The 57671-nt window shown below is 35.2% G+C and carries 56 protein-coding genes and 1 tRNA gene (2 of these 57 cut by a window edge); 31 read left to right on the top strand and 26 right to left on the bottom strand.

The features are described 5' to 3' along the window. The 7 genes from NAT51_RS01285 to NAT51_RS01255 all read right to left on the bottom strand — a co-directional run. Positions 1-1712: the 5' portion of a helix-turn-helix domain-containing protein gene (locus NAT51_RS01285; RefSeq protein ID WP_250594284.1), read on the bottom strand. The gene continues 553 nt to the left of window position 1, outside the view; the window shows 1712 of its 2265 coding nt (coding positions 1-1712); the start codon lies at positions 1710-1712; its stop codon lies off the left edge, out of view. A 135-nt stretch (positions 1713-1847) separates the two neighbouring features. Beyond that, positions 1848-2426, bottom strand: coding sequence for an OmpH family outer membrane protein (locus NAT51_RS01280; protein ID WP_250594282.1), 579 nt, complete (start codon positions 2424-2426; stop codon positions 1848-1850). Between the two features lie 252 nt (positions 2427-2678). Beyond that, a complete protein-coding gene (locus NAT51_RS01275; RefSeq protein WP_250594280.1) occupies positions 2679-3527 on the bottom strand; it encodes a class I SAM-dependent methyltransferase in 849 nt (282 codons plus the stop codon). Between the two features lie 25 nt (positions 3528-3552). Beyond that, positions 3553-3903 carry an SH3 domain-containing protein gene (locus tag NAT51_RS01270; protein WP_250594277.1) on the bottom strand — a complete coding sequence of 117 codons (351 nt, stop codon included), beginning with the start codon at positions 3901-3903 and terminating at the stop codon, positions 3553-3555. Between the two features lie 72 nt (positions 3904-3975). After that, on the bottom strand, positions 3976-5847 hold the full coding sequence (mnmG, locus tag NAT51_RS01265; RefSeq protein ID WP_250594493.1) for a tRNA uridine-5-carboxymethylaminomethyl(34) synthesis enzyme MnmG: 1872 nt from the start codon (positions 5845-5847) through the stop codon (positions 3976-3978). A 133-nt stretch (positions 5848-5980) separates the two neighbouring features. Continuing rightward, positions 5981-6400, bottom strand: a complete 420-nt coding sequence (gene ybeY, locus NAT51_RS01260) for an rRNA maturation RNase YbeY (protein WP_250594275.1) — start codon at positions 6398-6400, stop codon at positions 5981-5983. Further along, the gene (locus NAT51_RS01255; RefSeq protein WP_250594273.1) at positions 6387-9734 is read right to left on the bottom strand and encodes a hypothetical protein; all 3348 of its coding nucleotides are present in this window, start codon (positions 9732-9734) and stop codon (positions 6387-6389) included. Before NAT51_RS01255 ends, ybeY begins: the two co-directional genes overlap by 14 nt. Before the next feature lie 150 nt (positions 9735-9884). Here NAT51_RS01255 and gltX point away from each other — a divergent pair, with 150 nt between their 5' ends. Continuing rightward, positions 9885-11390, top strand: a complete 1506-nt coding sequence (gene gltX, locus NAT51_RS01250) for a glutamate--tRNA ligase (protein WP_250594271.1) — start codon at positions 9885-9887, stop codon at positions 11388-11390. Between the two features lie 27 nt (positions 11391-11417). On the opposite strand, the gene NAT51_RS01245 is transcribed toward gltX, so the two are convergent. Both NAT51_RS01245 and NAT51_RS01240 read right to left on the bottom strand, forming a co-directional pair. Further along, positions 11418-11996: a hypothetical protein gene (locus NAT51_RS01245; RefSeq protein WP_250594269.1), complete on the bottom strand. Its 579-nt coding sequence runs from the start codon at positions 11994-11996 to the stop codon at positions 11418-11420. A 150-nt stretch (positions 11997-12146) separates the two neighbouring features. Continuing rightward, positions 12147-12803 carry a PorT family protein gene (locus tag NAT51_RS01240; protein WP_250594267.1) on the bottom strand — a complete coding sequence of 219 codons (657 nt, stop codon included), beginning with the start codon at positions 12801-12803 and terminating at the stop codon, positions 12147-12149. 106 nt (positions 12804-12909) lie between these two features. On the opposite strand from NAT51_RS01240, the gene NAT51_RS01235 reads away from it, so the two are divergent. Beyond that, entirely contained in the window at positions 12910-13896 is a 987-nt protein-coding gene (locus NAT51_RS01235) for an SPFH domain-containing protein (protein ID WP_250594265.1), read from the top strand. Positions 13897-14192: 296 nt separating this feature from the next. Here NAT51_RS01235 and NAT51_RS01230 read toward each other — a convergent pair whose 3' ends face one another. From NAT51_RS01230 to NAT51_RS01220, 3 genes are all read right to left on the bottom strand, one after another. Then, a complete protein-coding gene (locus NAT51_RS01230) occupies positions 14193-14828 on the bottom strand; it encodes a hypothetical protein (RefSeq protein ID WP_250594263.1) in 636 nt (211 codons plus the stop codon). A gap of 16 nt (positions 14829-14844) precedes the next feature. Then, positions 14845-15438 (bottom strand): hypothetical protein, encoded by a 594-nt coding sequence (locus NAT51_RS01225; protein WP_250594261.1) that lies wholly within the window; start codon positions 15436-15438, stop codon positions 14845-14847. Between the two features lie 215 nt (positions 15439-15653). Continuing rightward, positions 15654-17339 (bottom strand): glutamine--tRNA ligase/YqeY domain fusion protein, encoded by a 1686-nt coding sequence (locus NAT51_RS01220; RefSeq protein ID WP_250594259.1) that lies wholly within the window; start codon positions 17337-17339, stop codon positions 15654-15656. 127 nt (positions 17340-17466) lie between these two features. Between NAT51_RS01220 and folB the strand changes: the two genes are divergently transcribed. Beyond that, entirely contained in the window at positions 17467-17823 is a 357-nt protein-coding gene (gene folB / locus NAT51_RS01215) for a dihydroneopterin aldolase (protein ID WP_250594257.1), read from the top strand. Positions 17824-17890: 67 nt separating this feature from the next. After that, positions 17891-17961: transfer RNA gene (locus NAT51_RS01210), tRNA-Cys, on the top strand. A 117-nt stretch (positions 17962-18078) separates the two neighbouring features. Here NAT51_RS01210 and NAT51_RS01205 read toward each other — a convergent pair. The 5 genes from NAT51_RS01205 to rnr all read right to left on the bottom strand — a co-directional run bounded on the left by NAT51_RS01205 (position 18079) and on the right by rnr (position 23341). Beyond that, the gene (locus tag NAT51_RS01205) at positions 18079-18744 is read right to left on the bottom strand and encodes a GldM family protein (RefSeq protein ID WP_250594255.1); all 666 of its coding nucleotides are present in this window, start codon (positions 18742-18744) and stop codon (positions 18079-18081) included. Positions 18745-18786: 42 nt separating this feature from the next. Next, positions 18787-19476, bottom strand: coding sequence for a LysE family translocator (locus NAT51_RS01200; protein WP_250594253.1), 690 nt, complete (start codon positions 19474-19476; stop codon positions 18787-18789). 77 nt (positions 19477-19553) lie between these two features. After that, positions 19554-20225 (bottom strand): head GIN domain-containing protein, encoded by a 672-nt coding sequence (locus NAT51_RS01195; RefSeq protein ID WP_250594250.1) that lies wholly within the window; start codon positions 20223-20225, stop codon positions 19554-19556. Positions 20226-20453: 228 nt separating this feature from the next. After that, positions 20454-21131, bottom strand: coding sequence for a head GIN domain-containing protein (locus NAT51_RS01190; protein ID WP_250594248.1), 678 nt, complete (start codon positions 21129-21131; stop codon positions 20454-20456). A 29-nt stretch (positions 21132-21160) separates the two neighbouring features. Next, the gene (gene rnr / locus NAT51_RS01185; protein ID WP_250594246.1) at positions 21161-23341 is read right to left on the bottom strand and encodes a ribonuclease R; all 2181 of its coding nucleotides are present in this window, start codon (positions 23339-23341) and stop codon (positions 21161-21163) included. A 796-nt stretch (positions 23342-24137) separates the two neighbouring features. Between rnr and rpiB the strand changes: the two genes are divergently transcribed. Both rpiB and NAT51_RS01175 read left to right on the top strand, forming a co-directional pair. Then, positions 24138-24569, top strand: a complete 432-nt coding sequence (gene rpiB, locus NAT51_RS01180) for a ribose 5-phosphate isomerase B (protein ID WP_250594244.1) — start codon at positions 24138-24140, stop codon at positions 24567-24569. A gap of 72 nt (positions 24570-24641) precedes the next feature. Next, entirely contained in the window at positions 24642-25550 is a 909-nt protein-coding gene (locus NAT51_RS01175) for a cation diffusion facilitator family transporter (RefSeq protein WP_250594242.1), read from the top strand. On the opposite strand, the gene NAT51_RS01170 is transcribed toward NAT51_RS01175, so the two are convergent. Beyond that, positions 25547-26248, bottom strand: a complete 702-nt coding sequence (locus NAT51_RS01170; RefSeq protein WP_250594240.1) for a trimeric intracellular cation channel family protein — start codon at positions 26246-26248, stop codon at positions 25547-25549. The two genes, NAT51_RS01175 and NAT51_RS01170, sit on opposite strands and share 4 nt — an antisense overlap. A gap of 6 nt (positions 26249-26254) precedes the next feature. Between NAT51_RS01170 and NAT51_RS01165 the strand changes: the two genes are divergently transcribed. Continuing rightward, a complete protein-coding gene (locus tag NAT51_RS01165; RefSeq protein WP_250594238.1) occupies positions 26255-27298 on the top strand; it encodes a hypothetical protein in 1044 nt (347 codons plus the stop codon). Here the strand turns inward: NAT51_RS01165 and NAT51_RS01160 are convergent. Further along, positions 27295-27555, bottom strand: a complete 261-nt coding sequence (locus NAT51_RS01160) for a DUF1294 domain-containing protein (protein WP_250594236.1) — start codon at positions 27553-27555, stop codon at positions 27295-27297. The two genes, NAT51_RS01165 and NAT51_RS01160, sit on opposite strands and share 4 nt — an antisense overlap. A gap of 54 nt (positions 27556-27609) precedes the next feature. Between NAT51_RS01160 and NAT51_RS01155 the strand changes: the two genes are divergently transcribed. The 10 genes from NAT51_RS01155 (at position 27610) to argH (ending at position 39176) form a co-directional block, all read left to right on the top strand. Next, positions 27610-29733, top strand: a complete 2124-nt coding sequence (locus tag NAT51_RS01155) for a Tex family protein (protein ID WP_250594234.1) — start codon at positions 27610-27612, stop codon at positions 29731-29733. A gap of 71 nt (positions 29734-29804) precedes the next feature. Further along, a complete protein-coding gene (locus NAT51_RS01150) occupies positions 29805-30953 on the top strand; it encodes a Fic family protein (RefSeq protein ID WP_250594232.1) in 1149 nt (382 codons plus the stop codon). A 223-nt stretch (positions 30954-31176) separates the two neighbouring features. Beyond that, positions 31177-31749 (top strand): N-acetyltransferase, encoded by a 573-nt coding sequence (locus NAT51_RS01145; protein ID WP_250594230.1) that lies wholly within the window; start codon positions 31177-31179, stop codon positions 31747-31749. Beyond that, on the top strand, positions 31718-32929 hold the full coding sequence (locus tag NAT51_RS01140) for an argininosuccinate synthase (protein WP_250594228.1): 1212 nt from the start codon (positions 31718-31720) through the stop codon (positions 32927-32929). The genes NAT51_RS01145 and NAT51_RS01140 overlap by 32 nt, the downstream gene beginning before the upstream one ends. Further along, positions 32916-33878 (top strand): N-acetyl-gamma-glutamyl-phosphate reductase, encoded by a 963-nt coding sequence (gene argC, locus NAT51_RS01135; RefSeq protein ID WP_250594226.1) that lies wholly within the window; start codon positions 32916-32918, stop codon positions 33876-33878. The genes NAT51_RS01140 and argC overlap by 14 nt, the downstream gene beginning before the upstream one ends. Positions 33879-33913: 35 nt before the next feature. After that, on the top strand, positions 33914-35038 hold the full coding sequence (locus NAT51_RS01130) for an aspartate aminotransferase family protein (RefSeq protein WP_250594491.1): 1125 nt from the start codon (positions 33914-33916) through the stop codon (positions 35036-35038). 32 nt (positions 35039-35070) lie between these two features. Next, positions 35071-36018, top strand: coding sequence for an N-acetylornithine carbamoyltransferase (locus NAT51_RS01125; protein WP_250594224.1), 948 nt, complete (start codon positions 35071-35073; stop codon positions 36016-36018). A gap of 4 nt (positions 36019-36022) precedes the next feature. Further along, complete coding sequence (gene argB, locus NAT51_RS01120; RefSeq protein ID WP_250594222.1) at positions 36023-36796, top strand: acetylglutamate kinase; 774 nt, start codon at positions 36023-36025, stop codon at positions 36794-36796. 3 nt (positions 36797-36799) lie between these two features. Beyond that, on the top strand, positions 36800-37891 hold the full coding sequence (locus tag NAT51_RS01115) for a M20 family metallo-hydrolase (RefSeq protein ID WP_250594220.1): 1092 nt from the start codon (positions 36800-36802) through the stop codon (positions 37889-37891). Further along, a complete protein-coding gene (argH, locus tag NAT51_RS01110; protein WP_250594218.1) occupies positions 37866-39176 on the top strand; it encodes an argininosuccinate lyase in 1311 nt (436 codons plus the stop codon). Before NAT51_RS01115 ends, argH begins: the two co-directional genes overlap by 26 nt. Here argH and NAT51_RS01105 read toward each other — a convergent pair. Continuing rightward, positions 39173-39634: an Lrp/AsnC family transcriptional regulator gene (locus tag NAT51_RS01105; protein ID WP_250594216.1), complete on the bottom strand. Its 462-nt coding sequence runs from the start codon at positions 39632-39634 to the stop codon at positions 39173-39175. The genes argH and NAT51_RS01105 overlap by 4 nt on opposite strands. 24 nt (positions 39635-39658) lie before the next feature. Continuing rightward, entirely contained in the window at positions 39659-39835 is a 177-nt protein-coding gene (gene tatA, locus NAT51_RS01100) for a twin-arginine translocase TatA/TatE family subunit (RefSeq protein WP_250594214.1), read from the bottom strand. Positions 39836-39979: 144 nt separating this feature from the next. Here tatA and NAT51_RS01095 point away from each other — a divergent pair, with 144 nt between their 5' ends. The 9 genes from NAT51_RS01095 to NAT51_RS01055 are packed head-to-tail and all read left to right on the top strand — an operon-like array spanning position 39980 to position 49101. Next, positions 39980-40453 carry a peptidase gene (locus NAT51_RS01095; RefSeq protein ID WP_250594212.1) on the top strand — a complete coding sequence of 158 codons (474 nt, stop codon included), beginning with the start codon at positions 39980-39982 and terminating at the stop codon, positions 40451-40453. Positions 40454-40506: 53 nt separating this feature from the next. Then, positions 40507-41988, top strand: coding sequence for a GH3 auxin-responsive promoter family protein (locus tag NAT51_RS01090; RefSeq protein WP_250594210.1), 1482 nt, complete (start codon positions 40507-40509; stop codon positions 41986-41988). A 12-nt stretch (positions 41989-42000) separates the two neighbouring features. Next, positions 42001-42876, top strand: a complete 876-nt coding sequence (locus NAT51_RS01085) for a carboxypeptidase-like regulatory domain-containing protein (RefSeq protein WP_250594208.1) — start codon at positions 42001-42003, stop codon at positions 42874-42876. Between the two features lie 42 nt (positions 42877-42918). After that, positions 42919-44604, top strand: coding sequence for a DUF6909 family protein (locus NAT51_RS01080; RefSeq protein ID WP_250594206.1), 1686 nt, complete (start codon positions 42919-42921; stop codon positions 44602-44604). Next, entirely contained in the window at positions 44604-45155 is a 552-nt protein-coding gene (gene rfbC / locus NAT51_RS01075) for a dTDP-4-dehydrorhamnose 3,5-epimerase (protein ID WP_250594204.1), read from the top strand. Before NAT51_RS01080 ends, rfbC begins: the two co-directional genes overlap by 1 nt. After that, positions 45149-46000, top strand: coding sequence for a dTDP-4-dehydrorhamnose reductase (gene rfbD / locus NAT51_RS01070; protein WP_250594202.1), 852 nt, complete (start codon positions 45149-45151; stop codon positions 45998-46000). Before rfbC ends, rfbD begins: the two co-directional genes overlap by 7 nt. Position 46001: 1 nt before the next feature. Next, on the top strand, positions 46002-46985 hold the full coding sequence (locus NAT51_RS01065) for a UDP-glucuronic acid decarboxylase family protein (RefSeq protein WP_250594200.1): 984 nt from the start codon (positions 46002-46004) through the stop codon (positions 46983-46985). 4 nt (positions 46986-46989) lie between these two features. Then, on the top strand, positions 46990-48348 hold the full coding sequence (locus tag NAT51_RS01060) for an undecaprenyl-phosphate glucose phosphotransferase (protein ID WP_250594198.1): 1359 nt from the start codon (positions 46990-46992) through the stop codon (positions 48346-48348). Next, positions 48349-49101 (top strand): glycosyltransferase family 2 protein, encoded by a 753-nt coding sequence (locus tag NAT51_RS01055; RefSeq protein WP_250594196.1) that lies wholly within the window; start codon positions 48349-48351, stop codon positions 49099-49101. On the opposite strand, the gene NAT51_RS01050 is transcribed toward NAT51_RS01055, so the two are convergent. Further along, the gene (locus NAT51_RS01050; protein WP_250594195.1) at positions 49098-50408 is read right to left on the bottom strand and encodes a phenylacetate--CoA ligase family protein; all 1311 of its coding nucleotides are present in this window, start codon (positions 50406-50408) and stop codon (positions 49098-49100) included. The two genes, NAT51_RS01055 and NAT51_RS01050, sit on opposite strands and share 4 nt — an antisense overlap. A 111-nt stretch (positions 50409-50519) precedes the next feature. On the opposite strand from NAT51_RS01050, the gene purD reads away from it, so the two are divergent. Next, a complete protein-coding gene (purD, locus tag NAT51_RS01045) occupies positions 50520-51794 on the top strand; it encodes a phosphoribosylamine--glycine ligase (RefSeq protein ID WP_250594193.1) in 1275 nt (424 codons plus the stop codon). On the opposite strand, the gene NAT51_RS01040 is transcribed toward purD, so the two are convergent. Next, positions 51786-52016 (bottom strand): DUF6341 family protein, encoded by a 231-nt coding sequence (locus NAT51_RS01040; RefSeq protein WP_250594191.1) that lies wholly within the window; start codon positions 52014-52016, stop codon positions 51786-51788. The genes purD and NAT51_RS01040 overlap by 9 nt on opposite strands. Before the next feature lie 46 nt (positions 52017-52062). Here NAT51_RS01040 and NAT51_RS01035 point away from each other — a divergent pair, with 46 nt between their 5' ends. Next, positions 52063-52995 (top strand): DUF6427 family protein, encoded by a 933-nt coding sequence (locus NAT51_RS01035; RefSeq protein WP_250594190.1) that lies wholly within the window; start codon positions 52063-52065, stop codon positions 52993-52995. Here the strand turns inward: NAT51_RS01035 and upp are convergent. Further along, entirely contained in the window at positions 52990-53643 is a 654-nt protein-coding gene (upp, locus tag NAT51_RS01030) for a uracil phosphoribosyltransferase (protein ID WP_250594188.1), read from the bottom strand. The genes NAT51_RS01035 and upp overlap by 6 nt on opposite strands. Before the next feature lie 74 nt (positions 53644-53717). Between upp and NAT51_RS01025 the strand changes: the two genes are divergently transcribed. Next, complete coding sequence (locus NAT51_RS01025) at positions 53718-54323, top strand: DUF4254 domain-containing protein (RefSeq protein ID WP_250594186.1); 606 nt, start codon at positions 53718-53720, stop codon at positions 54321-54323. Positions 54324-54333: 10 nt separating this feature from the next. Beyond that, complete coding sequence (locus tag NAT51_RS01020; RefSeq protein WP_250594184.1) at positions 54334-55365, top strand: glycosyltransferase family 9 protein; 1032 nt, start codon at positions 54334-54336, stop codon at positions 55363-55365. Positions 55366-55377: 12 nt separating this feature from the next. On the opposite strand, the gene NAT51_RS01015 is transcribed toward NAT51_RS01020, so the two are convergent. Continuing rightward, the gene (locus NAT51_RS01015; RefSeq protein WP_250594182.1) at positions 55378-56163 is read right to left on the bottom strand and encodes a hypothetical protein; all 786 of its coding nucleotides are present in this window, start codon (positions 56161-56163) and stop codon (positions 55378-55380) included. A 155-nt stretch (positions 56164-56318) separates the two neighbouring features. Next, positions 56319-57371 (bottom strand): ferredoxin--NADP reductase, encoded by a 1053-nt coding sequence (locus NAT51_RS01010; protein ID WP_250594180.1) that lies wholly within the window; start codon positions 57369-57371, stop codon positions 56319-56321. 161 nt (positions 57372-57532) lie between these two features. On the opposite strand from NAT51_RS01010, the gene porW reads away from it, so the two are divergent. Beyond that, on the top strand, positions 57533-57671 hold the start of the coding sequence (gene porW / locus NAT51_RS01005) for a type IX secretion system periplasmic lipoprotein PorW/SprE (RefSeq protein WP_250594178.1). 2462 nt of this gene lie beyond the right edge of the window; only the first 139 of its 2601 coding nucleotides appear in the window; the start codon lies at positions 57533-57535; its stop codon lies beyond the right edge, outside the window.

The following is a 57671-nucleotide window of genomic DNA, read 5'->3' as shown; positions in this document are numbered from 1 at the left end:
TAAATGGCTTTGTGCTTTTTTAACCGCTTAACTTCTTCCAATTTCCATAGAACTTCAAAAACAAATGCATCCAGTTTTGGGAAAAAATAATCATAAGCTGCAATGATTCTGACTTCAATAAATTCGTAATCAATCGTTTCACGTGAAAACAACTGATCCAACTGTGATCTGAATTTACGGGATGCTTCAGCTAAATCAACTAATAGTTCAGTATGCTTTTTGGCCCAGATAAAATGCTGGTTTTTCCCGGATTTATCGTCATGACTGAATTGATAATTCCGCCATTCCTGTGTCAAATTTTGCCAATCGAATGCCGATTTGAGATAACCTGCCAAAAAAGTTTGTGTCTCAGTTTGCAATGAAGTCGCTAATAAAGATTCGTCTGCTTTATGAACCGAATAATCCATTACATCCGAATCGGAGGAAATGCCATTCATTTGTAATGGAGAAAGCAAAATAAGCCCGTTTAAGGAACGCAAACGCGATAAAGCTACATATGCCTGCCCGGGTAGAAAAACTTGTGATACATCAAGCGCAGCTTTGTCAAAAGTCATCCCTTGACTCTTATGCACTGTTATCGCCCAAGCCAATTTAATAGGGTAGTGGACAAAAGTCCCAAGAACTTCTTCTTCAATTTCCTTAGTATCAATATTTAACGAGTACTTTATATTCTGCCATTCATATTTTTCAACCAGAATAGTGGAATTATCATCAAAGCGAACCATAATTTCTTCATCGGAAAGCGATTCAATCACACCCATCTTCCCGTTGAAGAACCTTTTTTCAACAGACAAATCATTCTTAATGAACATAATTTGTGCACCCACTTTAAGATTCAATTCGGAATCAACCGGAAAAATTTTTTCAGGAAAATCACCGATAACTTCAGGATAATATGACTTTTGCTGGCCTTGTAAATCACTTAAAGATTTGGTATTCAATGAATCTGCCTTATAATTATGCGTGGTAATGGTTATAAATCCAAGGTTTATTTTCGAATCAAATTTTGCATTTACATACTGGTTCAATGTGGAAATATCAGTTAGGGTTACCTGATTATTACGCAGATTATTCAAAATCGATATAAAGGTATCGTCGGTTTGACGGAAAATTTTAGACAATTCGATGTATAGTGGTGGTTTTTGTTGGATCACATGCGAATGGAAAAAATATTTTCCTTTGTAAAATTGACGGAGAACTTGCCATTCATCTTCCTTTATAACAGGCGGAAGCTGAAGCAAATCTCCAATAAAAAGCACCTGAACACCTCCGAAAGCTTCTTTATTTTTCCGTACATGCTGCAGCATAAAATCCATGGCATCAAGCAAATCTGCACGAAGCATACTAACTTCATCGATAATCAGTAATTCTAAATTTCTGAGGACAGATTTCTTTAAGCTATTCATTTTGAAATGCCTGGCTAAAGTGCTGCGGGATTCAAATTTGGAAAATTCAGTAAATTTTGGTTCGCTGTAATCGGGAAGAAAGGCGGCAAAAGGTAACTGGAACAAAGAATGAATAGTCACACCGCCCGCATTCAGTGCTGCAATACCCGTAGGAGCAACAACCACAACATTTTTATGTGTCGTTTTAAGAATATCACGTAACAAAGTAGTTTTTCCGGTACCTGCTTTTCCTGTAAGGAAAATATTACGTTTAGTTTGATTGATAAATTGTAAAGTGTACTTGGCTTCTGATGAAATAGTTTGCATTTGGCTTATAATTAAAAGGTTAAAATATTGAAAATAAAGTGATAAATAGATTATACAGGAGTATATTGTTCCACGTGAAAACAAAAAAAAGCCTTCAAACAAAATTTGAAGGCAATATCTTAAAAGAGAAGTAAATTACTTCTTAACTTCTTCTTTCTTTTCATCCTTTTTAACTTCAGATTTATCTTTAGAAGCGTAACGGTCGTTTAACAATTTAATCACTTCTTTAGTGATATCGTATGAATCCTTAGCGTATAATACTGTTGCGGCGTCTCCAGTTCCGAAAACATAATCATAACCTTTTTGCTTACCGTAATTTTTGATAAATTCTCTCACATCTTTTACAACAGAATCTCTTTGTGTTCCACCTTCCATTTGTAATTCCTGTGCTATAGATTGTTCAGCATAAGCCAATTGCTGTGCACGTTGTTGCAAACTAGCATATTCTCTTTGCGCCCATTCTTGACCTTTAGCCATGGCATTTCGTTGAAGATTTTCTTTTGCAGCTTCAAGTTTTTTAGCTTCAATTTGCAGTTCGCGCCCTTTTACCTGTCCTTTAGTTTTGAATTTTTCTTCTAATTCTTTGATTTCAGTATATTCTTCCATCAATTTCACAGTGTCAATGTATGCTGTTTTAAACTCTTTCGCTTCCGGTGCTTTGTCACATGCTACGACAGAAAACAAAATAGCTGCTAATACTACAATTTTTTTCATTTTATAAATTTCAGTTAATTTTTAAATTTTGGTAAAAATACTATTTTTTTATAATCTATATTTCTTTCTCTGATTTTTTGAAAAAAAGAGAGAAATATCAACTATAAATTTTATTTATACAATTCTCATTCCTATTGAAAATCTCAATAAAAACAAGCTTTCACAGACTTAATTACAGCTAAAAACAAAAACACGGAATGTGTTTCTGTGTTTAACATCTAAAAATCGCTTAAAATCGCTTTAAAATGCGTTTTAAGAGTTTTTAATGATGTAAATGTGGGATGAATACTCTTTTGTATTACGCGCTTTTAAATTCGAACGTAATCCAATCCAAAAAGCTTTAAAAAAATTCATTTTCCCGGTTTTGTATTTCTCGGACAAAAGTGAAACATAAAAACTGTCAAAAATCATTGGAAGCGTTTTTACCAATTTCATATTTTCATTTTCAGCCAACTTCGAAATGCCCAATTTGGAAAAATGCCATAAATGTCTCGGTACATCATAAGCTGCCCAAAATTCTTTATAATAAGTTGCATCGTATGACTTATAATTCGGTACAGCGATAATTATCGTACCATCTGGCTTTAATAATCGTTTTAATTCTTTGATTTGGTGTACAACATCCGGCACATGCTCCATAACGTGCCACATCGTAATCACGTCAAATTGCTGTTTTTCAATACTTTCAATTGACTTTTCGAAGCCTATACCCTTAGAAATAGCAAGATTTTTTGCATTTTTGTTGGGTTCTATACCAGTTGTTTTCCAACCTTGAACTTTAGCAGTAACCAAAAAATCACCTGTACCGGCTCCAATATCCAATAAACTACCTTTTGCAGGATAAAATGAAGTAATCAATCCAACTTTTCTCTTTAACGAATAGGATTTAACAATATGATATAGCTTTTCAAAAAAGGAACGTTTAGAATCTGTGTGCGAAATATAATCATCGCTTTCGTAATACTTTCCTAAATTTTGCAATTTGGGTTGTGGGTGTGTTTTTAATAATTGTAAATCTTCATCCAGTAATAATTCGAAATGTTCACCCGAAACCGAATGATCCTTAACTTTGATGTAAACGTTTTGATTTGAAAAATTCATTATATGTATTAATACTTTTATAAAATTAATTTGATAGGTCAACACATTCTGAAGGAAACCATCCTTCCTTATTAGTCTGACAGCTTTTGACCCAAAGCCAACCATTGAGAGATTCGATAAGAATAACTATGTCATTTACAATAACAGTTAATTCTTGTGCAGAATAATCTTTTTTTATAATACCTGATTTTCGGTCAAAAGAAAACTCAACAATCTGCATTGGAATCCATCCTGAATTATTCTTGATTTCTGCCCAAACCCAACCTTTCCAATTTTCTTCTGTTTCTTCGTTTCCCAAAACAACTTTATCACCAACATTCAAAATTATTGGGTTCAAATATTGCTCCTGATACGATTGAATAACTTTTAATTTCATTTTTAGAGTTCCACGTGAAACATTTAAAAGCAAATACGGATCACAAAATTTACACTTGTGTCCGCATTACATTTATCTACCCATAAAAACTAACAATACTGAAATATCGTTAGGTGAAACTCCGCTTATGCGTGATGCCTGTGAAATTGTCACAGGACGGATTTTCTTTAATTTTTCTCTGGCTTCATAAGAAAGAGATTTTAAAACATCATAATCAAAATTATCCGGAATACGGATATTTTCAAGACGATGTAACTTTTCTGCATTGGTACGTTCCTTTTCAATATATCCCGAATACTTCACCTGAATTTCAGCTTGTTCTAAAATTTCAGAATCTAAATCATTTTCTGTAGCATACTCATTAACCTTTTCAAATTTCAACATATCATCCATATCAATTTGAGGTCTTGAGAAAATTTTAAACATTTTATCACCTTGCGAAATAAGCGAACTTTCTTTTGCTTCTAAAACCGGATTTGCTTCACCAATCGAAATAGAAGTTTCCTTGAAGAAAGAAACCATTTTATCGGCTTCATTGAATTTATATTCCATACGGCGCATACGGTCCTCAGAAGCTAAACCAATTTTATGTGACATTGGTGTTAATCTAAAATCGGCATTATCCTGACGTAACAAAGTTCTATACTCTGCACGTGAGGTAAACATACGGTAAGGTTCTTCTGTACCTTTTGTAATAAGATCATCAATTAAAACACCAATATAAGCTTCGTCACGTTTTAGAGTAAATTCTTCACGTTCCTGAGATTTTAGAGCGGCATTAATTCCAGCAATCAAACCTTGAGAAGCTGCTTCTTCATAACCGGTAGTTCCATTAATTTGACCGGCAAAATATAAACCTTCAACCAATTTAGTTTCTAGTGTATGTTTTAATTGAGTAGGAGGGAAGTAGTCATATTCGATAGCATAACCTGCGCGGAAGAATTTTACATTTTCAAAACCTTCCACTGAACGCAACGCCTTAAACTGAACATCTTCCGGTAGCGAAGTAGAAAATCCGTTTACATAAACTTCAACCGTATTCCAACCTTCCGGTTCGACAAAAAGTTGGTGACGGTCTTTATCAGCAAATCGATTGATTTTATCTTCAATCGATGGGCAGTATCTTGGCCCTAGTGATTTTATTCTTCCATTAAACATAGGAGAACGCTCAAAACCTTCGCGCAATAAATCATGCACTAAAGGGGAAGTATACGTCATATGACAATCCCTTTGAACAGTCAAAGGGCGGCTAAGATTTGAATATGAAAATTTAGAAGGGTTTTCATCACCTGGTTCAACACGCATTTTTGAATAATCCAAAGAGCGACCATCGACACGGGGAGGAGTTCCGGTTTTCATTCTTCCTGCTTGAAAACCCAGATTAACCAAATCTTCAGTAATTCCATAAGAAGCACTCTCTCCAGCTCGACCTCCACCAAATTGTTTATCACCAATATGAATTAAACCGTTCAAAAAAGTACCATTGGTAAGCACTATTGTCTTCGCATAAATACTCAATCCAAGTGCTGTTTTAATACCAATAACCTTTCCAGCTTCTGCAATAATTCCCGATGCCATTTCTTGATAAAAATCTAGGTTAGGGGTTTGCTCAAGCATTAAGCGCCATTCTTCAGAGAAACGCATACGGTCACTTTGTACACGCGGAGACCACATAGCGGGACCTTTTGACTTGTTCAGCATTTTGAACTGAATCGCAGTTCTGTCAGACACAATGCCAGAATAACCACCAAGAGCATCAATCTCACGAACAATTTGTCCTTTTGCGATTCCACCCATAGCAGGGTTACAAGACATTTGCGCAATGTTCTGCAAACTCATTGTAACCAATAATGTTTTACTTCCTAAATTTGCAGCAGCAGCAGCAGCTTCACAACCGGCGTGACCTGCACCAACCACAATTACATCATACTTATCTAAAAACATTTTTATTGTTTTAATTGTTTCACGTGAAACAAAATCATTATAAATTAAAACTAAAATTTGTTTCACGTGAAACAAATTTTAAAAAACGCAATTGGATTGTTTCACATGAAACAATCCAATTGCTTGCGCGATGTTAATGTTTCACGTGAAACATTTGTATTTTTTCATCTTCCTTAGAACGCATTAATGTAGCATCCGCCTCTGATTTATCCTTGTATCCACAGTAATGTAAAACACCGTGAATAACAACTCTCTTCAATTCCTCTTCAAAATCAATATTCAGATCTGTAGCGTTGTCAGCAACTCTTTCAATGGAAATAAATATATCTCCACTAATTACATTTCCTTCAGTATAATCGAAACTAATAATATCAGTTAAATCATCATGTTTTAAATACTGTTGATTAATATCTAAAAGGTATTCATCGTTACAAAAGATATATGTTAGCTCTCCTAATTCTTTCCCTTCGGAACTAATAACCTCTTCAATCCATTGGGTAAAACTAGATTCGCTTGACAACAAAAAATCCGTTTCGTAATTATAATCTATCATTTTCTTTAAAGTATTCCTGAACGCGTTTATTGAATTGCGAGCGCAAAGGTAATGTTTGTCTGTTTAAAATTTCAATACTCTTTAAATAATCTTGCAGCTTAGCCGGTAGGGCAGGAGCAGAATTATGAAAATCGTTTTTATTAGTTGTAGCTTCCCGCTTATTATCCTGATCCTGTTCTTGTATAGCTTGTTCTAATTTAAGTAAATCATACTTTAAGTTTAAAGCCTTTTGAATAACATCTTGGGTAAAACCTTTATTAACCAATTGCTTTTCAATTTGCTTCATTTTATCTAAAGTAGATTGGCCAGTGCCATTTAAACCATGCTTTTTTAATTCCTTTTCCAAAGCATCTCTTAATTGACGCTGTTCTTTTAACACATCCAATATCATTTGTGCATCTCCTTCACCGTCTTGCCCATCTTGACCATTATTACCGGGTTGAGCACCTTGATTTCCTTTTTGACCTCCTTCTTTACCACCAGGTTTGTCGCCAGGTTTGGATCCCGGTTTCATTCCTGGTTTATCTCCACCATCTTTTTGTCCTTCCTGCATCTTCTTCCCGAGACCTTCCTGCTTCTTCATAATATCTGGAAGTTGCAAACCACCGCCTTGCCCTTGACCCGGTTTAGGCGTTCCTTGTCCTGAACCAGACATAGACATTTGCATATTATTCAATGCATCTGCCAAAAGGTTTGCTAAAGTATTAGCACTAGTCAATGAATATTGTTGACTGGCAGTACCACGTCCCAACTGGTTTTCTGAAAAATAATCAATACTTTTATCTATATTATAATACACATTCCCGATTTCATTTGTAATCTTTTCACCAATTTTTGGATTACGCAAAGACATAGCAAATAAGCTGTCATCAACATGTTTAAACTGTAATTTCAAATCTTGCTGTTCTTTTAAATATTTCGAAAATGAAGAAGAATTACCTCTTGAGGATTTAAAATTATTCATCAGTTTCTCCTGTGAAAAAGAAAACTCTAAGAGGTTATCCAGAATTTGACGTAACATTTTTACATCTTCCTGCATCTGTTCCTGTTCGCCACCTTGCATTTGCATTTCCATTCCTTGGCCCATTTGTTGCATTTTTTTGGCTGCACTCTTTTGTTTTGGGGAAGCTTTAGAAGGTGCTTTTTTACTTAACTCTTCAGAAGCCTTTTGCAAATCACTATCAATACTCTGCTCCTTTTCTTTGTCTTGAGGAATATCAAGAGGTTTCTTTAATTCTTTGTTTTCTTTTTGTAACTCGTCTAATTCCTTTTGAATTTTGTTGAAATCTTCATTAATTTCATTTTGTTTTTCTTCAGTATTCTTATCATTGGCATCAGATAGTTTTTCTTGCTTTTCGGCTAATGCATCCAACTTTTCAGCAATTTGTTCAGCCTTTTTCTCAACGTAATACCGCTTAGTCAATTCAACCAATTGCTCAAGACTCTTGGTTTGATTCTTACTTTTTTGCTGGAATTTTTCAATCTTATCAAACAAATCTTCCTGTTCAAGTTTATTGTTTAATTCCTTCAATTCATCTAAAAGTTTTTGATTCTTTTCAGCATCTTTGTCCACTTTCTCCAACCTTTCTTTCAATAATTCTTTATTCGGATCTTTCTCATCAGGATTAAATTTTTCAAGATTCTCTTTCATTTTTTCGGAAAAATTCTGCATCAATTCCTCTTGCTTTTTCTGACGTTTAATAAAATCATTAATCTTTTGCTGTTCCTTGTAATCAAATTCTTTGTTCTCTTTTCCTGAATTTTGAAGCTTTTCAAGTTCATCCATTTGCTTGTCCTGAGCCTTTAAAGATTTTTCTAACCCTTTAATACTATGGTTTTGGTTTTCCAAATACTGTTGTTGTTTTTCAGATTCTGTAGATTCACGATGGGAGAAAACTGAAGACTTACTACTTTTAAAATTATGTATTACATCGTTATCAAAAACCTCAAAATAATATTCGTAATCTACACCTTCTTCTATAGGTAAATTACTTGGGAATGCAAAAACAAATTGATCATAGGCATCATGCTTCACATTAATGTTTCCTCTCTTGAAAGCTTTCAGATTATCCTTTGGATAATAAACAACTGATAAACGGGATAAACCGTAATCATCTGAAACCTGACCTAAAAGATAGTTCTTCGCAACTTTTAAACTATCCGGAGCAGCCTCAATTCTAATACTTGGGTACTGATCCTTGATAACATTGATCGAATAACCCAGCTTTTCGTAGTTTTTAACAGCAGAATTAGAAGTAACTATTTGGTATTCTGTATTTTGAAACATATTTTTTGATAATCGGAAAGCATTTATCTCTTTAACAAAGGAAAACAGCTTATTACCTTCAATTAAACTCACATAATCTGTTGCAATCGTATTCATTTTCCAGGTGATATGGGTTCCTTCCGGAACGATAGCATTACCGGTTCCTTTAATTACTTCTGATTTTTTATTTAAATAATTCGGATAGTTGACGAGCATTTCAAAATGTGCAATTGAAGGAACGGTTGTCACTTTAAGATTGTATACTTCTGAAACAACTTCATTTGCTTCTATATGAAAAGTAATATCGTTAACAGGCTTTTCGAAAACATATTGAAATTCTCCCGGTCGAAGACTTTCCATAAAATAACTTTCATCATTAATAAAAATTAAAGCTTTATCCGGTACAAGATTTCCATTAGTTTTAACAATCAATGTATAATCTTTATTCTGCTCTGTAACTAAATTCCTGTTGATTACAAAATGAAAAGGAGCTGGAGGCAGGTATTGCTTTTGATAATTAACCACGCGGGAAATTCCATCTGTGAGATATTCCTTCCGACCTGATAATAAAAGAAAAGCAATAATTAAAATTGGAAGTATGGCTAATGGCACATACTTTTTGTTAGTTTTGAAATCAATTGCATTAGAAAACGGAATCGGTTGCAACGAATTTGCTTTTTGATCAATAGAAGCAAGTAGCAATTCAGATTGGTTTGGATCGTTAACCAATTGAAGAAAATTAATTAATTTATCATTAACCGAATTGAAATGTTTACCAATAATTTTCGAAGCTTCAGTATAATCAATTCCTTTTTGAAGTTTAAAAAGTTTTAAAACCGGGAAAATAATAAATCTTCCCAAAAGAAATCCTTCAACAAGAATGAACATCCAAAACAAGATTATACGCCAGTTCGAATTCAGCCATAAAAAATACTCTATAAAACTGGTAGCAATAAAGTACAATAGTCCCAATCCCATAAAGAAAATTGTTCCACGAAGTAGCTCATTCGTGTAAAATTTCTTAATGAATTCTTCTAATTTTAAGAATATGATTTCCTGCTTGTTCACAACTTCATTCGTTTATTAATAACCTATAAAATTATGAAATTTCCCGGTACAAAAATGGAATTTATGCTCACGTTAAGAAATCCATTCTAATTATCAAACAAAGAGGAGAATTTTAAGAATAATGTATCTTTGTAAACAAATTATAAACAAATGTCAAAGCCAGTTAGAGTGCGTTTTGCACCAAGTCCAACAGGACCATTACATATAGGTGGTGTAAGAACCGCTTTATTTAATTATTTATTTGCCAAAAAACATAATGGCGTTTTCTATTTACGTGTTGAAGATACAGATCAAACCCGTTTTGTTCCTGGAGCTGAAGCCTATATTATGGAAGCTTTAGAATGGTTAGGTATTGCACCGGATGAAACTGTTGGAAAAAATGAAAAGTTTGGACCATACCGCCAAAGCGATCGTAAAGAATTATACAAACAATATGCAGACCAATTAATAGAATCGGGTTGGGCCTACTATGCCTTTGATACTGCTGAAAAGCTAGATAGTCTGCGTAAAACTGCTGAACTGGAAGGAAAAACATTTATATACAATCATTCAGTTCGTGAAACTTTAGACAATTCATTGACTGTTTCACGTGAAGAAGTTGAAAAAAGAATTGCTAATGGAGAAACATTTGTAGTTCGTTTTAAAACACCAATCAATGAAATTTTAAACTTAAACGATATCATCAGAGGTGAAGTAAAATTTGATACAAACCTGTTAGATGATAAAGTATTATTCAAAAGTGACGGAATGCCAACCTACCATTTAGCGAACATTGTGGATGATCATTTAATGGAAACATCTCATGTAATACGTGGAGAAGAATGGTTACCATCAATGCCATTACACGTCTTATTATATAAGGCATTTGGATGGGATGCACCTGAATTTGCACACTTACCTTTGATTTTAAAACCGGTAGGTAATGGTAAATTATCCAAACGTGACGGGGATAAAATGGGCTTCCCAGTATTTCCGTTAGAGTGGAAAACTAATGAAACAACTTCTATGGGTTATAGAGAAAACGGCTTTTTCCCGGAAGCTGTCGTTAATTTCTTGGCATTACTTGGTTGGAATGACGGTACCGAACAGGAAATATTTACATTAGAAGAATTAGTACAGAAATTCGATTTAAACCGTGTGAACAAATCGGGAGCCAAATTTGATCCGGAGAAAAACAAATGGTTTAACCGTCAGTATCTGATGAAAAAAAATGATGAGGAATTAGCAAATAACTTCATCAAAATTTTGAAAGATAATCGAATTGATTATTCAAATCTAAATGTAGCAAAGATTGTTGGTGCCGTAAAAAAAGATGCTTATTTCGTTTCTGATTTAACAGAATTATCAAATTACTTTTTCCAGGAACCTACAACATATGATGAAAAAGCAGCAAAAAACTGGAAAGAAGATACTCCTGACTTGATGAAACAACTGATAACTGTTTTAGAAGGTATCACAGATTTCACTTCTGTAACCATTGAAAACACTGTAAAAGAGTGGCTGACAGCAAATGAAATTGGAATGGGGAAGGTGATGCAACCGTTCCGTTTGAGCTTAGTAGGAGCTTTAAAAGGACCGCATTTATTTGATATTGTTGAAATACTTGGAAAAGTAGAAAGTATCAAAAGAATTGAAAAAGCAATAGCTACTTTATAAAAATAAAACCCGGTTGAAACCGGGTTTTTATTTACAATTATAGTAAATAGGTGTTTTAAAAAACAATAAAACCCTATTGTGATTTAAATCTGATGAGTATTGATCATATACTTCCAGACGCTGAAGCATTTCGGTACATTCGGAAAAGTAATACCGTATTTTTAAGAAAATCTCAGAACGCTGTGTAATGCTTTTTTTACTGGTACCATTATCGAAAGCATGGAAGTCTAAAACTTTATTGTTGTTATCAACAATATAAAAGGTATATTTAATCAGACTAGATTCCTCTTCCTGATACGATCTGAAAACTAACTTTTTAGAGGTGGTTTCTGAAAGTACAAAATAACCTTCAACAGTTGAAGATCCTTCAAATTTAAAGGTTTGGAATTTATTGATTCCTACGGTAACCCAATCAAAATCTTTGAATAAAATAGTAACTTCTTTGCTGTTACCTTCGGTTTGATAGGTAATTTTATGTTCATTATAATCAACACGGAAGGTATTGGGCTTTATCATAGCCTTAGTACCATTTTTTAAGAGAATCTCATCTTCGGCGAATGCCAGAAAAGTAGTAAAAGAAAATAAAATAAGTAATAAATGTTTCATGGTAAGTTAATTTGATTGCGATTCAAAGCTACTTCCACATTGTTAATTCTACCTTATTTTAAAACTATTAATGAATTATGAAACCATTAACAATTCGGGGGTTTGTAAATTAAATTAAAAGAAAAACTCCCGATAACGGGAGTTGATTTACTATAAGTTAAATAATATCTGTCCAGATATCATCCCGATGTGACCTCGAAAGTCATGATTATTGTTTTTAATTTTTAAATCATCAAACCTGTTGAGATTGTTCATGATATTATTCAAACCATACTGATAAAAGACAACAGCTCTCACACGTTTACCTCCAGCGCTTGCCCCAATATATAAATTACCGTTAATTTTAGTTATATCAATAATGTCATTCGCTAATAAAGCGGTTCCTTTGATAATATTATTCTTATTACTACTGTCAATTTTCAGCTTGCCATTCACTTGTAAAACTGGCCCAAAATCAATGGAAAGATGATTCTTTACTAAGTTAGCACTCAACAATAACCTAATCTGAGCACCCGATAATTTATATTTTACATCTTCATTTTGCAATAAAGCATTTATGGTCTCTACTGAAAAATTACTTTCTGTAAACTGCATACCAAAAATCATACTCCAGTCATTGTAGTAATTACCTCTGACTGAAAAACCTCCAATCCAACCATTTTCAGGTTTAACATTAAAATCTGAAGTATAAAGGGTTGTGTTTGTAATACCTCCTGAAATTCCTATTCGGTTACCATCTCTTCTTCCATATTGAGAAAAACCTAAAGAGTAATTCAAAACTAAGATTATCAATACTATACGTTTCATTATTTTTATTTTTTCGCGAAAGTAAACATTATAATTGGAAATAAGTTTGTAACATTTAAAATTATTTAGCGTATAACTCATATAACAAACTAATCTTTTAAAAACTATGGGACCTTTTACAATTGCCATTTTCTTATTTGGCTTTATTATTTTCATGTCTTCCTTTTTTACCGTGAAACAACAAACATCTGCGGTAATTGAACGTTTTGGAAAATTCCAAAGTATCAGAAACTCCGGATTACAGTTTAAAATTCCAATAATAGACAGAATTGCGGGTAAGGTTAATCTCCGTATCCAACAATTAGATGTAATTATTGAAACACAAACTAAAGATAACGTTTTCGTAAAAATGAAAGTTTCTGTTCAATTCAAAGTGATCCAGGAACATGTTTATGAAGCATTTTATAAACTGGAATATCCTCATGACCAGATTACTGCCTATGTATTTGATGTAGTCCGTGCCGAAGTTCCAAAACTAATTCTGGATGATGTTTTCGTTCGTAAAGATGATATCGCGATTGCCGTTAAACGAGAATTGAATGAAGCGATGATGGCTTATGGCTATGATATCATCAATACACTTGTTACTGATATTGATCCGGATATCCAGGTAAAAAACGCTATGAACCGAATCAATGCAGCAGAAAGAGAAAAAACTGCTGCCATGTATGAATCTGAAGCACAAAGAATTAGGATTGTAGCTAAAGCAAAAGCTGAAGCTGAAAGTAAAAAATTACAAGGACAAGGTATTGCCGATCAGCGCCGGGAAATTGCCAAAGGATTAGTAGAAAGTGTTGAAGTATTGAATAATGTTGGAATTAATTCACAAGAAGCCTCAGCACTGATTGTCATCACACAACATTATGATACTTTACAAGCAATTGGTGCTGATACAAATTCAAATTTAATTTTATTACCGAATTCACCACAGGCAGCAACTGATATGTTGAATACAATGGTGGCAAGTTTTGCAGCTTCAAATCAAATTGGTGAGTCAATGAAAAATAAAACGAAAAAAATAAAAAAACCAAATGATAATACTTCGACTGATTTTAATCCGTCGGATACATCAAATCCGACAGAAGAAATATAAATTTTTTAAAAGAGTTCACATGTTGAACTCTTTTTTTTTAGAGTCAATCAAAGTATTCTGAAAAAGGCAATTTTTTACTGAATTTTAGATTAAAATTAAAATAAAGCGATTTAAAAGACTTTCATTATATAAAACAACGAAACACCTTTGCCATTTTTTTTTACTTGTTAAAAACAAAATATGAAAGTCAATTTTAATAAGAAAAATCTATTATTTTAAAATAACAATCATAAATACAAATAATAGAAAAATCCGCTCGAAAGCGGATTTAACATCGATAAAAATAATAAAACAAATTATCGAACTAACTTGCCTCTTTTTAGTTCTTCACCAAATTTGGTTTGAAACTCTCTTGCATCAATTTGAAGTTTTCGGGTCATTTCAGAAATGCTAATTCCTTCTCTTAAATTTCCACCTTTATAACTTGTGTAACATTTATCTTCAAAAATATATAAAGAAGCTTCAATATTTGGAACACGGATAAATTTCAATCCTCTGTAATTTGCTCTTCTAATTTCTGCAGGCAATTGATTAAGCTCAGTTTTATACTGTTGGTTAACAAGTTCAACTGCTTTGGTTCCTTTACTGTCAGAAACAACGCTTATAGTTGTAATAACTTGATTATCAATTGAAAATGGCACAATAAATTTTTGATCACTACCGGAAATTGAATTGATATTCCCGCTATTATCATTCAGTAATCTTTCAAAATTGGTATAAAAAGATTCTATTGGATTGGTAATTTGTGAGGCTTCAACTTCTCTGGCAGAAACACCGAAATTAAACTCTTTATTCTCGGATAAAATTTTAGCCAAATCAGATTTACCTTTGATGGCTGCTTCTCTGATTCCATTATTTGCAGTTGTTTGTGCAAAAATACACGTTGAAAATACTGCTAATAAAACTGTTATAATTGATTTTAAATTTTTCATAATCGTATTTTTAAAGTTACTTTTTCATGATATTATACCATGTATTCCAATGCGTACTTGCTCCAGCCGGATTAACATATTCATCATAAGTTATCATACGTTCTTCACCTACACATGGTGACCATGGATCGTTAAGAACCACATAATTAGTACCATTAACAGTTACATAACCTTTTACAGCAACAACGTGACCAACAACACCATCTTCACCATAAGCAAATCCTAAAATATCTTTACTGCAATAAATACTCTTTTTCAATTGGTCCCAACTCAAAGCAGTTCCTGATTCAGAAAACTTAAGTCCACAGTAGTCTAATTCAAGCCAACCTGGTGAATTACAATCATTTGTCTTACGGCAAGTGTTATCTGTTGGTTCGTCATTACAGCAGTTTGTTTTACCTAAACGGTGATTTGCCAACTCACATTGTGTTTTGAAAATTCCTTCATTTTGGGCAATCATCTGAGTGGTTGCCGCCCAGCACCAATTATCGGTTTCCTGTGGGCGAAGTGTGTTATTAACACTTCCGATAATACCGGGTTTACAACAACTTTGTGTTAAAAATAATAACCCGGTAATCATACCTAGAATAATAATTTTTTGTGTTTTCATAATTAGTTTGTGTTTATTCTTACTCTTCTTAGGCTCTCATTTGTAAGCCATTAACAAGACAAAATTAAATTTCAAACCAGTCATATATAGTAGGATATAGCCTGATTTTCAGAAGGAAATTGAATGAAAAGTGGTAAGTGTTTTTCCTTGAATAAAACAAAAAAGCCTCCAGTTATTAACACTGGAGGCTTAATATTATTCGTAAATAATAGTAGTTATTCTTTACTTTCAACCTTGGCCCAAGTATCTCTTAAACCAACAGTTTTATTGAAAACCAGTTTATTAGCGGAAGAATCCCTGTCAACACAGAAATAACCCAAACGTTGGAACTGGAATCTGTCTAATTCATTAGATGTAAGTAAACTAGGTTCAACATAACCGGTAATCACTTTTAAAGAGTCAGGATTAATGAATTCTTTAAAATCTATTTCCTTATTACCATCCGGGCTTTCATGTGAAAATAATCGGTCATAAATACGGATTTCAGCTGGCACAGCATGTTGTGTGGAAACCCAGTGAATTGTTCCTTTAACCTTACGTTTACTGGCTTCAGAACCACTTCCTGAACGCGAATCCGGATCGTAAGTTGCATGAATTTCGGTAATGTTCCCATCAGCATCTTTTACTACAGATTCACCTTTAATGATGTAAGCATTTTTCAAACGAACTTCAGTACCCAAAGTCAATCGGAAGAATTTCTTATCTGCTTCTTCCTTAAAGTCTTCTCTTTCAATATAAATTTCTTTTGAAAAAGGCACTTTTCTGAATGTTAATACTTCTTCTTCAGGATTATTTTCAGCTTCCAACCATTCTTCCTGACCTTCCGGATAATTGGTAATTACCAGTTTAATTGGATCCAAAACTGCCATCACACGTGGTGCAGTTTTATTCAAATCTTCACGTACACAGAATTCCAATAATGAAACGTCAATTAAATTCGTACGTTTTGCAATACCGATTGTATCAGCAAAATTACGGATCGAAGTAGGAGTATAGCCACGTCTTCTCATACCGGAAATAGTACTCATACGGGGATCATCCCAACCTGTAACATGCTTTTCTTCAACTAATTGTAATAATTTACGTTTCGAAACTACTGTATGTGATAAATTTCTTCTGGCAAATTCACGTTGTTTCGGACGTACTTTTGAAGTATCAAAAATATTATCCAAAAACCAATCGTATAATTCCCTGTGGGGAAGGAATTCTAATGTACAGAATGAATGTGAGATTTGTTCTAAATAGTCACTTTCACCATGTGCCCAGTCATACATCGGGTAAATACACCAGTCATCACCGGTTCTGTGGTGATGTTTGTGTAAAATACGGTACATAATCGGGTCACGCATCAACATATTTGATGATGCCATGTCAATTTTAGCACGTAAAATATGCGTTCCTTCTTCAAATTCTCCATTTTTCATGCGTTCAAAAAGATTTAAATTCTCTTCAACTGAACGATCTCTATATGGACTATTCGTACCGGCTTGGGTAGGAGTTCCTTTTTGCTTTGCCATTTCTTCTGAAGACTGGCTGTCAACATAGGCTTTTCCATTCTTAATCAATAAAATAGCCCAATCATATAATTGTTGGAAATAATCAGAGGCATAACATTCTTCCGCCCATTTGAAACCAAGCCATTCCACATCACGTTTGATTGCATCAACATATTCCTGTTCTTCTTTTGCAGGATTCGTATCGTCAAAACGTAAATTTACAGGTGCCTGATAATCAACTCCTAAACCAAAGTTTAAACAGATTGCACTCGCATGACCAATATGCAAATATCCGTTAGGTTCAGGTGGAAAACGGAAACGTAATTTAGCAGAAGACAAACCATTTTTTAAATCTTCTTCAATGATTTGCTCTATAAAATTCAATGATTTTTCTTTTGTAGACATTGTATTCTTTAACTTTTTAACAAAGATAAAAAAAGTTTAAGGTTTACCCCTAAATAATTCGTGGTTTAGGTTTTAAAGTTGTTGAAAAACGACTGAACTTTGTAACTTTGATCTTTAAATTGAAATAATGGGAATCATCAGATTAAAAAATATCCGTACTTTTTCGTACCATGGCTGTTTAGTAGAAGAAAGCAAAATAGGCAGTGATTACAGAGTTGATTTAGAAATACATGCTAATTTAGCTCATTCAGCATCAAGTGATAAACTGACAGATACGGTTGATTATGTACATTTGAACAAAATTGTGGTAGAAGAAATGGCAATCCGTTCCGAACTTCTGGAGCATGTAGCCCAACGTATTAACAACAGAACCCTGAAAGAATTGGAGATGGTAACACAGGTTACGGTTGAAGTTTCTAAAATTAATCCTCCAATTGGTGGTGATGTACAGGAAGTTACCATTATATTGGAAGCAAAACGCTAAAAGTCCTTTAAAATTAGTATTTCCGATTTGTAATTTGGATTTTTTATTTATATTTGCAATCCACAATGGCGTCGTGGCCGAGCGGCTAGGCACCGGTCTGCAAAACCGTCTACCCCGGTTCGAATCCGGGCGATGCCTCAAAAAAGAGTTACATTTCTGTAACTCTTTTTTTATGCAAAATTTTTAGAAAATAGCAATAAAAAAAAAGCAACAAAATGCTGCTATTTTTATAAATTACTGATTTTAAGCTAATTTTTACACTTTCTTAATCTTAATGACCGGTGTTTTGGCTACTGATAAATTCAAATCGGAAGTAAACGTAATTTTGTGGATAATAATCAGATTAGCTTTATCATTTTTGATGATTTCATCATAAACATCCTTTGGAATTTTATTACCGGTGATATCGAAGCTTGCTAAAGTATCTCCGTTCGTATTCGTTAAATACAATCTGAAACCGGTTACAGCTATCGTATGATCCAAAAAGAAATCAATGAATTTTATAGAAACTTCTGCATTTAACAATTCAGCTCCGGGAATTTCAACAATACAATCCGTGTTAAGACAACCTTTTTGATTTACCAGCAATGCAGCTGTAGGCAGAGGCTTCACTCTGAAAATATGCTCTTCAACGACTTTAGTACTATCTGATGTCTCAATATCCAAAGAGATTTTAGCTTCATTTCCGGATCTTGGCTTAATAATATAGTTTCCATTCTCACCTTTGGAAATATCCTGACCTTTTATTTTAAATGATTTTGCGTTGTTTACAGCAATCGAAACCGGATTAGGTAAACCTCTGTAAAGAATATTCATTTTATCGGCAGAAATAACCGAAATTTTAGGTTTAACAACTACAACCGAATCCTGTTGTGCATAACCGGATAATGACATTAAAAATAAAATAACTATTTTCTTCATAGATTTATAAATTAAAAAAAGAGCAACGTAATGTTGCTCTCATTATTCTTTTAACTGTTCAATTTTCTTTTCAATCATTTCTTTTTCGTTAGGAAAAAATCCCTGTGCGATTAAAAAGATTCCGAAAATCATTAAAATAACACTTATAATTCTTTTTATTTTATGAATGTTATAAGGTGTTAAACGTGATTTTAATTGTTTGGCAACCAGAATTTTAACTACATCAACCATGATATACGAAACGATAATGGTTGTGATAAAAGTAATGATCCGGCTGGTTTCCATATTAAGTTTAGGAGCAAAAACGATGATAACTCCCATCCAGAAAGCCAGTACACCAATGTTGATAAAGTTTAGAAAGAAACCTTTGAAAAATAATCCTAAATAATTCTTTTTGTTGATATCATCGGCAACATCGTCCATTTCTTCTTTTTGCTTTCTTTCATAACTTCTTTTTTCATTTATATATGAAATCATTCCGTAACCGAACATCAGCATTCCCCCGAAAATAAAGAGTTTCGGGTTATCTTTTAACTTTTCAAGAATTTGGTTGGTACTGAAATAAGCAATTAAAACAAAAACCAAATCTGCAAAAACAACACCGGCATCCAATATCATCGAAGCCCGGAAACCCTTAGTGATACTGGTTTCTATTAACACGAAGAAAACAGGTCCGATGGTAAATGCTAGTAAAAATCCCCAGGGAATTGCAGAAAGTATATCGTTAATCATTGATTATTTTTAAAGATAGGGCAAGATAATCCTATATTCTCAAAAAATCTAATTTTTAATCCAATCAATTTTACTTTCTATTTTAAGATAATATCTCCTCCCAGAATCATTTGTTTGTTAACCTTTTTTGGATTTCCATGAATAAAAATACTACCACCTGCACGCACTTTTGCGTCAACCAATTGTGATGCATTAACATAAATTTCGCCGCCGGCATTTGCATTAACATTGGCTGCTTTAACCTCACAGCTTTTAGCAAAAACCTGGGAAGCATTATTGGCAACAACATCAAGGTTTTCGGTACTTCCCAGTAAATCTAATTTTGAACCCTGTGAAATTCTGGCATTGATATTATTACACTTCAGATTCAGTTTAATTTTTGAACCTTCCTTGCCGATAATTTCAAAACTGGGTGCAGTAATTACACCACTGGCTCCAATACTATTGCCCTCATTGGCTTCCACCGAAGTCAACTTTACGAAATACACTTTGGCTAAAATATCATTTCCAACTTTTTCCTGTTGCAACGGATATTTGATTTTCAGCTCGTTATTTTCAGTTGTCAACTCAACTTTATCAGCATCAAATCCTGATATTTCAACTTTATTTTCAGTAGATGGAATTAAAAAAACAGTAATTTGGTTGTAGGCGGTCACTTTGGTAAAATCTCCAACACTCTTGGAAATCTGACTGAAGACCAAAGAATTAAAACCAAATAAAAACAGTATAAAAAGTAGATTATTTTTCATTTTAAGCTATTTTAAAAATTAGTAAAATGATGAAAATAAAAAGTATAAAACCTTTTAAACCATTAAGTTATAATTTATAATAGTAGAAACAGCAAAAAATCGATAAAGTGTATAAATACTATGCAAGATGAAAAAAACCGGTTATTAATGCTTCCCGAAGAAAGATTTAATAACCGGTTTATATTTTGTAGTTAAACTAATTTATGAAACTACAAACTAAGAATTATCTTAGTCTTTTTTCACAATAATATTACCTCCCAGGACAGTTTTTTGATTGACTTGTTTTGGGTTTCCGTGGATGATGATAGTTCCTCCTGCACGTGCTTTAGCATCAACTAATTCATGTGCTGTAATGTAAATTTCACCACCTGCATTTACGGTAACGGTAGCTTGCTCTGCATCACACTTTATGGCTTCAAGAACACCACCCGCAGTAGCAACTGCATCGATATTTTGAGTGTTACCTGCCAGTTCAACATTAGCACCGCTGGATATTTTAACTGCAATTTTAGAAGCATTTACCGGAACTTTAATTTTCCCGCCTTCTTTTGCAATAATATCAAACAAACTGGCTTTTAGGGTTTCATCGCTTTTAATATAACTGCCTTCATTTGCTTCCAAAGCATCCAACTGTTTAAAATAAACAGTAGCCACCACTTCGTCTCCTTTAAGCATTTTACCGAGAGGCATACGTACTTTTAATTCTCCGTCTTTGTTGACTAATTCAACCTGTTCTGAATTAGTTCCGGATAATTCAATTTTATTGACATTGGAAGGAACTAAATGAACTTCAATTTTATCAAAAGCGGTTAATTTAGTAAAACTTCCTAATTCTCTTTTCGTTTGCGAATATCCTGATATTGACAAAGCCGTTATAAGAGATAAAGCTAAAAACTTGATTTTCATACTCATTTATTTAATTGATGATTTAAAAATTACTCGTTTCTTCTGATGAAATGATAATCCAATTGCTTTTTAACCAAATCGGCATTTTTCACTTTTACAATTATCTCATCACCCAACTGTAGTAAACTCTTGGTCATTTCTCCAACCAAAGCATACTGTTTTTCATCAAACGTATAATAATCATCTTTTATTTCACGGATGCGAATCATTCCTTCACATTTGTTTTCAATGATTTCCACATAAATTCCCCATTCGGTAACACCCGAAATCACACCTAAAAACTCCTGGTCTTGATGATCCTGCATGTATTTTACCTGCATATACTTAATCGAATCACGTTCGGCATTTGAAGCTAATCCTTCCATATTTGAGGTATGTACACATTTTTCTTCATACACTTCTTCATCAACACTTTTTCCACCATCCAGATAATACTGTAACAAACGGTGTACCATAACGTCAGGATAACGTCGGATAGGAGAAGTAAAGTGGGAATAATAATCAAAAGCCAATCCGTAATGACCAATGTTATCCGTAGAATATTTCGCTTTACTCATGCTCCGGATGGCAAGGGTATCAACCATATTCTGTTCTTTCTTCCCTACAACACCAACCAATAAATCATTCAAAGATTTAGAAATAGCCTGCTTACTTTTGAAATTGATACTGTAACCGAATTTAGAAATCACTCCCTGTAAATTCATCAGTTTATTTTCATCAGGTTCATCGTGAATACGGTAAACAAAAGTTTTCTGTTGTTTACCAATGAATTCGGCTACTTTACGGTTGGCCAAAAGCATGAATTCCTCAATTAAATGATTCGCATCTTTGGCAATTTTAAAATAAACACCAACCGGTTCGGCAGCTTCATTCAAATTGAATTTCACTTCCACTTTATCAAAAGAAATAGCACCGTTATTCAAACGGTTTCTTCTGAATATTTTAGCCAGTTCATCCAGTTTCAAAGTAGCATTTACTATGGATTCATCAACCGTATATTCTTTTCCCGTAATTGATATTTCCTCAGGAATTTTATTCGATCTTGTTTCAATGATATGCTGGGCTTCTTCATAAGCAAAACGCTGATCCGAATAAATAACAGTTCTTCCAAACCATTGATTGGTAACCTGTGCTTTTTCATTGATTTCAAATACGGCTGAAAACGTATATTTTTCTTCATGCGGACGCAACGAACAGGCAAAATTGGATAAAACTTCGGGTAACATTGGAACCACACGGTCAACCAAATATACTGAAGTTGCTCTTTGAAAAGCTTCATCATCTAAAGCAGTTCCTTCCTGAACATAGTGTGAAACATCGGCAATATGAATACCAATCTCATAATGACCGTTCTCTAACTTTTTAAAAGACAAAGCATCATCAAAATCTTTAGCATCCTTCGGATCAATGGTAAACGTAAGCGTATCACGCATGTCACGTCTTTTGGCTATCTCACTTTCCTGGATTGAAGTATCTAATTTTTTTGCATAGTCTTCCACTTCAACAGGAAAATCATACGGTAATCCGTATTCTGCTAAAATGGCGTGGATTTCGGTATCGTGTTCGCCTGGTCTTCCCAATACTTTGATTACTGAACCAAAAGGTGAATCGGCTTTTTTTGGCCAATCTTCAATTTTTGCCAGTACAACATCTCCATCTTTTGCTTCGCCTATTTTATCTCTCGGAATAAAAATATCAGTATACATTTTAGCATTTGCTGTAGTCACAAAAGCAAAATTCTTCTGGATATCAATAACACCAACGAATTCGGTTTTCTTTCTGTCTAAAACTTCAATGACTTCAGCTTCAGGACGTTTTCCTTTTCTTCGGTTGTACACATAGACTTTTACAGTGTCTCCGTCTAAAGCATGATTCAGGTTATTCGTCGGTATAAAAACATCTTCCTCAAACTCTTCACTCACAAAATAAGCCGTTTTACGGGATGTCATATCGATCACACCTTCATAGTAATCCTGACTTTGCGCCTTGATCAGGAATTTTCCGGGTTCAATTTCAATAATTTTTTTCTTTGAAGCGAGGATTTTTAAATCCTTAATTATTTCATTTCTGCTTTTTGTATCGTCTACTTCCAGTTTAGCAGCAATCTGCTTGCAGTTAAAAGGTTTATTCGGGTCTTTCGAAAGAATCTTCAAAATCTTTCCTGAAAAATCCTTTACACCTTTACTAAACTTCTTAGGTTTCTTACTCATTATCTCATTTCTATTAATATTCCTGAAAATTACGAAAAGATTTTAGAATGGAGTCAGCACTAATCCGATTTAAGAAATTAATAACTTCTTTACTTTTAAAAATAAATTTTGTTTTTCAACTCAAATGAGTTTTCAACAACAATTAAAAACAACAAAAAATCTTTTTTAAAAAAAATTAATTTATGATGGTTATTATAGCGTGTTAATAATAGGAATAACTTTTGCCAGATTTCTTTTTTTGTAAAGTTATGCGGAGTTATACAACGATATTAACATACTTTTTAAAGGTTAAAGTATTGTAAATGAATTGTAAGAATATGGTTATTAACAATTGTTAACTATAGAATTTAGGATTCTTTTTTTGAAAACTTCAATTGTGAATAACTGTTGAAAACTGCTTTTTTTTGTTGAATAATTTCAGAACAAATTCCTGAAACTTTTCTTGATTTTTTAAAACCAATTTTGGATTACGATTTTTTTCGATACATCCTAAAAAAAGTTCTGATTTTCTTTCCAAAGTTGTTAACAATTCCTGTTAAAATATAAACCCTTTAAAATAAGGGGTTTGTAAGAATTAATTAACAGACTTAAAAAGTTGTCAAAAAAAGAAATAATTAATCACTGATAATCAGTTGATTATAAAAAAATATTGTATTTTATATATTCATAGTTTTTAACATTTTTAAAGTAACGCATTCATTTTTAGGTTTATATCTTTTTAAATGCAGGCTTCTTTAATTTGAAAGAAGCTATTTTGTATTTTTGTAACCAATTAACAACACACAATACTTATACTATGATAATTTCTATAGGGAATGACCACGCCGGTCCCGATTACAAAAATGCAATTGTTAAATACTTGGAAGCAAACGGACACACAGTGATCAACCACGGAACTGATTTGTTTGAAAGTGTAGATTATCCTGATTTCGGACATCCGGTGGCCTATGATGTGGAAGCCAAAAAAGCCGACTTCGGTATTGTAATCTGTGGAAGCGGTAACGGTATTGCCATGACGGCTAACAAACACCAGGATATCCGTTGTGCTTTATGTTGGACAGTTGAAATTGCCGAATTGGCCCGCCAGCATAATGATGCTAATATCATCAGTATACCAGCCCGTTATACTTCTATCCAACAGGCTGTGGAAATGGTTGAAGTATTCCTTATCACACAATTTGAAGGAGGAAGACATGCCAACCGAGTAAATAAAATTGCCTGTAAATAAAAATATAGAAAGACTCCATAAAAGGAGTCTTTTTTGTTACCCAAATTAAGTTATCACTATACTAATTTTACAATGTCCCATAATCACGTCCATATTCATAAACATGAGGTAGAAGGGAAGAACCTGGTTTTTTCCATTATCCTGAATTTGTTAATAACTGCAGCACAGGTTGTGGGTGGATTGGTTTCAGGGAGTTTAGCTTTGATTTCGGATGCTTTGCATAATTTTTCAGATGTAATATCATTGGTTTTCAGCTATGTTGCGCATAAATTATCCCGACGTAAAGCTTCGATTAACAATACTTTTGGGTATAAACGTGCCGAATTAATTGCTGCTTTCGTTAATGCTTTTACACTTATTTTAGTAGCAGTTTTTCTAGGTTACGAGGCGGTTGGACGCTTCTTTAATCCGCAACCCATCAAATCGGGATTGGTAATCTGGTTGGCATTGTTAGGAATTGTTGCTAATGGTGTTTCGGTTCTTTTGTTGAAAAAAGACGCTGATCATAACCTGAATATGAAATCGGCTTATTTGCATTTGTTAACTGATATGATGGCTTCGGTTGCTGTCTTGGTTGGTGGTTTACTGATGAAATTCTTTGGATGGTTTTGGGTAGACAGTGTATTGACATTGTTAATATCTATTTATTTGATTTATGTGGGGTATGATTTACTGATCAGTTCTACAAAAATGTTGATGTTATTTACTCCGGAAGAAATTGATATCAAAGAAATTGTTCGGGAAGTGCACAAAATAAAAGGTGTTGGAAAATTGCACCATATCCATGTCTGGCACTTAAATGAAGAAGAATTGCATTTGGAAGCGCATTTGGATTGTTCCGAAGATATAAAAATGAGTGAGTTCAATGATTTACTTCACCAAGTTGAAATAGTGTTGTTTGATAAATTCGGAATCAATCATATTAATATCCAGCCTGAATTTAAAAAAGAAGACCCAAAAGATTTTATCGTGCAGGATTAAATTCTCGGCAACTGGAGTTTTTTACGGATGGCAAAAATCCGGATGGAAGCAATAATTAAAATTCCAATCAGCATACTTATTTCTGATTGAAAATCATACTTCAGCATTAACAAATACAAACTTCCGCCAATTAAACAGGCTGTGGCATACAATTCACCTGGTTTTAAAATACTGGGTACTTTATTACATAAAACATCGGCTAATAATCCTCCAAAAGTTGCTGTGATGATGCCCATTACCAAAGCATAACCACTCGAAATACCGGAACGCAAAGCCACCTGGATACCCACTATGGTAAACAAACCAATACCGAAAGCATCTACCAAAAAAATAAGTTTTTTGATGATATTGGTATTCATTTTAAAGAAAAAGGCCACAACCGTTGAAGCGAGTACAATGAAAATTGCGATATTATCATTAACCCAGTTCACAGGTCTGATTCCAATCAGTAAATCCCTGATGGTTCCGCCACCATAAGCAGTTACAAACGCTAATACCGAAGCTCCAAATATATCAAAGCGTTTCGTACGGGCTTTTAAAACACCGGTTACGGCAAAAACAAAAACACCGGTATAAGTTATGATTTGTAAAGCATCCATGGAGTCAAATATTGATACAAAAGTAATGCGTATTTCTTTTGATGAACCTAAAATAATTGAAGTAACTTTACTTTTCACAAATTTATTGAAAACTGTCATTTATTTATGAACGAAGAAGCGCCATTGTTTAAAAAGCAATATTATCCAATAACCGAAAATTTGTTTCAATATCTTGAAAAATACAAAAGAGTAACAAAAACGAATGTATTTTACGATGATCTATTGCGTTTTCAGGGTTCGGTAATAGTATATGACCAAAAGGGAGAAGATACCTTATGGCTTCGCGTTTTTTACAATGAGTTTGACCAGAAGGAAATCGATTTAAGTCTGAAGAAAATTTACACTTTACTGCATTCCGATGGTGATGAGCGTGTTTTAAACCATCTGACAGTCGATTATATTGACTATTGTGCTTTTGGGAATTCTAAACCCTTCCGGGTAAAAGTCCGAAACATTTTGAATGACAATTACACGCATTTTTACATAAAAAAAGCCGACGCTTCGCGGATTTTCGGATTAGAACTGGAACATATCTTATCACCTAACAGGATTAACTTCTTAGTGTATGAAAAAACATTAATTGAAGAACACATTATAGGAATTCCAGGTGACGTTTTTCTGAAACATCATCTGCAAAAATGTACTGAAGCCGAAAAATCACAGATTGCCAAGGAGTTTGTAAAATTCAACGAACGTTGCATGATTGGTTTACTGGGCGATATGCGTTCGTACAATTTTGTGGTGATTCCGATTTATGATTATGACCACATTGTGTATAAAATCAGGGCGATTGATTTTGACCAACAATGTTACGAAGGGAGCTTCAAACTATATAAACCGCATTTATTCAAGGAGAATTTCCAGTTCACACAATTGGTAAAAGAAAAGCTGGAACCGGATTCAATCGATCAATATCAAAACGAAGAACGTTCGTTATTGGTGAAACGCTTGGCCGATTCGGAAGAAAGGCTAAATGATTTGCTGCAAGTAATGAAATCGATGAAATTATCGCCGGCTATTCACATGGAACAACTCCGTAAAGAAACCTATGAATTCACGAAGGATATAAACTTTAAAAATGCAAAATCAATGGGCGAAATCATGGAAGCTGCTTTGCAGTTTATGAAGCGGAATTACAAGTCGCACTAAAAGCGCATGAAATAGAAAAGCAGAATCTGACACACAAAAATAAATCCGAAACGAAATAAAAATGAAGGTTTTGATGTTTTGTGCTTAAATACGAACATTCCCAGCAAACCACCAATGGCGCCACCGATAATGCAAAAAGCCAATAAATCTTTTTCGGGTATTCTCCGTTTATTTTTTACGGCCAGAAATTTATCGGCACCAAAAACACCAAGTGTCAAGAGATTAATGCAAAGAATATAAAGTAATATGATTTTCATTTCTTAAAATTGCACCAAAGATACTATTTTAGCATCCTTATTTTATTTTACCGAATGACAAATTTAGAATACATTTTAAAAGTGGTTTCGACCGTTCCAAAAAACATAGAAGCTACACTACAATTGCTTTCCGAAGACTGCACAATTCCATTTATTGCCCGTTACCGAAAGGATAAAACAGGAAATTTGGATGAGGTTGTGATTGAGCAAATTGCCAAACTGAACAAGCAATTCGACGAAATTGCCAAACGCAAGGAAAGTATTTTAAAATCGATCGAAGAGCAAAATGCCCTGACGCCTGAATTAAAATCAAAAATTGAAAACAGTTTTGACCTACAGGAAATAGAAGATTTATACCTTCCTTACAAAAAGAAAAAGAAGACGAAGGCTGATACAGCCCGTGAAAACGGATTGGAACCGTTGGCGAAAATCATCATGTCGCAACGCAATGACGATATCGAATTTTTGGCATCCAAATACCTGAATAATAAGGTAGCGAATGAAGATGAAGCCTTGCAGGGAGCCCGCGATATCATTGCTGAATGGATCAATGAAAATATTTACATCCGTAAAAATCTGCGTCGTATGTTCCAGCGAAAAGCGGAAATTACTACCAAAGTTGTTAAAACCAAAAAAGAGGACGAAGCGGCCCAAAAATTTTCCCAGTATTTCGATTGGGCAGAACCAATCAGTAAAGCACCTTCTCATCGTTTATTAGCGATGTTAAGAGCCGAAGCCGAAGGTTTTGTCAAACTGAACGTCGAAATCGAAAAAGAAGAAGCACTTTCATTTATTGAAGACAATATCATTAAATCAAATAACGATACCACCGAACATTTGGAACTGGCGATTAAAGACAGTTACAAGCGTTTACTTGAGCCTGCTATTTCCAATGAAACGTTACAGGAAGCGAAGGAAAAAGCAGATATCAAAGCCATTGATGTTTTTGCTGGAAATTTGAGTCAGTTATTGTTGGCGCCGCCTTTGGGTGAAAAGCGTATTTTGGCTATCGATCCTGGATTCAGGACAGGTTGTAAAGTGGTTTGTTTGGATGAAAAAGGTGATTTGCTGTATAACGAAACCATTTTCCCACACGCACCGCAAAATGAAACGACGATGGCGATGAAAAAAGTGAAATCAATGGTGAACGCTTATAACATTGAAGCGATTTCCATCGGTAACGGAACGGCAAGCCGTGAAACCGAATTTTTCATCAAGAAAATAGCTTTCGACAAAACTGTTCAGGTTTTTGTGGTTTCGGAAGCCGGAGCATCAGTATATTCAGCATCAAAAATTGCCCGTGAAGAGTTCGGAAGTTATGATGTAACGGTTCGTGGCGCGGTTTCTATCGGACGACGTTTATCCGATCCTTTGGCCGAATTGGTTAAAATCGACCCGAAATCCATCGGAGTGGGACAATACCAACACGATGTGGATCAGACTAAATTGAAAGAAGAACTGGATACCACTGTGGTTCGTTGTGTGAACTCGGTTGGAATTAATATCAATACGGCGAGTAAATCGCTTTTGAGTTATGTTTCGGGTATTGGTGAAAAAATGGCTGAGAACATTGTGGCGTACCGAAGTGAAAACGGCGCATTTGAAGAAAGAAGCCAACTGAAAAAAGTTCCGCGTTTGGGAGACAAAGCCTTCCAACAGGCAGCTGCTTTCATCCGAATCAAAGACGGTAAAAATCCATTGGACAACTCGGCAGTGCATCCTGAATCGTATAAAATGGTCGAGAAAATGGCAAAAGATTTGGGCGTAAAAGTTAATGAATTAATAGGAAGTAAGGAAAAAATCAGCCAGATTAAACCGGAGAATTATATTTCTGAAAACGTCGGAATCCTTGGTATTAAAGATATTCTGAAAGAATTAGAAAAACCGGGATTGGATCCACGTAAAGCAGCTAAAATTTTCGAGTTCGACCCGAATGTAAAAACAATTTCCGATGTGAGAAGCGGTATGATATTACCGGGAATTGTGAATAACATTACGGCTTTCGGTTGTTTTGTCGACATCGGAATCAAGGAAAGCGGATTGGTTCATATTTCCCAACTCAAAGACGGTTATGTCAGCGATGTGAATGAAGTTGTGAAACTCCATCAGCACGTACAGGTGAAAGTTGTTGAGGTTGATGAAAGTAGAAAGAGAATTCAATTGACGATGATTTTATAAACTGCAAATAAAGATAATTGTATTTGTACTTATACGGAAAACCGCAAATAAAAATAATTATATTTGTACTTATGCAAACAAGAGATATAAAAGATTTTAAAGCAGGTAATTGGCTTCAGCAATATGAATATAAAAGTTTCAGTCCTGAGAAAATATGTTTGCAATGGTTAATAAGTAATCCTGCAATTATTAGTAAATTAGGTGAAGCTGACAGATATTTGGGAAGGTTGGATGCATTTTCAGATTTGATTCCTGATATTGATTTTTTTATTAAAATGCATATCACGAAAGAAGCTACAGTTTCCAGTAAAATAGAAGGCACACAAACTTCGTTTGAAGAAGCGTTAATAAAAGAGGAAGATATAAATCCTGAAAAAAGAGATGACTGGAAAGAAGTTCACAATTACATTCAAGCTTTAAATGAAGCAGTTATTGAAATGGAACAATTACCTATTTCAAATAGGTTAATTAAGCAGACACATAAAATTTTATTACAGGGAGTCAGAGGAAAAGAAAAACTACCAGGAGAATATCGTACCAGTCAGAATTGGATAGGAAGCAGTTTAAAAGAGGCTGTATTTGTTCCTCCTGCACATCAGGAAATCCCAGAATTAATGTCAGATTTGGAAAAATTTATAAATTCTGATGTATTAGAATTGCCTGTAGAAGTTCCTCATTTGATAAAAATAGCTCTTATACACTATCAGTTCGAGACAATACACCCGTTTTTAGATGGAAATGGAAGAATTGGAAGATTGTTAATTACTTTGTATCTAATTGACAAAAAGTTATTGCAAAAACCGACTTTATATCTTTCTGATTTTTTTGAAAGAAATAGAAGAGATTATTATGATAATTTAACTTTAGTAAGAACTAAAGAGAATCTGGAAAATTGGTTATTATTTTTTTTGACGGGAGTAGTTGAAACAGCTCAAAAGAGTATTCAGACATTTCAAAATATTATTAAATTGAGGGATGAAATTGAATTGAATAAATTAATTCAGTTGGGAAGAAAACAAGTTGATGGAAAGAGATTAATCAACGAACTTTATAAACAACCAATCTTGGACGGTATGCAAATAGCCGAATTATTATCTGTTCACCCTTCTACAGCAAATAGGTTAATAGCTGATTTTGTTAACCTTGGGATTTTAAAAGAATTAACAGGTTATAAAAGAAACCGTATTTATGCTTTCGAAACATATATACGATTGTTTTAAAATAACTGGTAAAATTCTATAATGTAACATATTATATTTTTAAATATATGCCCTGATTTCAATTCGAAATCAGGGTTTTTTGTTTGGATAAAATATCTGATATTCATAAATATACAGGTTAAACCACTTGTTAAATTTATTTATAAAGATAAAATATCTGTTAAATTTTACTAAAAAAAGATATTATATCTATTTGTTTGTATATTTGCGCAAAAATTAATCTATGTTTAGTATTCAAATTGCAAATAATAACCACATTCACTTCGCCCAGACGATATGCGATGAGATGGAAGCATCTGCGAAAGTGAGAGGAACGGGTATTGCAAAGCGATCGGCTGAATATATTGTGGAAAAAATCCAGGAAGGAAAAGCAGTTATTGCTTTGACAGAAAATAAGGAATGGGCAGGGTTTTGTTATATCGAAACGTGGCAGAATGAAGAATATGTGGCGAATTCGGGATTGATTGTATCACCGGAATTCCGTCATAGCGGATTGGCAAGGATTATCAAATCTAAAATTTTTGAGCTTTCCAGAACCAAATACCCAAATTCCAAAATATTTGGATTAACCACAGGTTTAGCTGTGATGAGGATCAATTCGGAATTGGGTTATACACCGGTAACATACTCGGAATTAACCACCGATGAAAAATTCTGGAAAGGATGCCAGAGTTGTGTGAATTTCGAAATCCTGAAAAGTAAAAATTATAAAAATTGTTTGTGTACAGCCATGCTGTATGACGATAATATAAAAGAACAAAAAAATGCAAAGGAAGAAAATAGTATTAGCGTATAGTGGTGGTTTGGACACGACTTATTGTGCGGTGTATCTGAGTAAAATTGAAAATTATGAAGTGCATGCCGTAACGATCAATACAGGAGCTTTTGATCAGGATGAGATTGAAGTATTGGAAGAAAAAGCATTGCAATGTGGTGTGGCTTCATATACCTGCATTGATGTGCGCAAGGAATACTATGACGATTGCATAAAGTTTCTGATTTATGGGAACGTATTAAAAAACGGAACCTATCCTTTAAGTGTAAGTGCCGAAAGAGCGGTTCAGGCAAAAAGCATTGCCGAATATGCCATCCAACTTGGAATTAGCACAATTGCCCACGGAAGCACAGGCGCCGGAAACGACCAAGTGCGTTTTGATATGATTTTTAATCACTTGTTGCCTAATGTGGAAATTATTACGCCAATCAGAGATAAAAAACTGAGCAGAGATGCGGAAATCGAATTCCTGAAATCACACGGCGTGAGTTTCAATTTTGAAAAGGCGGTGTACAGTATCAACAAAGGATTGTGGGGTACTTCTGTAGGAGGAAAAGAAACCTTGACTTCGTATCAGAATTTACCCGAAGAAGCCTGGCCAACTCCGGTTTCTGCAACAGAGTCATTAGACATAACATTGACATTTAATGAAGGTGAACTGGTTTCGGTAAACGGCGAATCATTCGAACATCCGGCAATTGCCATCGAGTATTTACAGCAAATTGCCCAGCCATTCGGTATCGGAAGACACATCCACGTGGGTGACACTATAATTGGAATTAAAGGAAGAGTCGGTTTTGAAGCGGCAGCTCCGGAATTGATTATAAAAGGACACCATTTATTGGAAAAACATACACTGACCAAATGGCAATTGTTTTGGAAAGAACAATTATCGGGTTGGTATGGCAACTGGTTGCATGAAGGCCAAATGCTGGATCCGACCATGAGAGACATAGAAGCTTTCTTGACCAACACCCAAAAAACCGTTAACGGCGAGGTGTACATCACGTTGCACCCTTACCGCTATGAATTGAACGGCATTGAGAGTCCGTTTGATTTAATGTCGGCCAAATTCGGGTCGTATGGCGAAATGAACAACGGCTGGAGCGGAGAAGATGTGAAAGGATTTACAAAAATATTTGGAAACCAAACCTCGATTTACCATCAGGTTACTAAAGAATTGAGTGATGCAAACAATTAAAGCCGGAATTATTGGCGGTGCCGGATATACAGCCGGGGAATTACTCAGAATCCTGATTAACCACCCACAGGTGAAAATCGGATTTGTGCACAGTAAAAGCAATGCCGGTAATTTCATTTATGAAGTACATGATGATTTGTTCGGGGAAACTGATTTGAAGTTTTCGGCGACTTTCGATTCAAATGTTGACGTGGTGTTTTTCTGTGTGGCACATGGCGAAGCCAAAAAAGTGGTGACTGAATTTTCACCTTCGGTTAAGATAATCGATTTGAGTCAGGACCACAGGATAGCAGCAGATCATTCTTTTGTTTATGGTTTACCGGAATTAAACAAAGAAGCGATTCAGAATGCGAATTACGTCGCTAATCCAGGTTGTTTCGCCACAGCAATTCAGTTGGCACTTTTGCCTTTGGCCGAAGCCGGATTATTGAATGGAGAAGTATATGCTTCTTGCACGACAGGTTCCACCGGTGCTGGACAATCATTGACCGAAACATCGCATTTCAGTTGGAGGCAGAATAATTTGTCGGTATACAAAGCCTTTATGCACCAGCATTTGGCAGAAATTAATCAAAGCTTGTTACAGGCTCAGGACAACTATTCGGGCAACCTGTATATTTTACCACAAAGAGGTTCTTTTACCAGAGGTATTTTGGCCTGTATCACCTTGAAATCAGATAAAACCTTGAATGAATTGCAGGTTTTATTTGAAGACAAGTATCAGGATGAACCTTTTGTGTTTTTGGCACCAAAGAATTGTCACTTGAAACAAGTCGTGAATACCAACAAATGTTTGCTGTATCTGGAAAAAAATGAAGATGATGTCATGATCGTGAGTGTGATTGATAATTTACTGAAAGGAGCATCCGGTCAGGCAGTGCAAAACATGAATCTGATGTTCGGATTACCCGAAACAACCGGATTAAAATTAAAACCAAGTGCTTTTTAATTATGGAAACAACAATTATAGATAGTCCGGCACAAATGAACCTGTTCGATGTGTATTCGGTTTCAGATATCGAAATCGTAAAAGCATCAGGATCTGATTTGTGGGATAAAAACGGAAAACAATATTTGGATTTATACGGTGGACATGCAGTAATTTCAATAGGACACACACATCCTCATTATATTTCAAGCCTAACGGAACAATTGCAGAAAATCGGTTTTTATTCCAATTCGATTGTAATTGACCAACAAAAGCAACTGGCAGCTAAATTAGGGCAACTTTCGGCTTACACTGATTACCAGTTGTTTTTATGTAATTCGGGCGCAGAAGCAAACGAAAATGCCTTTAAACTGGCTTCTTTCCACAACGAAAGAAAAAAAATTATCGCTTTTAGCAAAGCTTTTCATGGTAGAACATCATTGGCGGTTGCCTGCACGGATAATCCTGCAATCGTAGCGCCGGTGAACGAAAACAACAACACAACTTTTTTACCATTAAATGACATTAATGCTTTCGACCAGGCTGTAAACGATGAGGTGTGCTGTGTGATTATCGAAGGAATTCAGGGCGTTGCCGGAATCCAGATTCCGGAGAAACAATTTCTGCAGTATGTTTCCCAAAAATGTACAGAACTGGGTATCGTTTTGATTTTGGATGAGGTGCAGTCGGGTTACGGAAGAACGGGGAAATTCTTTGCACATCAACACGCCGGAATCCAACCGGATATCATTACGGTGGCAAAAGGAATGGGCAACGGATTTCCAATTGCAGGAGTTTTGATTGCGCCGCACATTCAGTCTAAAAAAGAAATGCTCGGAACTACTTTCGGAGGAAACTATTTAGCTTGTGCCGCCGGATTAGCAGTTTTGGAAGTGATTGAAAAACAAAATCTGATGGAGAATGCCCAAAAAATGGGAGATTACCTGAAAGAGCAATTAGTTACCATTCCCAATATTAAGGAAATAAGAGGGAAGGGATTGATGATAGCCATCGAATTATATGAGCCTTGTGCCGCTGTCCGTAAAAGGTTATTAGAAGAATTCGGCATTTTTACCGGAACCGCGAGCAACAAAAATACCCTGAGAATTTTGCCTTCATTGGCAGTAACCAAAAAAGAACTGGATGCATTGTTAAAAGCTTTGAAAATTATTTTGAAGTAAACGTCCGGTTGGAAATGATTAATGAAAGAGAAATGAAACATTTTACAGCAGTAAACGATATAGAAGACCCCATGGCCTTGGTCAACGAAGCCATAACGCTTAAAAATTCAGGGGTAACAGATAAAATAGGGAAAAATAAAACCATCGGATTATTGTTCTTCAACTCAAGTCTGAGAACCAGAATGAGTACACAAAAAGCGGCTCAAAATCTGGGAATGGAAGTGATGATTTTGAATGTGAACAACGATGGTTGGGCATTGGAATTTGAAGAAGGAGCCGTGATGAACGGTAAAAGCGTGGAACACATCAAAGATGCAGCTTCTGTAATGGGATTGTATTGTGATATTCTGGCCATCCGTTGCTTCCCGAATCTGGAAAATAAAGAAGAAGATTATGCAGACAAGATCATTAATCAGTTTATTGAATATGCGAAAGTTCCGGTGGTGAGCCTGGAATCGGCAACGAGACATCCATTGCAGAGTTTGGCGGATATGATTACGATTCAGGAGCACAAAACCAAAGAAAAGCCGAAAGTGGTTTTGACCTGGGCGCCGCATATCAAACCGATTCCGCAGGTAGTAGCCAATTCATTTGCAGAGTGGACTTTGGCCAGCGGATATGATTTGACCATCACGCATCCGGAAGGCTACGAGTTGAGTTCGGCGTTTACAAAAGGAGCGACTATTGAAACCAATCAGGAAAAAGCATTACAGGATGCCGATTTTGTATATGTGAAAAATTGGTCTTCTTTCACTGATTATGGTAAAGTATTGCCAGTTGAAGAAGATTGGATGTTGACCAATGAAAAACTAAAAGTTACTAATTCGGCAAAAATAATGCATTGCTTGCCGGTGAGAAGAAATGTCGAAGTTTCTGATGAGGTTTTGGACAGCGAAAATTCGTTGATTCTGCAACAAGCCGAAAATAGGGTTTATGCAGTTCAGACAGTATTGAAAAAAATACTGGAATCTAATTTTTAAAGACATGGTACACGTAATAAAAATAGGCGGAAACATTATTGATGATACAGTGAAACTGGATGATTTTCTGAACAGATTTGCCAAGTTGAAAGGTCCGAAAATTTTGATTCACGGCGGTGGAAAATTGGCCACCAGCTTAGCAAAGGATTTGGATATAGAACAGCAAATTATTGACGGAAGACGTATTACTGATGCCGAGACTTTAAAGGTTACCGCGATGGTATATGCCGGATTGGTGAACAAAACCATTGTGGCCAAACTGCAGGCAAGATCATGTAATGCCATCGGTTTGAGCGGTGTCGACGGGAACAGCATCCAATCGGTTAAAAGGAATCATCCTACCATAGATTACGGTTGGGTTGGTGATGTGGAAAGTATCAACTTTGGTTTTCTGCAAAATCTGATTAATACAGGAATTGTTCCGGTTATCAGTCCGATTACGCACGACGGGAAAGGAAATTTATTAAATACGAACGCAGATACGATTGCTACGGAAGTGGCCATGTCGCTTTCGGAAGAAAATGATGTAAATCTGAGATTTTGTTTTGAAAAATTAGGTGTACTGACCAATCCGGATTTGGATGGTTCATGGCTGCGTGTCCTGGACAAAAATGAATACGAATGGCTTAAAGAACAGCAGGTTATTTCCAAAGGTATGTTGCCAAAACTCGAAAACGCTTTCAGAGCCAGTGAATCAAAAGTGGCAAAAGTAGAAATCTGCCACGCCGATTATGCCAGCGAACAAGGGGAAGCATTTATCGGAACATTAATAGTGTAAAAAATGAAACAGTTACAAAAAGAGGCATTGGAATTGCTTCAAAAGTTGATCAAGACCGAATCCTTTAGTAAACAGGAAGATAAAACCGCTGAAATCCTGAATGATTTTTTTGTTCAGAAAGGCATTCCAACAACCAGATTGCTACATAATGTTTGGGTAAAGAATCAATATTTTGATGATTCAAAACCGACAATCTTACTGAATTCACACCATGATACGGTAAAACCAAATAAACAGTATACCAGAGATCCGTTCAGCCCGGATATTGAAGATGGGATTTTGTACGGATTGGGAAGTAACGATGCCGGTGGACCGTTGGTTTCCCTAGCCGCTTGTTTTTTACATTTTTATGACAGACAGGACTTACAGTACAATTTGGTTTATGCGGCTACTGCAGAAGAAGAAATATCAGGGAATAATGGAGTCGAAATTGTTTTACCCCAATTAGGAGATATCTATTTCGGAATTGTGGGCGAACCAACAAAAATGGACATTGCCATCGCCGAAAAAGGTTTGTTTGTGATTGATTGCGTTGCCCACGGGAAATCAGGCCATGCCGCGCGAGAAGAAGGAGAAAACGCGATTTACAAAGCGTTGGCAGCTATCGAATGGTTCCGGACGTTTGAATTTCCGGAGGTATCGGAAATGCTGGGCAAAGTGAAAATGTCGGTAACGATTATCAATGCCGGAGTTCAACATAACGTGGTTCCGGAAAGTTGTCAATTTACAGTTGATATCAGAACGACAGATAAATACAATAACGAACAAGCTTTGGCTATTATCAAACAACATGTGGATTGTGAAGTGATTCCGCGTTCGACACGTTTGAATCCTTCTTTCGCACCGAAAGAGCATCCTATTGTACAAAGCGGCATCGCATTAGGAAGAGCTATTTATGCTTCGCCAACTACTTCAGATCAAGCTTTGATGAACGGCTTTCCAACGTTTAAAATGGGACCGGGCGACTCGGCAAGATCGCATACGGCCAATGAATATATTTATGTAGAAGAAATCAACAAAGGCATTGAAATTTATATTGAAATGCTTGAAAAATTTAATGAGACGGATAATGAAACTGTGGCAAAATACAACTGATACTATAAAAACTTCCATTGAAGAAATGGTGGAGCAATTCACTATTGGTCAGGATGCAATCTGGGATTTGTATCTGGCTGAAGCCGATATCAAAGGATCGCTTGCCCATACTTCGATGTTACACGAAATAGGATTACTGACTACGGAAGAATTGAAAGAAGCCCATGATGGTTTGGAAACAATTCTGAAAACCGTATACGATAAGACATTTATTATTGAAGAAGGAGTGGAAGATGTACATTCCCAGGTTGAATTACTATTAACCCAAATGAAAGGCGAAGTAGGCAAAAAAATACATGCAGGACGTTCAAGAAATGATCAGTCATTGCTGGATATCAAATTGTTCATCAAGTCGGAATTAAAACAGATTGTTGAAAAAACTGAAAAAGTTTTCGATAGCCTGATTGATTTGAGTGAAAAGCACAAAAACGATTTATTACCGGGTTATACGCATTTCCAACTGGCGATGCCTTCATCATTTGGGTTATGGTTTGGCGCTTATGCCGAAAGTCTTTGTGATGATCTGGAACTAATCCTTGCGGCATACCATATGGCAAACAAGAATCCATTGGGTTCTGGTGCGGGGTACGGTTCGTCATTTCCATTGAACAGAAATTTCACAACATTACTGCTCAATTTTGAGTCGATGAATCACAATGTGGTGTATGCACAGATGACGCGTGGAAAAATTGAAAAAGTGACAGCCATGGCTTTGTCCGGAATTGCTGCTACTTTGACAAAATTTTCGATGGATGTGTGTTTGTACATGAACCAGAATTTCGGATTTATTACTTTTCCAAAGGAATTGACTACCGGAAGCAGTATCATGCCACATAAAAAGAATCCGGATATTTTTGAACTGATCAGGGCAAAGTGTAACAGAATTCAGGCATTACCGAATGAACTGACATTATTGACGAATAATTTACCTTCGGGTTATCACAGGGATATGCAATTAACGAAGGAATGTTTGTTTCCGGCGATTATTTCTTTAAAAGAATGTTTGGATATACTTGAGGTGATGTTGGAAAATATCAGTATAAAAGAAAATATTTTATCAGATGAAAAATACTTGAACCTATTTACGGTTGAAGCCGTTAACGAATTGGTTTTATCCGGAATACCATTTAGGGAAGCGTATAAAATTGTTTCAAAACAGGTTGAAGAAAATCAGTTTGCTTACAATAGTAAAATTTTAAACCATACCCATGAAGGAAGTATTGGTAATTTACAAAACGATAAAATAAAAGAGGAATTTATCCAAAAAAGAAAAAAATTGGTTTAATCTTCCGGTAAATAATAGGAAGTTTCATTTTTTACCATGCTCATCACAATGTTGCTATGGTACTGACCGATGTTAGGAATATTGGCCAATTTGTTCACTACAAAATCATTGTAGGCTTCAATATCGGTAGTGGCGATTTTTAAGACATAATCATAAACGCCTGAAAGACTGGTTACTTCCAGTATTTCAGGCATTTTCATTACTTCTTCTTCGAAGCATTGTAAATTTTCCTTGGATTGTTGTTTAAGGGTTACATTACAATAGGCAAAAAGTTTAATACCCACTTTTGATGGATTGAGTATAACAGCACTTTTTCTAATGACTCCGGATTCTTCAAGATGTTTGATTCTTTCGTAAGTCGGAGTGTAGGATAACCCAACCATAGCCGCAACATCCTTCACAGAAAGTGTACAATCCTTCTGTAAAATATTGAGAATTTTTGCGTCTATTTTATCCATAAAAGAAAAGCAAACAGTAACTGTTTACTCTTTAGTTTCGTCTTCTTTTTTTGCAGTAGTATCTTCACCTTTGGAAGCTTTTTTGAACTCATTAAGTCCGCTTCCTAATCCTTTCATTAACTCCGGAATTTTTTTACCTCCAAAAAGTAATAAAACAACAACTAATATTATAAGAATTTCAGGAGTTCCAATTCTTCCCATGATAAATCAATTTGTGCTTTCGCGTGTTAAATATTCTGCAAAGATATTAAAGATAAATTCAAGACTTTCATTTTTTAACGATTTATTATTTATTGCCTTTCCAAAATCCGAAATTGCTATATTTGTAGATTAAGTTGCCCACTTATGACTAAGAAAAGATTAAAAAGAAAAGCTTTTTTTGATTCAATCAAAGCCAGACGCCGTTTGGTGATTATAAATGAAGAAACTTTTGAAGAACAGTTTTCACTGAAGCTGAGTATTTTGAATGTTTTCATATTAGGAAGTCTGGGTGCAATATTTTTGATTTCGGTGACCAGTTATATCATCGCTTTCACACCGCTGCGCGAATATATTCCCGGATATTCATCGACTCAATTGAAACAGGACGCTTTGTTACTTGGTATAAAAGCTGATTCATTGGAATTCCAGTTAAATAAAAACGATGAATACATTAAATCGGTGAAAAAGGTATTAACCGGTGATCTGGAATACGCGAAAGTCAATAAAGATTCGATTCTTGCTTCAGACTATGTTGACCCTTCCGAATATGAAATGGAAGCCGGCAAAGCAGAATTGGAACTCCGCAAACAAGTGCAGAAAGAAGCACAGAAAAAATAACAGATTGTCTTAAGAATTCTCAACGAATTAATGAGAAGATAATATTCATAAAAATGTCCATTAAATCTTTAATTGCCAAGCAATTTGCAAAATATATTCACCGGAAAACCCAGCGCTGGGCGAATCATCCTGTTGAAACCCAACAAAAAATTTTCCAACAATTAATCCATCTCGCCAAAGAAACACAATTTGGTAAAGACCATGATTTTTCCGGGATCAAATCATTTGAAGATTTTGTCAAAAGAGTTCCGGTCAGGGATTATGAAGAACTCCGCCCATACGTCGACCGTGTAGTTAGTGGAGAGGAAAATATTCTCTGGAGAGGAAAGCCGTTGTACTTTGCCAAAACTTCCGGTACGACTTCCGGTGCAAAATATATACCGCTGACCAAAGAATCGATGCCATATCACATTGAAGCGGCCCGAAATGCTATTTTGAGTTATATTCATGAAACCGGAAATGCTGATTTTGTTGATGGTAAAATGATTTTCCTGCAGGGAAGCCCTTCATTAGAGGAAAAGAACGGAATTAAACTGGGAAGACTTTCCGGAATCGTAGCTCATTATGTCCCGGAATACCTTCAGAAAAACCGCATGCCATCATGGGAAACAAATTGTATTGAAGATTGGGAAACCAAAGTGGAAGCTATTGTCGAAGAAACTTTTAACGAAGACATGGCGGTCATTTCAGGAATTCCATCCTGGGTACAGATGTACTTTGAAAAATTGGCAACAAAAGCGAATAAACCAGTAGGTGATATTTTTAAAAATTTCAATCTGTTTATTTACGGTGGTGTAAATTATGAACCATATAGGGCAAAATTTGAAAAAATGATTGGAAGAAAAGTGGATTCAATCGAGTTGTTCCCGGCTTCCGAAGGTTTTTTTGCCTATCAGGATTCCCAAAAAGAGAAAGGAATGTTACTTTTGCTGAATTCGGGTATTTTTTACGAATTCATAAAAGCCGATGAGTTTTTTACTGAAAACCCGCGCCGTTACACCATAGGTGAAGTAGAATTGGGAATCAATTACGCGTTGATTCTTTCCACAAACGCGGGTTTATGGGCATATAATATTGGAGACACCATTCAATTTACGAGCCTGAAACCTTATCGGGTTATCGTATCGGGACGCATCAAACATTATATTTCGGCTTTCGGCGAACATGTAATCGGTAAGGAAGTCGAAGCTGCCCTTAAAGAAGCCATGGAAGGAACCGATGTTCAGGTTAACGAATTTACGGTCGCACCTCAAATCAACCCGCAATCGGGATTGCCTTACCACGAATGGCTTATCGAATTTGAAAATGAACCATCCGATTTAGAACAGTTTTCACATGCTGTTGATCAGGCAATGCGATCACAAAATGTGTATTATGATGATTTGATAACCGGTAATGTGTTGCGCACGGTTGTCATTAAAAAAGTTGCTAAAAACGGATTCCAGGAGTACATGAAATCGATAGGCAAATTAGGCGGACAGAATAAATTACCGCGATTGAGCAACGACCGTAAAATTGCTGATTTTTTTAAGTAAAATAAATTGCTGATGAAAAAAATTTCATTCATATTCTTCTTCTTTTGTTTGAAGATTGTTGTATTTGCACAAGTTAAAGGGAAAGTAGTTGATGAAAATAATGAGCCGCTTCCATATGTAAATATTTTAGTAGAAAATGAAAATATAGGAACAACCTCAGATCTTGACGGTAGTTTTTCATTAAATATTAAAGAAGAAAAAATCTTAATCTTTTCTATTCTCGGATTTGAGAAAATCAAACTGAAATCTTCTCAGGTTTCATTGGTTAAAATGGTTCCGGCAACTTATCAATTGGGTGAAGTTGTAATCGGTAACAAAAAAGAAACAAAACAAATCGAAATCGGAAAAACCGAAAATGCCATCCGCCAGGCATTTGAAAACGGACCAAGATTTGACGCTAAATTTTTTCCTTATAAGGCCAATTACGGTAAGAATAAATACATCAAAAAAGTATCGGTTTATACCGAAAGCAATATTGATGAAGCGACAATCAAAATTCATTTTTATGAAGTGGATGCCAATGGTTTACCTGGGGATGAGTTAATTGAAAAAGACTTTATCGCCAAAGTTAAAAAAGGTTCAAGGATGACTCAGTTTGATCTTTCAAAATTAAATATGATTTTTCCAAAAAACGGATTATTTGTTGCTATCGAAAGATTGTTTATTGAAAGTAATAAGTATGAAAAAGAGGTTCCTGCTTCTGATCCCGGGAAAACAAAAACACATCGTACTTACTATCCGTTACCGTTTTACAATTTTGTGGAAAGAGAGTTCACCTATACTTTTTTAGGCGGAAAATGGACAAAGGAATTTAAGAGAGATGCCGAAGGATTACCAGTAAAAACAAGAGTTTTTGAACCTGCCATCAATCTAATCCTTACAAACTAAAAATAAAATCGTACCTTTGCGGGTTAGAAAATATAAAATTTAATGAAAGAGATTAAAAACATTTCGCGCTCAAGAGCGCAAGAGTCTTCGGGAGCTATCGAAAGACTGTACATTACGATGAGACATTTATTCAACAGAGGTTTCTACAAACCAATGGGTGTTTCTGGAGAAACTTTAAGAGAAGCTTTATTAGAACTTCGACCGGAAATTTACGGTTCAATCGCCGAAGAAAAAGTAGAATTAAACGGATTATTGTATGTAATTGAGCGTCTTCCGGTAGGAATCGAAGAATGCCGTTACATTAATTTGACTTCTGATGAAGGGTATTCCAAATCACATTTCCAACCCATTGTTCCGCCAAAACGCCGCAGAAACTGTTACCGTATTGACGACGAACAGATGAATGTGGAAATCACAAGGGGACGTTCGGATATCTATGATATCTTAACACACCTGACTTTTATTTTTATTGAGTCTCACAAGATTAAAGATAGAGTTTTAGTAGATGAAGAAGGAAAAGTATCGCGTGATTGGGAAAAACTGGAGCAAGCTGCACTTCAATCGAAAAAATTGACTTTGATTGAACGTGAAAAAGCAATTTCCCATGCTGCTAATGTATTAGGGAGAACTTTTGCTGAGGTTAGTGATATTTACGACGATTTCGGAAATAGTGCTTCACCGGACCGTTTCTTGCACATTGTGTACTGGTTAGGAAAAATCGCTATTGAAGAAGTGGTTGACAACAACAAGAGAACGATTACTTTCAGTCCGATATTGAGAGAACGTCTTGGACACCACATTTACGGTGATATCTGGGCAACCAATATCAAAAAGACTTTAGCTGACAATGGTTTGTTGGAAAGACCAATCCATATCATCAGTGCGAATATGCACAGTGTGATGAATTCGGTTTTTGCACCTTACGTATTGGCTTCAAAATACAAAGGAAAAGGAGAATACCAGATTTATGAAGATTTATCTGCTTCTGGAAGTAAAGAACTACGTAAAAAAGTAGAAGATTTTGCTTTACAGCACGGAATGATTTCACAACCTGATGAATCCGGAACGAATATTGATGTTCAGATTTTTGATACAGCCAAATTCGACTGGAAGAAAACGGCCTTCCCAAGTGCTAAAATCAATAGCGCGGCACCGGTTTTAATCGTAATGGACTACGCTTTCGGTGAACAGGCTTTTGAAACAATCGACGAGCTTTTGAAACCTTATAAAGTCGAGAAAAAGAAAACATTATTGAATGTAGAATCGGTTTCAATTATGGGTAAAGCCGGAATCCTTGAAGGCGGAAAAGGAGATATCATGATCCCGAATGCACACGTGAATGAAGGAACTGCTGATAACTATCCGTTTGAAAACGAATTGACAGCCGAAATGTTTGAAGGAAATGATATTCCGGTATATGCAGGTCCGATGATTACCGTATTGGGAACATCACTTCAAAACAGGGATTTATTGAAATTCTTCCATGAATCAACTTGGGCAGCAATCGGACTGGAAATGGAAGGTGCTTACTACCAGAAAGCGATTCAGTCGGCTTCCAGAATCCGTAAGAGTATCAATCCTGACGTGAAAGTACGTTACGCATATTATGCTTCTGATAACCCACTGGAAACCGGAAGTACATTGGCTTCAGGAGGTTTGGGAACAACTGGTGTAAAACCAACTTACTTGATTACAATTAAGATTTTAGAGCAAATATTTAACTGTTAATGAATTTTATTGAAACCAATCTTCAGGGTTGTTTTATTATAGAACCTAAAGTTTTCCATGATGACCGCGGTCATTTCATGGAAAGCTTTAATCAAAATACGTTTGAGAACGGAATTGGACAAAAAATTAATTTCGTTCAGGATAATCAATCTTTTTCCACAAAAGGTGTTTTACGTGGTTTGCATTATCAATGTGGAGAATATGCACAGGCAAAATTAGTCCGTGTTTTAGAAGGAGAGGTTTTGGATGTAGCTGTTGATTTACGTCTGGATTCTCCAAGCTACGGACAATCGTATTCTATTGTCCTTACAGCGGAAAACAAAAAGCAATTTTTCATTCCAAGAGGATTTGCCCATGGATTTTTGGTATTGAGTGATACAGCAACTTTCTTTTATAAATGTGATAACTTCTATAATAAAGAAAGTGAAGGAGGTTTGATTTTCAATGATGCCACAGTAAATATCGATTGGAGATTTCCAGCAGATGAATTGATTATTTCCGAAAAGGATCAAGTGTTGCCTACATTGGAAAACGCAAAAAAAGTATGGTAGTTTTAGTAACCGGAGCATCGGGACAGTTAGGACAGTCTTTGCAATATATCCAATCAAAGTATCCTGAAATTGAATTTATTTTTGCTACCTCAAAAGATCTGGATATTACTAATGAAGAAAAAGTTTCTTGGTTTTTTGAAACGAATGCAATAGATTTTTGCATCAACGCTGCTGCTTATACTGCTGTGGATAAAGCTGAGTCTGAATTTGAAAAAGCACATTTGGTAAATGTCATTGGTCCTGAAAATTTAGCTAAAGCCTGTCAAAATTCTGGAGCAACGTTAATTCATATTTCAACAGATTTTGTTTTTGACGGAACCTCTTCAGTCCCTTATCTGGAAACGGATCAGACAAACCCTATCGGTGTTTACGGCCAGACTAAACTGGATGGTGAAAAGAAAGTAACGGAGAATTGTGAAAAATACTATATCATCAGAACTTCATGGGTATACTCCCAATTCGGGAGTAATTTTATGAAAACCATGCTTCGTTTAGCACAGGATAGAGATACTTTGAATGTAGTAAGCGATCAAATTGGGACACCAACAAATGCCGTTGATTTGGCAGAAGCTATTCTATCAATTATTGAGCACCCAAATTCTACCGATGGACAAAATTCTGGAATTTATAATTTCAGTAATGAAGGAATTTGTTCATGGTTTGGTTTTGCAAAAGAAATTTTCAGAATTAATACTATTAATATAACTGTAAATCCAATTCCTACAGAAGCTTATCCAACACCGGCGAAAAGACCGTCATATAGTGTTTTGGATAAGAGTAAAATAAAAGCGATATTTGATATCAATATAAAACCGTGGCAGGAAAGTCTGTTACAAACCTTATAAAATGAAAAGAGTTTTAATTACCGGAGCGGCTGGTTTTTTAGGTTCACATTTATGTGACCGTTTTATTAAAGAAGGATACCATGTAATTGGTATGGACAATTTAATTACGGGAGACTTAAAGAATATTGAACATTTATTCAAATTGGAGCATTTTGAATTTTACCATCATGATGTTTCAAAATTTGTTCACGTTCCAGGAGAATTAGACTATATTTTACATTTTGCTTCACCGGCAAGTCCAATAGATTATTTAAAAATCCCGATACAAACCTTGAAAGTTGGTTCTTTGGGAACACACAATTTATTAGGTTTGGCAAGAGTGAAAAAGGCACGTATTTTAATTGCATCAACTTCTGAAGTATATGGTGACCCTTTGATTCATCCGCAAACTGAAGATTATTTCGGAAATGTAAATACGATAGGGCCACGTGGTGTATATGATGAAGCAAAACGTTTTCAGGAGTCCATTACCATGGCTTACCACCGTTTTCACGGTTTGGAAACACGTATTGTGCGTATATTTAATACTTACGGACCAAGAATGCGTCTCAACGACGGTCGTGTAATTCCGGCATTTATTGGACAAGCATTACGTGGAGAAGATTTGACGATTTTTGGAGATGGATTGCAAACCCGTTCGTTTTGTTATGTTGATGACCAGGTGGAAGGAATTTACAGATTGCTTCTTTCTGATTATACGCAACCTGTAAATATTGGGAACCCGGATGAAATAACAATTAAGGATTTTGCTGAAGAAATCATCAAGCTAACCGGTACGAATCAGAAAATCGTATACCACCCGTTGCCTGAAAACGATCCGTTGCAGCGTCAGCCGGATACAACTGTAGCTAAAAACATTTTAGGTTGGGAAGCAAAAGTAAGCCGTTCAGAAGGAATGAAAATTACCTATGAGTATTTTAAATCGTTGCCTAAAGAAGAATTATTGAAAGAAGCCCATAAAGATTTCAAGGATTATATAAAATAAATAGGTGACAAAAGGAAGGTATTCAAAATATATTAGACCCATCAGTGTGGTTATTGATTTTTTTCTGCTGGTGATTCTAGCAGAAATATTTTTGAATAACTTTAATGTTTATCTGCCTTATTTTTTGCTGTTTCAATTAATTTCGTGGAGTGTAATTTCTTATTTTACAGAATTTTACGAAGTTTTCCGTTTCACAAAACCAGCAGAGATTTTAGCTAAACTGGTTAAGCAATTCACGCTTTTTACATTAGTGGTTATTGCTTATTTTTCGGTAGCACGTGAAATTATTCCCAGTTTTAAACAATTCCTGATTTTTATCGGATTTACATTTTTGTACATTACTCTTTTTAAAGGATTGTTATTCTATTACCTCAAAAAATATCGGATTGTTTTAGGAGGAAATTATCGCAGGGTAATTATAATAGGTCATACGGAAAGTGCGATTAACCTTAAAAAACTATTTATAACCCGGCCTGATTATGGTTACCGTTTTTTTGGATTTTTTTCGGATAAAGTTGATGATGATGAGGTAGTGGGTAAAATTGATGATATTCAGGATTTTGTACTGAAGAATAAAATTGATGACATATACTGTGCACTGAAAGAACTTTCGGAAGAGGAATTGAAAGAATTAGTTGAGTTTTCGGATTATCACCGTATTACAATTAAATTTATACCTGAAGGAAGTGAAATTTACTCTAAAAGTCTTAAGATTGATTATTACGAGTTTTTTCCTGTTTTATCCCTAAAAAGAACACCTCTTAACGATCTGCCGAATAAGATTGTTAAACGGTTGTTCGATATAGTATTCTCTTTACTTATCGTAATTTTTGTATTTTCATGGCTTATACCATTAGTGGCTATTTTAATCAAAATAGAATCAAAAGGGCCTGTTTTTTTTAAACAGGGACGACCCGGGCTGGATCAAAATGAATTTTTTTGTTATAAGTTCCGTTCGATGTATATCAATGAAAAAACAGAGGAAATGACTACTAAAAACGACCCTAGGATCACAAAAATAGGTGCTTTTTTACGTCGGACAAGTATGGATGAAATGCCTCAATTCTTAAATGTGATTCTTGGAGATATGTCAATTGTGGGACCAAGACCGCATTTATGGATACACAATAATGAATACCAGAAAAAGATAAAGAAATATAATGTCAGATTACATGTAAAGCCTGGAATTACAGGATTAGCACAGGTAAAAGGCTACCGTGGGGAAATCGAAACCGATGATGAGATGGTGAAGCGCATCAAGTATGATGTTTTTTATATTGAGAACTGGTCATTATTTCTCGATATCAAAATTATTCTTTTAACGGTGATCAATATTTTCAGAGGACAAGAAAAAGCATATTAAATGAGTGAACTGGTTTCCATTATTACCCCAACCTATAATTCTGAAAAATTTATTGCAGATACCATTCAGTCGGTTCAAAAACAAACACATACGAACTGGGAAATGATTATCGTGGACGATTGTTCTTCTGATAAAACTGTTGAAGTAATCCAGAATATGATGGAAGATGACCACCGTATTCATTTAATTCAACTGACTAAAAATTCCGGTGCTTCAAGAGCGCGTAATAAAGGGATTGAACAGGTTAAGGGTGACTTTATGACTTTCTTGGATGCTGATGATATCTGGTTTCCTGATTTTATCCAAAACAGTATTGCAACTATCAAAGAAACCGGAATCCATTTTGTATTCTCTTCCTACAGACGCTCAAATGAGAATCTGGAATTTGTCTATTCTGATTTTATCGTACCCGAAAAAGTTACGTATACTGATATACTAAAAAGTAATTCCATCAGTTGTCTGACTGCCTTTCTGGATGTAAAAACATTAGGGATAAAATTTATGCCAGACATCAGAAAAAGACAGGATATGGGACTTTGGCTGAAATATTTGAAAGATATTCCTTTTGCATACGGCATACAAAAGCCCCAAGCTATTTACCGAATCCGTGAAAACTCACTGTCACGCAACAAAAAAAATCTCATCAAGTACCAATGGCAGTTTTACCGGGAAGTTGAGAAATTAAATGTTTTTGCTTCTGCATATTATATGTTGCACTGGATGTACCGTGGTTTTAGGAAATACAGAAATTAAACCATCGACTGGAATTGTTTCAGTTTTCCGCGCGTTGTTCTTTGTAATGTTTCTCTTCGGTTAAAAGAAAAATTTAAACCGGGTTCCAGATATAAGGCAATTGCTTCTTCTATCTTTTTAATTTGACTTAAATCGAGTTCTTTTTTACTTACATAATCAATTTCGAAGGTGTCTTTCTGTAGTTGTCTGATGATAAATTCCTTCACATTTCCATCATCTTCAATAATGCTTTTGGTTACATAATAAAAGGTCAAACCGGGTGATTTTTTACCGCTTGGTAAAATTGCCACATCATTAGTGCGCCCGATTAACTTTTTTAAAATAGGCTTTTGGACAGTACTTTTTTCGTCCAAAATACCAATATCACCAATATCATAACGAATAAAAGGATGGGCTTTATTGAATAACGAAGTGATAACAATTTTTCCTTCCTGGCCATATGGTAAAGGCTGGTTGTTATCATCCAAAACTTCCACAAACAAAGTTTCGGAGTTGATTTGCCACTCTCCATTGGTATTCTGAAAGGCAATTAAATCGAGTTCGGAAGCACCGTATTCGTTTACAACCGGAACACCTAAATATTTCTCCAATAATATTTTATCTTCTTCAAAAAGCATTTCTGAAGTAACCATGCAGACTTTCAGTGTTGGGCATACATCTGTTAAAATGATATTCTTCTGTTGGAGAAATTTAGCAAACAATACAAGCGAACTGGTATAGCCGTTGATGTAATCAAATTTTTTCCGGCTGAATTTCTTTAGCACATTTTCCAGTACTTTATCGGATAAATCAAAAATTGAAAACCGGTAACGTTTCCCTAAAAAATCCTTGATCCGCTCTTTGGTATATCCAAAAAAATCTAACGGAATTCCGTAAAAACGGGCTTGAAAGGATTGGTTAAAATTGATACTGTACCAGCCAAAACGGTAAATAATCGATGCCCAGGTAATGGCGTGTGCATATTTGTCTTTGGCAAAAATAAACGGGTCTCCGCTTGACCCTGAAGTTTTGTTCTTAAAAACAGTTTTTTCGGAATACCCTTCGGAAAGTCTTTCAGCCAATGGCTTTTGAAAATCTTTTTTGGTCATCACCGGAATTTCCGCCCAATGACTTATTGTTGGCCGACCTACGAAATCACGGTAATAGGTATTGTGTTGCAAATGATAGGCAACAATTTCATTTTTTCTTTTCTCAACAAACTCGGAATGCTCTGTTTCTGATAGCGTAAGAATCCTTTTGAATTCCGAGATTGCTTCCTTCATGGGGAAACCATTCAATAACAAGGACCAATCAAAAAACCGAATCATATGGGAATATTTGTCCAAAAATAGGAAATATGATACAGAAAGCCGTTGCTAATTGTTTTTTTTCTGTTCAAAACAAGCTATTTTTGCACCACAAACAACAACACAACAATCATGACAATTTTACTTTTAGGTTCAGGAGGAAGAGAACATGCCTTAGCATGGAAAATGTTACAAAGCGCTAAATGCCAACAACTTTTTGTAGCGCCGGGTAATGCCGGTACTTCTCAAATTGCTACCAATGTTATTCTTAATCCATTGGATTTTATTGCGGTTAAAGATTTCGTATTACAGAATAATGTGGATATGGTAGTGGTTGGCCCCGAAGATCCATTAGTACATGGAATTTATGATTTTTTCAAAAATGACGGTCAAATCAATCACATTCCGGTTATCGGTCCGTCAAAAATTGGTGCACAACTGGAAGGAAGTAAAGAATTTGCCAAAGAGTTTTTGGTAAAACACAATATTCCTACTGCGCGTTACGAAAGTTTTACAAAAGTAACTGTTGAAGCAGGTTGCGAATTTTTAACAACGTTGGAAGCACCGTATGTTTTGAAAGCAGATGGATTAGCTGCCGGTAAAGGAGTTTTAATTCTGAACGATTTGGCAGAAGCTCAACAAGAATTGAGAAATATGCTGGTTGACGCTAAATTTGGAGCTGCTTCTTCAAAAGTGGTTATTGAAGAATTTTTGGACGGAATTGAATTAAGTTGTTTCGTCCTGACGGATGGTAAATCGTATAAAATTTTACCAACGGCTAAAGATTACAAACGTATTGGGGAAGGTGATACAGGATTGAATACAGGCGGAATGGGAGCAGTTTCTCCGGTTCCTTTTGCAGATGCGGTTTTAATGGAAAAAATTGAAACCCGAATTGTAAAACCAACAGTTGAAGGATTACAAAAAGATAATATCGAATATAAAGGATTTGTTTTCATTGGATTAATCAATGTAAAAGGAGAACCGATGGTGATTGAATATAACGTTCGTATGGGTGATCCGGAGACCGAAGTTGTAATGCCTAGAATAAAATCAGATTTAGTGGAACTTTTTGAAGCAGTTGGTCAACAAAAGCTTGAGGATGCTGTTTTGGAGATTGACGAAAGAAGCGCTACGACAATCATCATAGCATCAGGAGGTTATCCGGAAGATTATGAAAAAGGAAAAGTGATTTCAGGAATTGAAACAATTGAAGATTCTATTGTTTTCCATGCAGGTACAAAAGAAGATAACGGAAATATAGTGACTAACGGAGGGCGTGTTTTAGCGATTACTTCTTATGGGAATGATTTCCAGGAGGCCATAAAAAAATCTTACCAAAATATAGATAAACTACATTTTGATAAGATGTATTTTAGAAAAGATATCGGCCGCGACTTACTTTAAAAAAGAGTGAGCAGTAGTATCTTGTTCGTCTTCGTTATTGTCTTTGAAAATCTGTAATTGCTTCGTCCAGTAAACGATATAGTAACTGATGATTCCCCAAAGAACCCAGTTTACGATGTTAGCGATCCACCAGTTGTTCAACTCAGTCGCACGCATTAAATCGTGTGGAGCAAAAAGGATTTGTTCAAATAACCAAGCAATTGCTTCAAAAAATGATTTCATCTTTTTTATGTATTATATTTACCAAGCAAAAATATAAAATATACTTATGATTACAAGCATTTTTAGTAAATCTAGACCAATAAATTACATTTTGATCACCGTGTTGATGATCACTTGTTTTTCAATTTATCAGTTTAGCACTAATTACAATACTATATCCAACCTTGAAATTGGACTCAAGGTTGTTTTTCTGTTAATGCTGATCGGGTCATTGTTCATCACGAATTTTATTACCAAAAAGAATGGTTTGAGTAAAGACAACAGTTATACATTTCTGTTGTTTTGTATATTTTTCATCCTTTTTCCCACGACTTTGTCCAATGGGAATTTGATTTTATCCAATGCTTTTATTTTGCTGGCACTTCGTAGATTGATTTCATTACAGTCATTAATCACACCGAAGGAGAAAATATTTGATGCTTCTTTGTGGATTTTCATTGCCAGTTTATTTCACTTCTGGAGTATTATTTTTATACTGTTGGTTTTTATTTCGATTATTTTCCACGTTTCGAGGGATTACCGGAATTGGATTATTCCATTCATTGCATTGGCAGCGGTAGCAGTGATCACGGTGCTTTTATCCTTGATTTTCGATATTGGGTTTTTAAGTAAATATATCCACAGTACAGGGATTGATATTGATTTGGCTTATATTGAAAACGTTTTCCAGAGTTTTTCCCTTGGCGTTTATATTCTTACAAGCGTAGTTGCATTTGTTACAATGTTGTTTATTTTGACGAACAAACCACTCAATTTACAGGCATCTTATAAAAAGGTTATTTTTGCTTTTATCTTGGGTCTTATTGTATTTTTTATTTCGCCAAATAAAGAGAACAGCTATTTGATTTTTACTTTTGTACCGGTTGCAATCATGCTGACAAATTACTTGGAAACCATAGAAAAATACTGGATAAAAGAAAGTATTTTGGGAATACTGTTCTTGTCCAGTTTAATAAATTATATTCTGAGATTGTTATAGCTTGCTACCGTAAGCTAAATCACCGGCGTCCCCAAGACCCGGAACGATATAGTTTTTTTCGTTAAGTTTTTCATCTAAGGCAGCTACCCATAAGTGGCAGTTTTCCGGTAAATTTTCTTGGAGGTAAGCTACGCCTTCCGGAGCTGCAATGACAACAGCAATGTGGATTTCTTTTGGTTTTTGCTCCAAATGCAGTTTTTGTAAAACAGCAACAATTGATTGTCCCGTTGCCAGCATCGGATCAATCAAAATAAGATTTTTATCTTCAAAAGAAGGAGCAGCCTGATATTCGACTAAGATATCGAAAGCATCATCATTGTTGTAATGGTGACGGTAAGCAGATACAAATCCGTTTTCCGCATCATCAAAAAAATTCATGAATCCTTGGTGTAAAGCTAAACCCGCCCTTAAAATCGAACACAAAACTACTGGCTCGGCAATGGTTGTCGTATGTTTGATGCCTAGAGGTGTTTGCACATCAATATTTTTATAGTCCAAAGTCTTACTCAATTCATAAGCCATAATTTCACCAATCCGCTCTATATTTTTACGAAAACGCATGCTGTCTTTCTGTATGTGGATATCACGTAATTGGGTAAGAAAATGATTCAGAATACTATTTTGTTCCGAAATGTAATGGATGTGCATTTTGATAAATTTTACAAATTCAGGATAAAAGTACAAAAAAACGCTACTTTTGTAAAAAATAAAGAGTCAAAACTATGTTTGCAGAATTTGCTTTTCCAATATTTGAGCGTTGTATCAATGACTATCACATAATTGATGATGTATACCAACCAGCTCTGAATCCGTATGAAAAAGGTTCAATAGAATATTTATTGTATGCTAAAAACTGGGTTGATACCGTACAATGGCACTATGAAGATATTATCCGTGATCCGCAAATCGATCCGGTTGCAGCATTGGATTTAAAACGTAAAATAGATGCTTCCAATCAGGTTCGTACAGATATGGTGGAGTACATCGACAGCTATTTTTTACAGAAATATGCTGGTGTACAGGTGAAAGCAGATGCTAAAATCAATACCGAAAGCCCGGCATGGGCTATCGACCGTTTGTCAATTCTTGCATTGAAAATTTATCATATGAGTGAAGAAGCTAACCGTGCCGAGGCAACTCCGGAACACAGAGCTAAATGTCAGGAAAAATTAAATGTTTTGTTAGATCAGAAAAATGACATGTTCGTTTCAATCAGTCAGTTGATTGAAGATATCGAAAACGGTGATAAGTATATGAAAGTGTACAAGCAAATGAAAATGTACAACGATGAGGAATTGAATCCGGTGTTGTATCAAAATAAAAAATAAAACGGTTTCGATGTCAGACATCAAACACATTTTAGTTATAAGGCTCTCGGCTATGGGTGACGTTGCAATGACGGTTCCCGTTTTGAGAGCTTTTTCTTTACAATATCCCGATGTAAGGGTTACTGTAGTTTCACGTCCTTTTTTTAAGCCTTTTTTTGAAGGTATTCCTAATTTGGAATTTTTTGCAATTGATTTGAATAACAGACATAAAGGATCTGTAGGGTTACTCCGTCTGTACCATGATTTAAAAAGGAAGAATATCGATGCTGTAGCCGATTTACATAATGTATTACGCTCTAAAGTAGTCCGTAATTTATTTGCTTTAAGCGGAAAAATAACCGCTGCGACAGATAAGGGCAGAAAAGAAAAAAAAGCATTGACGCGGATCAAAAATAAAGTCTTTGAACCGGTCAAATCGATGTTTGACAGACATTGCGATACTTTCAGAAAATTAGGTTTTCCATTAGATTTGTCACAATCGGTTTTTCCTGAAAAAAGAGAAATTTCCAAAGATGTTTTATCTTTTTCAGGTGCTAAATCTGAAAAATGGATTGGAATCGCTCCTTTTGCCCAATTCGATTCAAAAGTGTATCCAATTGATTTAATGCAGAGAGTTATTGATGGATTGGCCCAAACTGAAAGCAAACTATTTTTGTTTGGTGGAGGTGAAAAAGAGATACAGCTTTTAAACCAGTTGAAATCCAATCACTCCAATGTAATTGTAGTCGCAGGGAAAATTAAACTTCCACAGGAAATGGATTTGATTTCGAACTTGGATGTGATGCTGTCTATGGATTCCGGAAATGCACATATAGCGGCAATGCTTGGAGTAAAGGTAATTACAGTTTGGGGTGCCACACATCCTTATGCAGGATTCAAACCGTTTAATCAACCGTTTGCTTTTTGCATCACTGCTGATAGAAATAAATACCCACTGATTCCAACATCAGTTTATGGAAACAAGAAAGTTGAAGGCTATGAAGATGCAATGCAAAGCATTTCACCGGAAACAGTTATTGATACAATTAAAAAGGAGCTTTAAAGCTCCTTTTTTTTATCTTCCGATATACGTTACGTTAACTTCACAAAAATTACCTAAAGCAGTTGATCTTCCCACAATATGAGCATTGTTTTCGGTTATATTATCATCGGCCACGCCATTGTAACAACAATTGATTGTGCAGTTCTGACCGGCTGTTAAATACACATTTACATTGATATTCGTTTCATTGAACAGTTCATAGTATTCGGTTGCTGTATCACTGTTATAAAAACTTGATGAATGCGAATATTTTCTATAATCGGTTCCGTTTATGGTCATTTTAAAATTTCCCTCCACAAATCCTACTTTTGAAGAATTTGTGTCTACAGTTCCGGCACCCAGATACCCTGAAAAAAGAATAGTATATCTTCCGGTATAAGGTGCTGTAAATGATTTTGAATTAAGTCCGGGAATGTTAGTGTAAGTTAAAGATGTTGCTACCGTTAGATCACTCGTTTGTGTGAACTTTGTTTCATAATAACGGTGAACCTGTGATACCCAATTGGTACCATCCCAATAGTAAATACCCGGGATAACACCATAAGTCCCAGCAGTTGTTGCGGTATTGAACACGGCTGTTCCAACTTCCAAAACATTGTTTCCGGTTGCAGGATTAATGACAGGAGCTGCAGCATTTGATGCTGTTAAGGCGATTCTTGGCATCAGGAATCCATTAGTGGAGCTGGTGATGTCCAATGCTCCTTTTGGGCTTGTAGTTCCCACCCCAACCTGTGCATTACTGGAGGCGCAAAGCAACACCAGTATTGCCCGGAGGGAATACTTTAGATAATTCTTCATTTTTTGGTCTTTTAGTTAGTTGTTTTTGAAAAATTTTCAGCGAAACTAACTAAAAGCCAAATATTTACTAAAGTTTTTGAGGTTTATTCGATGAATACATTAAAAAAACCGACTAAATGAAAAAATACTTTATTTTTTTTAAAAAAAACCTAAGTTTATACATCATCATAATCCACAACTATCTCAGTAGTAGTTGGATGCGCTTGACAGGTTAAAACTAAACCTTCTGCAATTTCTTTATCGGTTAAAATTGAATTTTTCTTCATCACAGCCGTACCTTGGGTAACACGTGCAATACAACTGCTGCAAACTCCACCCTGACAAGAATAAGGAGCATCCAAACCTTGTTTTAATGCGGCTTCCAATAAAGTTTGTTTAGCAGACATTTCAAAAGTGGTTTCATCTGCATCAACTATAACGGTTATTTTAGAATGATCTGCAGCGCTTAAATCAACTTTATTTTCTGTTGGCGAAGCCGAAAATAATTCGAATTTAATAGCTGATTCGGGAATGTTTTTTTCTTTTAAGGTTGAACTTACGATATTGATCATTTCTTCCGGACCACACAGATAGAATTTTGAAAACTCTTTACCGATGTGTTTCGAATTCAATACATTGTTCACAACCGATTTGTCGACTCTTCCAAAAAATGCTTCCGGAGCATTACTCTGACTGTAAACAAAATGGATAAAGAAACGACCAAGATACTTTTGTTGTAACTCAATTAATTGATTATGGAAAATTGTTTCTTCTGCCGATTTGTTACCATAAACCAAAACAAAAGTGCTTTGTGGTTCACCTTTTAAAACCGACTGGATTATGGACATAATCGGAGTAATTCCGCTTCCTGCCGCAAATGCCATGTAATTTCTTTGCCTTTCTGAATTGGGTTCAAAAGTAAATTTTCCTTCAGGAAGACCAACTTCAATGACATTTCCAACAGTTAACTGCTCATTGGCAAATTTTGAAAAATTACCATTTTTAACAGCTTTGATGGCGATACGCAATTCACCGCTTGAAGGAGCCGAACAAATGGAATATGCCCGTCTCAATTCCTGACCGTCCAACGTAAGTTTTAAATTAACGTATTGACCTGCAGTGAATTTGTAAAAATCCTGAAACTCCAAGGGCACATTGAAAAGTACCGAAATTGTATGTGGAGTCTCTCTTGTAATTTCTTTTATGGCTAATTTGTAGAATGATGACATATCTATTTCTTTTTGACAAAATTACTAAACAACATTGAAAATCTCCCGCTGTTTGTTAAAATTAAACTAACTTAAATAGTAAGAATTTCAAAAAGAAGCGTACATTTACGGGTTATAATACTAAAAAACTGATTTTTAAGTTTATATTTTAAAACTTTTTTATGTTGAAAATTAAGCACTTAAAATATTTTTCCCCACCTCTTTTTTTGTTTTTGATTGTAGCCTGTTCTACGAAGAAGAATTCATTTGTTAACCGGAACTGGCATGCTGTCAATACAGAATACAATACTTTGTACAACG

The sequence above is a fragment of the Flavobacterium amniphilum genome (genome assembly GCF_023634845.1).
Classification (GTDB): domain Bacteria; phylum Bacteroidota; class Bacteroidia; order Flavobacteriales; family Flavobacteriaceae; genus Flavobacterium; species Flavobacterium amniphilum.
The sequence above is the reverse complement of the archived record's forward strand: the minus strand, read 5'-3'. Positions and strand labels throughout refer to the sequence as shown.

Coding starts and splice junctions, on each gene's coding strand:
- NAT51_RS01140 (WP_250594228.1), top strand. CDS start 31,718: ATGCAAAGGAAGAAAATAGTATTAGCGTATAGTGGTGGTTTGGACACG.
- folB (WP_250594257.1), top strand. CDS start 17,467: ATGGGAATCATCAGATTAAAAAATATCCGTACTTTTTCGTACCATGGC.
- tatA (WP_250594214.1), bottom strand. CDS start 39,835: ATGGGAAGAATTGGAACTCCTGAAATTCTTATAATATTAGTTGTTGTT.
- NAT51_RS01080 (WP_250594206.1), top strand. CDS start 42,919: ATGAAAGAGATTAAAAACATTTCGCGCTCAAGAGCGCAAGAGTCTTCG.
- NAT51_RS01025 (WP_250594186.1), top strand. CDS start 53,718: ATGTTTGCAGAATTTGCTTTTCCAATATTTGAGCGTTGTATCAATGAC.
- NAT51_RS01150 (WP_250594232.1), top strand. CDS start 29,805: ATGCAAACAAGAGATATAAAAGATTTTAAAGCAGGTAATTGGCTTCAG.
- NAT51_RS01230 (WP_250594263.1), bottom strand. CDS start 14,828: ATGAAAAATTTAAAATCAATTATAACAGTTTTATTAGCAGTATTTTCA.
- rpiB (WP_250594244.1), top strand. CDS start 24,138: ATGATAATTTCTATAGGGAATGACCACGCCGGTCCCGATTACAAAAAT.
- NAT51_RS01170 (WP_250594240.1), bottom strand. CDS start 26,248: ATGACAGTTTTCAATAAATTTGTGAAAAGTAAAGTTACTTCAATTATT.
- purD (WP_250594193.1), top strand. CDS start 50,520: ATGACAATTTTACTTTTAGGTTCAGGAGGAAGAGAACATGCCTTAGCA.
- NAT51_RS01020 (WP_250594184.1), top strand. CDS start 54,334: ATGTCAGACATCAAACACATTTTAGTTATAAGGCTCTCGGCTATGGGT.
- ybeY (WP_250594275.1), bottom strand. CDS start 6,400: ATGATAGATTATAATTACGAAACGGATTTTTTGTTGTCAAGCGAATCT.
- NAT51_RS01245 (WP_250594269.1), bottom strand. CDS start 11,996: ATGAAACATTTATTACTTATTTTATTTTCTTTTACTACTTTTCTGGCA.
- NAT51_RS01105 (WP_250594216.1), bottom strand. CDS start 39,634: ATGGATAAAATAGACGCAAAAATTCTCAATATTTTACAGAAGGATTGT.
- NAT51_RS01200 (WP_250594253.1), bottom strand. CDS start 19,476: ATGATTAACGATATACTTTCTGCAATTCCCTGGGGATTTTTACTAGCA.
- NAT51_RS01015 (WP_250594182.1), bottom strand. CDS start 56,163: ATGAAGAATTATCTAAAGTATTCCCTCCGGGCAATACTGGTGTTGCTT.
- argB (WP_250594222.1), top strand. CDS start 36,023: ATGGTACACGTAATAAAAATAGGCGGAAACATTATTGATGATACAGTG.
- NAT51_RS01115 (WP_250594220.1), top strand. CDS start 36,800: ATGAAACAGTTACAAAAAGAGGCATTGGAATTGCTTCAAAAGTTGATC.
- NAT51_RS01010 (WP_250594180.1), bottom strand. CDS start 57,371: ATGTCATCATTCTACAAATTAGCCATAAAAGAAATTACAAGAGAGACT.
- rnr (WP_250594246.1), bottom strand. CDS start 23,341: ATGAGTAAGAAACCTAAGAAGTTTAGTAAAGGTGTAAAGGATTTTTCA.
- NAT51_RS01160 (WP_250594236.1), bottom strand. CDS start 27,555: ATGAAAATCATATTACTTTATATTCTTTGCATTAATCTCTTGACACTT.
- NAT51_RS01175 (WP_250594242.1), top strand. CDS start 24,642: ATGTCCCATAATCACGTCCATATTCATAAACATGAGGTAGAAGGGAAG.
- NAT51_RS01225 (WP_250594261.1), bottom strand. CDS start 15,438: ATGAAAACACAAAAAATTATTATTCTAGGTATGATTACCGGGTTATTA.
- NAT51_RS01240 (WP_250594267.1), bottom strand. CDS start 12,803: ATGAAACGTATAGTATTGATAATCTTAGTTTTGAATTACTCTTTAGGT.
- NAT51_RS01155 (WP_250594234.1), top strand. CDS start 27,610: ATGACAAATTTAGAATACATTTTAAAAGTGGTTTCGACCGTTCCAAAA.
- NAT51_RS01035 (WP_250594190.1), top strand. CDS start 52,063: ATGATTACAAGCATTTTTAGTAAATCTAGACCAATAAATTACATTTTG.
- NAT51_RS01065 (WP_250594200.1), top strand. CDS start 46,002: ATGAAAAGAGTTTTAATTACCGGAGCGGCTGGTTTTTTAGGTTCACAT.
- argC (WP_250594226.1), top strand. CDS start 32,916: ATGCAAACAATTAAAGCCGGAATTATTGGCGGTGCCGGATATACAGCC.
- NAT51_RS01055 (WP_250594196.1), top strand. CDS start 48,349: ATGAGTGAACTGGTTTCCATTATTACCCCAACCTATAATTCTGAAAAA.
- NAT51_RS01275 (WP_250594280.1), bottom strand. CDS start 3,527: ATGAATTTTTCAAATCAAAACGTTTACATCAAAGTTAAGGATCATTCG.
- NAT51_RS01130 (WP_250594491.1), top strand. CDS start 33,914: ATGAACCTGTTCGATGTGTATTCGGTTTCAGATATCGAAATCGTAAAA.
- NAT51_RS01190 (WP_250594248.1), bottom strand. CDS start 21,131: ATGAAAATCAAGTTTTTAGCTTTATCTCTTATAACGGCTTTGTCAATA.
- NAT51_RS01235 (WP_250594265.1), top strand. CDS start 12,910: ATGGGACCTTTTACAATTGCCATTTTCTTATTTGGCTTTATTATTTTC.
- gltX (WP_250594271.1), top strand. CDS start 9,885: ATGTCAAAGCCAGTTAGAGTGCGTTTTGCACCAAGTCCAACAGGACCA.
- upp (WP_250594188.1), bottom strand. CDS start 53,643: ATGCACATCCATTACATTTCGGAACAAAATAGTATTCTGAATCATTTT.
- rfbD (WP_250594202.1), top strand. CDS start 45,149: ATGGTAGTTTTAGTAACCGGAGCATCGGGACAGTTAGGACAGTCTTTG.
- argH (WP_250594218.1), top strand. CDS start 37,866: ATGAAACTGTGGCAAAATACAACTGATACTATAAAAACTTCCATTGAA.
- NAT51_RS01145 (WP_250594230.1), top strand. CDS start 31,177: ATGTTTAGTATTCAAATTGCAAATAATAACCACATTCACTTCGCCCAG.
- NAT51_RS01280 (WP_250594282.1), bottom strand. CDS start 2,426: ATGAAAAAAATTGTAGTATTAGCAGCTATTTTGTTTTCTGTCGTAGCA.
- NAT51_RS01205 (WP_250594255.1), bottom strand. CDS start 18,744: ATGAAGAAAATAGTTATTTTATTTTTAATGTCATTATCCGGTTATGCA.
- NAT51_RS01270 (WP_250594277.1), bottom strand. CDS start 3,903: ATGAAATTAAAAGTTATTCAATCGTATCAGGAGCAATATTTGAACCCA.
- NAT51_RS01090 (WP_250594210.1), top strand. CDS start 40,507: ATGTCCATTAAATCTTTAATTGCCAAGCAATTTGCAAAATATATTCAC.
- NAT51_RS01195 (WP_250594250.1), bottom strand. CDS start 20,225: ATGAAAAATAATCTACTTTTTATACTGTTTTTATTTGGTTTTAATTCT.
- NAT51_RS01125 (WP_250594224.1), top strand. CDS start 35,071: ATGAAACATTTTACAGCAGTAAACGATATAGAAGACCCCATGGCCTTG.
- NAT51_RS01165 (WP_250594238.1), top strand. CDS start 26,255: ATGAACGAAGAAGCGCCATTGTTTAAAAAGCAATATTATCCAATAACC.
- NAT51_RS01050 (WP_250594195.1), bottom strand. CDS start 50,408: ATGATTCGGTTTTTTGATTGGTCCTTGTTATTGAATGGTTTCCCCATG.
- mnmG (WP_250594493.1), bottom strand. CDS start 5,847: ATGTTTTTAGATAAGTATGATGTAATTGTGGTTGGTGCAGGTCACGCC.
- rfbC (WP_250594204.1), top strand. CDS start 44,604: ATGAATTTTATTGAAACCAATCTTCAGGGTTGTTTTATTATAGAACCT.
- NAT51_RS01095 (WP_250594212.1), top strand. CDS start 39,980: ATGACTAAGAAAAGATTAAAAAGAAAAGCTTTTTTTGATTCAATCAAA.
- NAT51_RS01040 (WP_250594191.1), bottom strand. CDS start 52,016: ATGAAATCATTTTTTGAAGCAATTGCTTGGTTATTTGAACAAATCCTT.
- NAT51_RS01085 (WP_250594208.1), top strand. CDS start 42,001: ATGAAAAAAATTTCATTCATATTCTTCTTCTTTTGTTTGAAGATTGTT.
- NAT51_RS01220 (WP_250594259.1), bottom strand. CDS start 17,339: ATGTCTACAAAAGAAAAATCATTGAATTTTATAGAGCAAATCATTGAA.